This is a genomic window from Alkalilimnicola ehrlichii (assembly GCF_003399765.1).
Taxonomy (GTDB): Bacteria; Pseudomonadota; Gammaproteobacteria; order Nitrococcales; family AK92; genus AK92.
The window spans coordinates 1-57,671 of sequence record NZ_NFZV01000014.1 but is presented as its reverse complement, the minus strand read 5'-3'; the positions used below and the strand labels follow the sequence as shown (position 1 = coordinate 57,671).

General features: G+C 61.5%; 46 protein-coding genes, 1 tRNA gene and 5 pseudogenes (1 of these 52 running past the window's edge). 17 read left to right on the top strand and 35 right to left on the bottom strand.

Annotated elements, in window-relative coordinates:
• The 4 genes from CAI21_RS25670 to CAI21_RS13770 form a co-directional block, all read left to right on the top strand.
• On the top strand, window positions 1-1,948 hold the 3' portion of the coding sequence (locus tag CAI21_RS25670) for a TonB-dependent receptor domain-containing protein (RefSeq protein WP_116302814.1). 14 nt of this gene lie to the left of the window's left edge; the window shows 1,948 of its 1,962 coding nt (coding positions 15-1,962); its start codon lies off the left edge, out of view; the stop codon is at window positions 1,946-1,948.
• 76 nt (window positions 1,949-2,024) lie between these two features.
• The gene (gene cobN / locus CAI21_RS13780; RefSeq protein ID WP_258868119.1) at window positions 2,025-6,053 is read left to right on the top strand and encodes a cobaltochelatase subunit CobN; all 4,029 of its coding nucleotides are present in this window, start codon (window positions 2,025-2,027) and stop codon (window positions 6,051-6,053) included.
• 68 nt (window positions 6,054-6,121) lie between these two features.
• Window positions 6,122-6,652, top strand: coding sequence for a MotA/TolQ/ExbB proton channel family protein (locus tag CAI21_RS13775; protein WP_116302813.1), 531 nt, complete (start codon window positions 6,122-6,124; stop codon window positions 6,650-6,652).
• A gap of 9 nt (window positions 6,653-6,661) precedes the next feature.
• Window positions 6,662-6,970: a DUF2149 domain-containing protein gene (locus CAI21_RS13770; protein ID WP_116302812.1), complete on the top strand. Its 309-nt coding sequence runs from the start codon at window positions 6,662-6,664 to the stop codon at window positions 6,968-6,970.
• 80 nt (window positions 6,971-7,050) lie between these two features.
• On the opposite strand, the gene bfr is transcribed toward CAI21_RS13770, so the two are convergent.
• Window positions 7,051-7,518, bottom strand: a complete 468-nt coding sequence (bfr, locus tag CAI21_RS13765; protein WP_116302811.1) for a bacterioferritin — start codon at window positions 7,516-7,518, stop codon at window positions 7,051-7,053.
• A 202-nt stretch (window positions 7,519-7,720) separates the two neighbouring features.
• Window positions 7,721-8,074 (bottom strand): hypothetical protein, encoded by a 354-nt coding sequence (locus CAI21_RS13760; protein ID WP_116302810.1) that lies wholly within the window; start codon window positions 8,072-8,074, stop codon window positions 7,721-7,723.
• 161 nt (window positions 8,075-8,235) lie between these two features.
• Here CAI21_RS13760 and CAI21_RS13755 point away from each other — a divergent pair, with 161 nt between their 5' ends.
• The 6 genes and pseudogenes from CAI21_RS13755 (at window position 8,236) to CAI21_RS13730 (ending at window position 14,172) form a co-directional block, all read left to right on the top strand.
• Window positions 8,236-8,736 carry a TonB-dependent receptor gene (locus CAI21_RS13755; protein WP_116302809.1) on the top strand — a complete coding sequence of 167 codons (501 nt, stop codon included), beginning with the start codon at window positions 8,236-8,238 and terminating at the stop codon, window positions 8,734-8,736.
• A gap of 107 nt (window positions 8,737-8,843) precedes the next feature.
• Window positions 8,844-10,334, top strand: a complete 1,491-nt coding sequence (locus CAI21_RS13750) for a TonB-dependent receptor plug domain-containing protein (RefSeq protein WP_116302808.1) — start codon at window positions 8,844-8,846, stop codon at window positions 10,332-10,334.
• A 109-nt stretch (window positions 10,335-10,443) separates the two neighbouring features.
• Window positions 10,444-11,439, top strand: coding sequence for an ABC transporter substrate-binding protein (locus CAI21_RS13745; RefSeq protein ID WP_116302807.1), 996 nt, complete (start codon window positions 10,444-10,446; stop codon window positions 11,437-11,439).
• On the top strand, window positions 11,432-12,241 hold the full coding sequence (locus CAI21_RS13740; RefSeq protein WP_116302806.1) for an ABC transporter permease: 810 nt from the start codon (window positions 11,432-11,434) through the stop codon (window positions 12,239-12,241). Before CAI21_RS13745 ends, CAI21_RS13740 begins: the two co-directional genes overlap by 8 nt.
• The gene (locus tag CAI21_RS13735) at window positions 12,222-12,995 is read left to right on the top strand and encodes an ABC transporter ATP-binding protein (protein WP_220348287.1); all 774 of its coding nucleotides are present in this window, start codon (window positions 12,222-12,224) and stop codon (window positions 12,993-12,995) included. The genes CAI21_RS13740 and CAI21_RS13735 overlap by 20 nt, the downstream gene beginning before the upstream one ends.
• Window positions 12,992-14,172: pseudogene (locus tag CAI21_RS13730) on the top strand (NnrS family protein). The gene CAI21_RS13735 and the pseudogene CAI21_RS13730 overlap by 4 nt, the downstream one beginning before the upstream one ends.
• A gap of 158 nt (window positions 14,173-14,330) precedes the next feature.
• On the opposite strand, the gene CAI21_RS13725 reads toward CAI21_RS13730, so the two are convergent.
• The 5 genes from CAI21_RS13725 to CAI21_RS13705 all read right to left on the bottom strand — a co-directional run bounded on the left by CAI21_RS13725 (window position 14,331) and on the right by CAI21_RS13705 (window position 19,203).
• Entirely contained in the window at window positions 14,331-14,813 is a 483-nt protein-coding gene (locus CAI21_RS13725; RefSeq protein WP_181919431.1) for a 4'-phosphopantetheinyl transferase family protein, read from the bottom strand.
• Window positions 14,814-15,125: 312 nt separating this feature from the next.
• Window positions 15,126-15,800 (bottom strand): response regulator transcription factor, encoded by a 675-nt coding sequence (locus tag CAI21_RS13720; RefSeq protein ID WP_116302803.1) that lies wholly within the window; start codon window positions 15,798-15,800, stop codon window positions 15,126-15,128.
• A gap of 903 nt (window positions 15,801-16,703) precedes the next feature.
• Window positions 16,704-16,946 (bottom strand): 3-oxoacyl-[acyl-carrier-protein] synthase III C-terminal domain-containing protein, encoded by a 243-nt coding sequence (locus tag CAI21_RS13715; RefSeq protein ID WP_258868124.1) that lies wholly within the window; start codon window positions 16,944-16,946, stop codon window positions 16,704-16,706.
• Window positions 16,943-17,716, bottom strand: coding sequence for a beta-ketoacyl-[acyl-carrier-protein] synthase family protein (locus CAI21_RS13710; RefSeq protein WP_116302801.1), 774 nt, complete (start codon window positions 17,714-17,716; stop codon window positions 16,943-16,945). The genes CAI21_RS13715 and CAI21_RS13710 overlap by 4 nt, the downstream gene beginning before the upstream one ends.
• Window positions 17,717-17,727: 11 nt before the next feature.
• Entirely contained in the window at window positions 17,728-19,203 is a 1,476-nt protein-coding gene (locus tag CAI21_RS13705) for a hypothetical protein (protein ID WP_116302800.1), read from the bottom strand.
• A 296-nt stretch (window positions 19,204-19,499) separates the two neighbouring features.
• Between CAI21_RS13705 and CAI21_RS13700 the strand changes: the two genes are divergently transcribed.
• Both CAI21_RS13700 and CAI21_RS13695 read left to right on the top strand, forming a co-directional pair.
• Window positions 19,500-20,783 (top strand): nucleotide sugar dehydrogenase, encoded by a 1,284-nt coding sequence (locus CAI21_RS13700; RefSeq protein WP_116302799.1) that lies wholly within the window; start codon window positions 19,500-19,502, stop codon window positions 20,781-20,783.
• Between the two features lie 135 nt (window positions 20,784-20,918).
• Window positions 20,919-22,619 (top strand): proline--tRNA ligase, encoded by a 1,701-nt coding sequence (locus CAI21_RS13695; RefSeq protein WP_116302798.1) that lies wholly within the window; start codon window positions 20,919-20,921, stop codon window positions 22,617-22,619.
• 129 nt (window positions 22,620-22,748) lie between these two features.
• Here the strand turns inward: CAI21_RS13695 and CAI21_RS26280 are convergent, their stop codons facing one another.
• The 7 genes and pseudogenes from CAI21_RS26280 to CAI21_RS26020 form a co-directional block, all read right to left on the bottom strand.
• Window positions 22,749-25,196 (bottom strand): acyl-CoA dehydrogenase family protein, encoded by a 2,448-nt coding sequence (locus tag CAI21_RS26280; RefSeq protein ID WP_472974026.1) that lies wholly within the window; start codon window positions 25,194-25,196, stop codon window positions 22,749-22,751.
• A 14-nt stretch (window positions 25,197-25,210) separates the two neighbouring features.
• The gene (locus CAI21_RS24965) at window positions 25,211-26,347 is read right to left on the bottom strand and encodes an AMP-binding protein (RefSeq protein ID WP_404840874.1); all 1,137 of its coding nucleotides are present in this window, start codon (window positions 26,345-26,347) and stop codon (window positions 25,211-25,213) included.
• A complete protein-coding gene (locus CAI21_RS23980) occupies window positions 26,308-26,577 on the bottom strand; it encodes a hypothetical protein (RefSeq protein WP_220348273.1) in 270 nt (89 codons plus the stop codon). Before CAI21_RS23980 ends, CAI21_RS24965 begins: the two co-directional genes overlap by 40 nt.
• Before the next feature lie 206 nt (window positions 26,578-26,783).
• Window positions 26,784-27,503, bottom strand: a complete 720-nt coding sequence (locus CAI21_RS13680) for an SDR family oxidoreductase (RefSeq protein WP_116302797.1) — start codon at window positions 27,501-27,503, stop codon at window positions 26,784-26,786.
• Window positions 27,500-30,451, bottom strand: a complete 2,952-nt coding sequence (locus tag CAI21_RS13675) for an SDR family NAD(P)-dependent oxidoreductase (RefSeq protein WP_116302796.1) — start codon at window positions 30,449-30,451, stop codon at window positions 27,500-27,502. Before CAI21_RS13675 ends, CAI21_RS13680 begins: the two co-directional genes overlap by 4 nt.
• 5 nt (window positions 30,452-30,456) lie before the next feature.
• A complete protein-coding gene (locus CAI21_RS13670; protein WP_116302795.1) occupies window positions 30,457-33,267 on the bottom strand; it encodes a type I polyketide synthase in 2,811 nt (936 codons plus the stop codon).
• Window positions 33,255-33,479 (bottom strand): annotated as a pseudogene (locus CAI21_RS26020) (acyl carrier protein); the annotation flags it as partial. The gene CAI21_RS13670 and the pseudogene CAI21_RS26020, both read right to left, overlap by 13 nt.
• Here CAI21_RS26020 and CAI21_RS26015 point away from each other — a divergent pair.
• The gene (locus CAI21_RS26015; protein ID WP_404840876.1) at window positions 33,461-33,523 is read left to right on the top strand and encodes a hypothetical protein; all 63 of its coding nucleotides are present in this window, start codon (window positions 33,461-33,463) and stop codon (window positions 33,521-33,523) included. The pseudogene CAI21_RS26020 and the gene CAI21_RS26015 overlap by 19 nt on opposite strands.
• Window positions 33,524-33,647: 124 nt before the next feature.
• Here CAI21_RS26015 and CAI21_RS26010 read toward each other — a convergent pair.
• From CAI21_RS26010 to CAI21_RS13615, 10 genes and pseudogenes are all read right to left on the bottom strand, one after another.
• Window positions 33,648-34,364: pseudogene (locus tag CAI21_RS26010) on the bottom strand (AMP-binding protein); the annotation flags it as partial.
• 46 nt (window positions 34,365-34,410) lie between these two features.
• Window positions 34,411-35,094 carry an AMP-binding protein gene (locus CAI21_RS13660; protein WP_116302793.1) on the bottom strand — a complete coding sequence of 228 codons (684 nt, stop codon included), beginning with the start codon at window positions 35,092-35,094 and terminating at the stop codon, window positions 34,411-34,413.
• Window positions 35,095-35,146: 52 nt separating this feature from the next.
• The gene (locus CAI21_RS13655; protein WP_220348269.1) at window positions 35,147-36,232 is read right to left on the bottom strand and encodes an ornithine cyclodeaminase family protein; all 1,086 of its coding nucleotides are present in this window, start codon (window positions 36,230-36,232) and stop codon (window positions 35,147-35,149) included.
• Entirely contained in the window at window positions 36,229-37,314 is a 1,086-nt protein-coding gene (locus CAI21_RS13650; RefSeq protein WP_258868959.1) for a Gfo/Idh/MocA family oxidoreductase, read from the bottom strand. The genes CAI21_RS13655 and CAI21_RS13650 overlap by 4 nt, the downstream gene beginning before the upstream one ends.
• A 251-nt stretch (window positions 37,315-37,565) precedes the next feature.
• A complete protein-coding gene (locus CAI21_RS13640) occupies window positions 37,566-38,030 on the bottom strand; it encodes a hypothetical protein (protein WP_116302790.1) in 465 nt (154 codons plus the stop codon).
• Between the two features lie 38 nt (window positions 38,031-38,068).
• Window positions 38,069-39,025 (bottom strand): M20 family metallopeptidase, encoded by a 957-nt coding sequence (locus CAI21_RS13635; protein ID WP_181919429.1) that lies wholly within the window; start codon window positions 39,023-39,025, stop codon window positions 38,069-38,071.
• 815 nt (window positions 39,026-39,840) lie between these two features.
• A tRNA-Glu gene (locus tag CAI21_RS13630) sits at window positions 39,841-39,915 on the bottom strand.
• Window positions 39,916-40,000: 85 nt separating this feature from the next.
• Window positions 40,001-41,503, bottom strand: a complete 1,503-nt coding sequence (locus CAI21_RS13625; protein ID WP_116302788.1) for a TolC family outer membrane protein — start codon at window positions 41,501-41,503, stop codon at window positions 40,001-40,003.
• Window positions 41,500-44,642 (bottom strand): annotated as a pseudogene (locus CAI21_RS13620) (efflux RND transporter permease subunit). The gene CAI21_RS13625 and the pseudogene CAI21_RS13620 overlap by 4 nt, the downstream one beginning before the upstream one ends.
• Window positions 44,639-45,742 (bottom strand): efflux RND transporter periplasmic adaptor subunit, encoded by a 1,104-nt coding sequence (locus CAI21_RS13615; protein ID WP_116302787.1) that lies wholly within the window; start codon window positions 45,740-45,742, stop codon window positions 44,639-44,641. The pseudogene CAI21_RS13620 and the gene CAI21_RS13615 overlap by 4 nt, the downstream one beginning before the upstream one ends.
• Window positions 45,743-46,178: 436 nt before the next feature.
• Between CAI21_RS13615 and CAI21_RS13610 the strand changes: the two genes are divergently transcribed.
• From CAI21_RS13610 to CAI21_RS13595, 4 genes are all read left to right on the top strand, one after another.
• On the top strand, window positions 46,179-46,769 hold the full coding sequence (locus tag CAI21_RS13610) for a YhgN family NAAT transporter (RefSeq protein ID WP_116302786.1): 591 nt from the start codon (window positions 46,179-46,181) through the stop codon (window positions 46,767-46,769).
• Window positions 46,770-46,826: 57 nt separating this feature from the next.
• Complete coding sequence (locus tag CAI21_RS13605) at window positions 46,827-47,030, top strand: CBS domain-containing protein (protein ID WP_116302785.1); 204 nt, start codon at window positions 46,827-46,829, stop codon at window positions 47,028-47,030.
• Between the two features lie 8 nt (window positions 47,031-47,038).
• Window positions 47,039-47,272, top strand: coding sequence for a CBS domain-containing protein (locus CAI21_RS13600; RefSeq protein WP_116302784.1), 234 nt, complete (start codon window positions 47,039-47,041; stop codon window positions 47,270-47,272).
• Between the two features lie 132 nt (window positions 47,273-47,404).
• Window positions 47,405-47,734, top strand: a complete 330-nt coding sequence (locus CAI21_RS13595) for a four-helix bundle copper-binding protein (protein WP_116302783.1) — start codon at window positions 47,405-47,407, stop codon at window positions 47,732-47,734.
• A gap of 171 nt (window positions 47,735-47,905) precedes the next feature.
• Here CAI21_RS13595 and CAI21_RS26005 read toward each other — a convergent pair.
• The 11 genes and pseudogenes from CAI21_RS26005 to CAI21_RS13540 form a co-directional block, all read right to left on the bottom strand.
• Window positions 47,906-49,296 (bottom strand): annotated as a pseudogene (locus CAI21_RS26005) (multicopper oxidase family protein).
• 39 nt (window positions 49,297-49,335) lie between these two features.
• Window positions 49,336-50,691 carry a TolC family protein gene (locus CAI21_RS13585; protein WP_116302782.1) on the bottom strand — a complete coding sequence of 452 codons (1,356 nt, stop codon included), beginning with the start codon at window positions 50,689-50,691 and terminating at the stop codon, window positions 49,336-49,338.
• 2 nt (window positions 50,692-50,693) lie between these two features.
• Window positions 50,694-51,029: a hypothetical protein gene (locus CAI21_RS23220; RefSeq protein WP_181919428.1), complete on the bottom strand. Its 336-nt coding sequence runs from the start codon at window positions 51,027-51,029 to the stop codon at window positions 50,694-50,696.
• Between the two features lie 28 nt (window positions 51,030-51,057).
• Window positions 51,058-51,930: a CopD family protein gene (locus tag CAI21_RS13575; RefSeq protein WP_116302781.1), complete on the bottom strand. Its 873-nt coding sequence runs from the start codon at window positions 51,928-51,930 to the stop codon at window positions 51,058-51,060.
• Between the two features lie 9 nt (window positions 51,931-51,939).
• Window positions 51,940-52,302 (bottom strand): copper resistance CopC family protein, encoded by a 363-nt coding sequence (locus CAI21_RS13570; RefSeq protein WP_181919427.1) that lies wholly within the window; start codon window positions 52,300-52,302, stop codon window positions 51,940-51,942.
• Between the two features lie 70 nt (window positions 52,303-52,372).
• The gene (locus tag CAI21_RS13565) at window positions 52,373-52,894 is read right to left on the bottom strand and encodes a DUF2231 domain-containing protein (RefSeq protein ID WP_181919426.1); all 522 of its coding nucleotides are present in this window, start codon (window positions 52,892-52,894) and stop codon (window positions 52,373-52,375) included.
• 281 nt (window positions 52,895-53,175) lie between these two features.
• Window positions 53,176-53,529: a DUF2946 family protein gene (locus CAI21_RS13560; RefSeq protein ID WP_116302778.1), complete on the bottom strand. Its 354-nt coding sequence runs from the start codon at window positions 53,527-53,529 to the stop codon at window positions 53,176-53,178.
• A gap of 228 nt (window positions 53,530-53,757) precedes the next feature.
• The gene (locus tag CAI21_RS13555) at window positions 53,758-56,289 is read right to left on the bottom strand and encodes a heavy metal translocating P-type ATPase (RefSeq protein ID WP_116302777.1); all 2,532 of its coding nucleotides are present in this window, start codon (window positions 56,287-56,289) and stop codon (window positions 53,758-53,760) included.
• A 188-nt stretch (window positions 56,290-56,477) separates the two neighbouring features.
• The gene (locus tag CAI21_RS13550; RefSeq protein ID WP_116302776.1) at window positions 56,478-56,753 is read right to left on the bottom strand and encodes a hypothetical protein; all 276 of its coding nucleotides are present in this window, start codon (window positions 56,751-56,753) and stop codon (window positions 56,478-56,480) included.
• A 32-nt stretch (window positions 56,754-56,785) separates the two neighbouring features.
• Window positions 56,786-56,845, bottom strand: a complete 60-nt coding sequence (locus CAI21_RS26000; protein WP_404840875.1) for a DUF2933 domain-containing protein — start codon at window positions 56,843-56,845, stop codon at window positions 56,786-56,788.
• 132 nt (window positions 56,846-56,977) lie between these two features.
• Window positions 56,978-57,334: a hypothetical protein gene (locus CAI21_RS13540; RefSeq protein ID WP_147305113.1), complete on the bottom strand. Its 357-nt coding sequence runs from the start codon at window positions 57,332-57,334 to the stop codon at window positions 56,978-56,980.
• Between the last annotated feature and the right edge of the window lie 337 nt (window positions 57,335-57,671).

Sequence of the window (57,671 nt, the reverse complement as noted above, 5' to 3'; positions counted from 1 at the left end):
GCGCCCGGCCGGTACGGCAACTATCGCCGCGATCATCACAGGTTTCTTAAGCATCTCGGCGGCGGCGGCCGACGAAGTGGCACAACTGGATACCTTGGTGGTTACCGCCACCGGTGGCGAGCATCGCCTCTGGGGCGTGCCAGCCGCCGTCACGGTGATCGAGGGCGAACGGCTGCGCGAGCGGCCGGCGCAGGATGCGCTCGAACTGGTACGCGACGCACCGGGAGTAAGCCTCGGCGGCGTTGGCCTAAGCGGCCGCAAGACGATCCAGCTGCGCGGCATGGAGAGTCACCAGTCGCTTATCCTGATCGATGGCAAACGGCTCAACCCTTCCGACGCCGTAATCGGTCACTCCGACTATCAGCACGGCTGGGTGGCGCCGGAAGCCATCGAACGTATCGAGATCGTACGCGGCCCGATGTCCTCGCTGTACGGCTCCGAAGCCCTGGGCGGCGTGATCAACATCATTACCAAGCCCATTCCGGAGCGCTGGAGCGGCTCGGCACGGCTACTTGGCGGTGCCCGCGAAGACGGCCGTGACGGCGAACGCAGCCAGCTGGCCGTGAACCTCGGCGGACCGCTGATTGCCGACACGCTGGCGTTGGGCGTCAACGCCAGTCTACTGCGCCAGGAAGACACCCCGCAGCGCGACAACCCCGACCTCACCGAACTCGAAGGCCGCGAAATGCGCTCCGGCGGCATCAGCCTGGCCTTCACGCCCAACGCAGCGCATACCCTGCGCCTCGAATACCAGCTAGGCGACGAAGAACGCTGGCGCGATACCGTGCCCGGCCGCGGCGCACCGATCCTGCACGAGAGCAGCTATCAACTTGATCGCGAACACGCAGCGATCACCCACCAGGGCCGCTTCGGCACGGTAGCCACACAACTGCGAGCCTATCGTTCGGTACTGGAACAGACCAACAGCACCGACAACGCAGACATTGCCCCGACCGCGCCGCAGAAACTCACCGACGAGGTAGTCGACGGTCACATCCGCCTTGATCTAAACGATCACCAGCTTACCGTGGGGGGCGAGTACCGCATCGAGAGCCTGGAACACGAGATGATGCGTGGCGGCGAGGGCGACGTCACTCACCAAGCCGTGTTCGTGCAAGACGAATGGCACCTGACCGAGACGATCAATCTGACCTTGGGCCTGCGCGCCGACCGTCACGAACTGTTCGGTACCGAGTTCAGCCCGCGCGGCTACCTTGTCTACCACCCCACCGACTGGGTGACCGTCAAGGGCGGTTATGGCCACGGTTTCCGGGCACCGACGCTCAAGCAGATCTCGCCCGAGTACTTCTTCCAGGGCGCCCACAGTTTCTCCGGCAACCCCGATCTCAAACCCGAGTATAGCGACAGTTACGAGTTCGGTATCGAAGTCTGGCAGGGCCCTCTGCACGCTAGCGTCACGTTGTTCCAGAACGACGTCGAAGACCTGATCGTCAACCAGTGCGTACAAAACTGCGAGGCGCTCATAGGCAAAGTCTACGAACACGCCAACGTCGCCGCAGCGCGCATTCGCGGAGTGGAGACGGAGCTTGATACCGAACTCCCGGCCGGCTTCACACTCGCGGCGAACTACACCTACTTGAATGCCGAGGATCGCGACAGCGGCACAACCCTGGCCAACCGACCGCGCCATACAGCCGGCCTGCGACTGGGTTGGGCACACCGGCCGCTGGGGCTCAGGACCAACCTGCGCACCCAGTACACCGGTAAACAGGTGGTCTATGTCGGCGGCAACGATGTCGAACTGCCGGCCTACACCCTCTGGCACGCCGGCGTCGCCAAGGATCTTGGCAGCCAGTTGACGCTGCGCGTGGGGGTAGAAAACCTCACCGACGAGCGGCTTACCGACAAGTCGCCCCATTACAGCTTTCCGGAACAAGGACGGTTCTACTTCGCCGCGTCGACGCCCGCTTCTAAGCGCCCAGCGTAATCCCAAGCCACGGCCGGCATCGGCACCACCGATCCGGCCACGGCCGCAGCGACCTTCAAGAGGCACAGCAAACGCCATGAAACCGATCACCGCCCTCCTGCTCGCCCTTCGCCCGAGCGGCCTTGCTATCGGTGCTCGCCGCGCCCGACCCGCACGCGGTCGAGAGATGCCGGCCTTCGCTACGGCTGTAGCTGGGCGCCATCGATTCTTCTCCTTATTGCCGGCACTGCTGCTACTTGCCTGCGCGCTCCTCCCGCTCCGGGCCGCAGCACAGGCAGCGGAAGCACCTCGTATGCTGGTCCTCAGTACGGAGTTCGTACTCGACGGCAAATACCGATACCTGCGCAAATTCGCCGCCGAACACGGCGTCGCACTGCAACAGTCCTATATCGAGCGGCTGACGCCGGACGCCTTGCAAGCGCAGCTTGCCAATGCCGACTTATTACTGCTGGACGGTCCGCGAGCAAGCGACGGAAACCGTCTTGAGGAGGCGCTCGCCGACCTTCCGGCACTCCCCCCACGGCTGCTGGTATCCGCGGCGGGCCCGCACGCAGCCGGGCTTGCCGAAGCCGATGTCGAGCGCCTGTACGCTTACTTCCGCAACGGTGGCGAGACCAACTACCGTAACCTTATTCGTTATGTCGCGGCGATGCACGGCGGCGACCGCGCCACGGTGCCGGCCCCCATCGTTTTCCCCAGCGCCGGCTTCTACCACCCGCGCCTACCCGAGCGGGTGGTCACCGACCTTGAAGGCTATCTCGACGGGCTGGACCGAGAACACGGCAACCTCCCGCTCATCGGTATTGTTCTGCACCAGTCCAACATCGCCAACGGGCTCACCGAGCCGGTCGACGACTTGATCGCCCGCATCGAAGCGCTCGGCGCTCAACCGCTGGCGCTCTACGTCTCTATGGTGGAACACGGCGAACTGGAACGGCTGCTGATGGCGGACGGCGAGCCGCTGGCGGACGTACTGATTAGCTTCCAGCCCATGTACCAAGCCACCCGTTTGGAAGAATACCGCGCTTTGGGAGCGCCGGTGCTACAGGCAATTACCTGGCGCAGCGGCGACGCCGCGCACTGGGAGAACGATCCAGTCGGCATCCCCACCGGTAATATTCCCTTCTATCTCGCCATGCCGGAGAGCGCCGGCGTTAGCGACCCGCTCGTCGTCGCCGCAGTCAAAGACGGCAGCACCGTAGCTATTCCCGCCCAGATGCAGAGCATGGCGCAAAAAGCGATCAACCTCGCCCGCCTGCGCCGACTGGACAATGCCGACAAGCGAGTAGCGATTTTCTTCTACAACTACCCGCCGGGCGAACGTAATCTCTCGGCCTCCTTCCTCAACGTACCGCGTAGCCTGGCACGGGTGACGGCGGGCCTGGCGGCGGCCGGCTACGACGTGTCGCCGCTCGCCGAGGAGACCGTGATCGAGCAAGGTACCGCCCTGCTCCGGCCCTTCTACCGCGACGACGCCCTCGACGACTTGCTGGAACGCGACCTCGCCGTCTTACTTCCGCTCGCCGACTACCAGCGTTGGTTCGACAACCTGCCAGCCAAGCTCAGCACCGAGGTAACCGCGCGCTGGGGCGAGCCGGAGCAGGACCCCATGGTGATCCAGCGCGACGGCGAGGCTTACTTTGTGGTACCGCGCATCGAGACCGGCAAGCTGGTGCTGTTGCCGCAACCGCCGCGCGGCCAACGCGGCGAGGACGCCGAAACGGCGATCTACCACGATACCGCGGTGCCCCTGAATCACTTTTACATGGCCGCCTACCTATATGTGCGCGAACAGTTCGGCGCCGATGCACTAATCCACTTCGGCACCCACGGCAGCCAGGAGTGGACACCGGGCAAGGAACGAGGGCTCGGCATCGCCGAGTACCCCTACCTGGTACTGGGCGACACCCCGGTGATCTATCCCTACATCGTCGACAACCTCGGCGAGTCCACCCAGGCCAAGCGGCGCGGTCGCGCCACCATTATCAGCCACCAGACGCCACCGTTTCGTCCGGCCGGCCTGCACCGGGAGCTAATGCCGGTGCACGATCTCATCCACGAATACGAGCTGCTGGACGAGGGCGAAGTCAAGGCGCAGACCCGGCAGGCGATTCTGGAAGCGGTTGCGGAAGACACCTTGTACAAGGACTTAGGCTGGGATCTTGCTGCCGCCGCGACCGATTTCACCGCCTTTGAACGCGACCTCCACGACTACCTACACGAGCTGGCACAACTGGCTCAGCCGCTGGGCCTACACAGTTTCGCCACCACCGCCAAGCCCACGCATCGGCTAAGCACGGTCATGCAAATGCTGGGCGAGCCGTTCTACGCCCTCCTCGACCTGGAAGACCTAGACGAGCTTTTCGTCGACGACTATCAGAACTTTATCGCCAGCAAACCGTATGCCTTTCTACAACGCCATCTCATCGACCAAGCAGCGCTGCCGGCGGACACCGATCCGGCGCTGGCGAACCAGCTGGAGCTGGCTCGCCGCCATCACGCCGCCCTGGCTGCAGACGGCGAGCTTGCCGGTCTGCTGGCTGCGCTTGCCGGCGACTTCGTCGAGCCAAGCTACGGCGGCGACCCCATTCGCAATCCCGACAGCCTACCCACCGGGCGCAATCTCTATGGGTTCGATCCCTCCAAAGTGCCGACCCGCCAGGCCTATACTGCCGGCGCCGCCGCCATCGACGAGCTGATTGCCAACCACCATGCTGCCCACGGCCACTACCCGCAGAAGCTCGCCTTCTCCATGTGGTCGGTCGAGACCATGCGCCACCTCGGCGTGCTGGAAGCGCAGGTATTCCATGCCCTCGGCGTACGCCCGCAGTGGGACCGCGCCGGACGGATCAGCGGCATCGAAGTGATTCCGACCGCCGAGCTGGGCCGACCGCGGGTGGATGTGGTCGTCTCGGCCACCGGCCTGTACCGCGATCAATTCCCCAACGTCATGGGCCACATTGCCGCCGCGGTGGCTGCGGTGGCCGAGCTCGACGAGCCGGACAATCCATTGCGGACGAACGCTCAGCGGCTCGCGGCCGATCTCCAAGCGCGCGGATACGACGCCGAGAGCGCCTGGGAACTTGCCGTCACCCGTATTTTCTCCAGCCCCACCGGCAGCTACGGCACCGGCTTGGACGATGCCACGCTCGCCAGCGACAGCTGGGAGGACGAAAGCAAGCTCGCCGAGTTGTACCTGGCCCGTATGCAGTACGCCTTCGGCCCCAATCCGAACCACTGGGGCCGCAAGCTAGACGATCTGAACCTCTATGCCGAACAGCTCAAGGGCGTCGAGGCAGCCGTGCTGTCGCGCTCGTCCAACCTCTACGGCATGCTCACCACCGACGATCCGTTCCAATACCTGGGCGGGATCTCGTTGGCGGCAAGGCACGTCAACGGCACCAGCCCCGAGCTTTACATCTCCAACCTGCGCGACCCCAGCCGCAGCCGCTACGAGAGCGCCGCCCGTTTTCTCGCCGGCGAGCTGCGCAGCCGCCAATTCCATCCCGGCTGGATTCAGGCTCTGCACGCCGAAGGCTACGCCGGCACGCTGGAGATCCTCGGCAGCGTCAACAACTTCTGGGGCTGGCAGGTTACCGACCCGGCCGTGGTACGCGACGACCAGTGGCAGGCCTTTCACGACATTTACGTCGAAGACAAATACGAGCTAGGCATGCGCGAGTGGTTCGAGCAACACAACCCGCACGCCTTGGCGCAGGTGATCGAGCGCCTGCTGGAGGCGGCGCGCAAGGACTACTGGGATGCCGACGCCGCCACGCTAGCCAGCCTCAGTGCCACCTACCAGGAACTCCAGCAGGACCACGATGTGCTGCCCGCCAGCAGCCTGCTTGAGCCTTACCTGCAAACGCTCGCCAGCACCGGCTTCGGCCTCGGCCCGGGGGCAGCGGCCGTCGACGCCGGTGCTTCCGCGGACGCGGGGGCGGCGGCGGAACCGCTCGTCAGCGGTCAGCAGCTCACCCAGGTGACGCCGTCGAGCGGCGAACAGTCCCCGCTGCTGCTGGCACTGTTAATCGCCCTGCTCAGCGTATTCGCCGCCGGCGGCCTGCGCCAGGCACTCGCCCAACGACGGCTAAGGAAGGCCTGACCATTGCAAGGTGCGGTGCCAGGACCCCGTCGCACTGGCGATCTTGTCATTACTAATAGGAGAAACTCATGTTCCTGATCGAAAGCACCATGTACGAGCTCACCAAGGTGTTTCTAGCGCCCGTGCTACTCATCATCCTCGGCCTGTTCGGCTACGCCTTCTATGCCCTTGGCGGTTTCGCCCTGGAGGCGCTACAGCGCCGGCGCGGCCGCCATACGCCGGCCCTGATAAGCCACTGGCGCCGTCACCCGGACACCGAACTGGCCGACCTGGAGCTGCTTATCCTGCGCTGGCTGGAGCCGCTGCGCATTGGCTCCCGCACCGCGCCGATGCTGGGGCTTATCGCGACCATGATCCCCATGGGCCCGGCTCTGCTGGCGCTGGCCGACGGCAACAGTCGCGGCATTAGCGAAAATCTAGTGATTGCCTTCGCGGCGGTGATCATCGCCCTGATCGCCGCTTCGCTGTGCTTCTTCATTCTCACCGTGCGCCGGCGCTGGCTGCTTAACGAGTTGCGCACCATTGAGCACGAACTGGCGCGCGCGCCGACGGCCGCCGCCGAGCCGCTGCCGGCGGTACGCACTGTGGCCAATAACTAGGAGAACCTCATGCGCTATCTGGACGCGGACGATCAGGACGACCCCATGCTGTCGGTGGTCAACGTCATCGACGTTTTCCTGGTAATCATCGGCATATTGCTAATCGTGATGCTGGAGAATCCACTAAATCCTTTTGCCGCCGCCGAAGAGGTCATGGTGGTCACCAACCCCGGCCGCGAGGACATGGAAATCATCATCAAACAGGGCGAGACGCTGGAACACTATCAAGCCACCGGCGAAATCGGCGAAGGCCAGGGCGTCAAGGCGGGGGTGGCTTACCGCTTGCCGGACGGCAGCATGATCTACGTGCCGGAATAGCGCCCGCAGCGGTAGTAGCAGCAAGCGGCGTGCTGGCGATCATGCGCCCGCACGCCGCCAGCCATACGGGCGGCCGCGGATTAAAGCTGCGACTGCTGATAATTTTCCAAACCCAACCGTTTGATCAACGCCAGCTGCTGCTCCAACCAATGGGCGTGATCTTCTTCGGTATCGTCCAGAAGCTCGACCAGCATGTCTCGGGTGACGTAATCGCCGATCTGCTCGGCGTAAGCGATAACGTCCTTCAACGCTTTTACTACGGCGTACTCGAGTTCAAGATCGCTGCGCAGCATCTCCGGCACATCCTTACCGATGTTTAGCGGCTCGCGCTGCGAAAGGTCCGGCGTCCCGCCGAGGAAGAGGATGCGCTTAATCAAACGATCGGCATGGCCGACCTCGTCCTCGCGTTCGTGCTCGATACGCTCGTAGAGCTTCTGCAGGCCCCAGTCTTCGTACATGCGCGAGTGCACGAAATACTGGTCGATGGCGGCAAGCTCACCAGCAAGCAGCCGGTTAAGCATCTCGATAAGTTTAGGGTCGCCTTGCATCTGGATTCTCCTTGGCGGCGGACACAGCAGCAGCCAAGAATAACAGCATGCTAAAGCGATAGAAAATTGCCCCTGCGAGTTCGCCTCGGTCGCACTCGCCTGCCGGCACCCTCCGGTGCGGGAATGGCCTTATCGCAGGAGGGAAGGCCTTACTTACCCGCCGATAAGCCGCCTTCCGCTCCTTTCCGGCAGCGGCACGTATTCAGGCGAGTTCTATTCGCCCGTGGTCGTCGCAGTGATCACCGTGCGGATAGTGCAGATGGCCGTCGACGAGGTAACAGACGTGATCGCCGTGCGGCACGGCTTCATGGCCACAGCCCGGGCCATGCACATGCCCTGTCTCGTAGGCGCCGCAGCTATGTCCGGGCGTGCAGTCGACCGGGTTTGTCGTACTCACTGCGATGACGTGTTCGTCCACATGATCGCCATGCGGATAGTGCAAATGGCCATCGTGCAGATAGCAAATGTGCCCGTCGTGCCGGATCGCGACGTGCCCGCAGTCGGCGCCATGCCGATGGCTATGGTTAGCGTGATGCTCCGCCGTACAAGTCGCCATGCAACCTCCTTCCAATGGCTTGTATCTATAAGACCCGCTCAGCGAGGCCATGTTCCGATCGACAAGCCTTGATCTTACTCAATGAATGCGAATCATTATCATTCCATAATCGATGCACCGTTACCGCTGCTCGCTATAACGCTTTTATATGAAGGTGCACGATGCAAAACGACAAGGCCTCGCCCCTCCTGATCGCTGCCGGTTGTCTACTGGGAGGGCTACCTCTGCTGTCGCACGCGGAAACGCCGCCGCAGCTGCTCGATCCGGTCACGATCACCGCCTCCGGCCATGCCGCTAAATCCCTCCACACGCCGCAGGCGGTCACGGTCATCGAGCGCGACGAAATCGTTGCCAGCGGTGCAACCAACGTTGGCGAACTGCTGCGCGGCCGTCCGGGGCTAGCGACCGCCGGCGACGGCGCTTGGGGTATGAACCCCGTGCTGCGCGGCTTGAAGAAAGAACACATCGTCATCCTAGTGGACGGTGTGCGCCTGAATTCGGCCCAACCTGCCGGCGCCATCGCCTCCATGATAGCGCTGGAGCAAGTCGAGCGGATCGAAGTGGTGAAAGGGCCCAGCTCGGTGCTTTACGGCAGCGGCGCCATGGGGGGGTCGTCAACATCATCACTAACCGGGCGGAGTTCAGTGCAGAACCCCAAGTAGGCGGCGACATCACCGTCGGCGCCTCTAGCGTTGACGACGGCCGCAACATTGGCGCCACGCTGCGCATAAGCAACCCCGACCACGCACTGACCCTGAACGCCTCTGCGTTGGAAGTCGACGACTACCGAACACCGGACGGCACCGAACCGCACACCGGCTTCAACCGCCAAGCGCTGGGGCTGAACTATCGCCTGCGCACCGGCAACCAGGGCATGCTCGAATTCACCGCCCAGCAGCAGATCGACGAAGATGTCTGGTATCCGGGCTCGCGACAAGCCCACAACCACCCCGCGGTAGGACATACCGTACTACGCTCCCCCGAACAGGAACGCACCCTCTATGAAGCGGCCTACGAACACCGTTTCGGCGGCACCGCCGAGCCGGTGCTGCGTGCCAGCATCTATCAGCAGGAGGTACATCGGCTGATCCGCGGTTATAGCGAAGGCCACAATCGCGATATCGTCCGCACCGACGTTACCTTCTCGACGCTCGGCAGCCGTCTCAACCTGAACTTTGCCCCGGGAGAACGCCATGTCGTCAGCCTCGGCTTAGATGCCTGGGAGATGCAAGGCGACCCCAAGCGTTATCAGGATCGCCCCACGCTGCAACCGCCAAACCCAAACGACCCCTTTGCCGACGCCCAACGCAACGACCCGTTCAGCGACGGCCGCATCCAAGCCATCGGCGTCTATCTTCAGGACGAGATCCTGTTCGATAGCTGGACCTTCAAGGCTGGCGCCCGCTTCGATCGCATCGCCGGCGACGCCGCTGAATCCGGTAACCCAAACCCGGAGGATCTGGAGCATACCGCCACGACCCTGTCCTGGTCGCTGGGCGGCGTCTACCATCTGGCCCCAGCGCTCAACCCGTACGCCAACCTCGGCCGTGCCTACCGCGCCGCCGACATGCGAGAACGCTTCGAATGGGCCCCGCGCGGCGACGGCCACTTCCACCAGGGCAACCCGCAGCTCGACCCCGAGGTCAGCACCACCCTGGAGCTGGGCATAAAAGGCGCCACCCCGAATACCCGCTACGCCGTCGCGGCGTTTCATTCACGGATCGACGACTACATTACCGGCCGCGTCACCGACCAGACACATCCGCAACTGGGTCTGCCCATCAAGCGCACCGAAAACCTCGCCGAAGTCACCCTCACCGGCCTAGAAGCCGAGTTCGAGCGGCGCCTGGTCGGTCACTACCTAGCCTTTGGCTACTTCACTTACCTGCGCGGGGAGAACAAGCACGATAGCGAGCCGCTGGCCGAGGTTCCGCCGCGGGAGGCCACCATGGGCCTACGCTACGCTCCGCCGCGCGGCTTCAACTGGGATGCGGCCGTGCGCACGGTGGCACGCCAAGACCGCATCGGCAGCCAGCTGACCAATAACACTGAGGACGAGACCCGAGGTTTCACTACCGTCGATGTCGGCATGGGTTACCGCTTCGGCCCCCTGCTCGGCCTGAGCCAGGGCCAGTTACGCTTCGCGGTCGCCAATCTGCTCGACGAAAGCTACCACGAGCACCTAACCGCCGGTCGCAGCGGCGAGGAGCCAAACGCTCCGGGCCGCAACCTGCAACTGACTCTGAACGCAGCGTTCTGACGAACCGAACGCACGACGGCCCTGCCGGGGCCGCTGCAATAGACCGGAATCAAGAGCAGGCCCACCGCGTTCGGGCACTATGCTTACCACCTCAACACGGAGGAATGCCATGAAACAACGTATCCGCCAATGCGGCCTTCTGCTTCTCGGCATCGCCCTGCTGCTAACCGGCACGACGGCCGCCGCCGAGCGCCAGGAACGGCTGGTACTGGCCGGGCCTCCGGCGGCGGTCTCCTTTCCCCTCATCCGCATGGTCGAGTCCGGCGCCCTGGACGACATCGCCGAGCAGGTCGAATACGTAGAATGGCGCGACCCCGACCAGGTGCGGGCACTGCTACTAAGAGGTAACGTCGACTTCGTTGCCCTCCCAAGTAATGTCGCCGCCAACCTACACAACCGCGGCATAGACTTACAGCTGCTGAACATTTCCAGTTGGGGATTGCTCTGGGTCGTATCCCGCGACGCCGAGCTGGATAGCCTGGCCGACCTCGCCGGCAAAGAAATCGCCGTGCCGTTTCGCGGCGACATGCCAGACGTCGTACTCCGCGAACTGCTAAGGGCTAACGGCCTAGACGAGCGCCGGGATCTGCGGCTGCGCTATGTGGCAAGCCCTATGGATGCCATGCAGCTACTCATCGTGCGGCGGGTCGATCACGCTTTGCTGAGCGAGCCGGCCGCCTCCATGGCCCTCTACCAGACACAGGGTGCCGCACTGAGCCAGATCGTTCCGGAACTCCACCGGGCGATAGATCTCCAACAAGCCTGGGGCGAGACATTCGAACGGGAGTCGCGGATACCGCAGGCCGGCTTGAGCGCCGTCGGCGAACTATCGCCGGCACTGCGCTCCCGGGTGCAGCACGAATACGCAGCAGCCCTGGAGTGGGTACTGGCCAACCCCGAAGCCGCTGGCGAGATGGTCGCCCGCCACAGCGGGATGCTGAAACCGCCGGCCGTGGTCGATGCAATTGCCCATAGCCAGCTACGGGCGGTACCGGCCGCCGTCGCCCGCGCCGAACTAGAGCACTTCTACAGTGTGCTCGAACGCACGACTCCGGCGCTGATCGGCGGCCAACTGCCCCCGGAACGGTTCTATTTCGATGAGTAACCGGCTGGGCAGGCGGCTGCGTGGCGGGGCAACCGCGACGCTGAGCTACCTCTGGAGCGGCTGGGGCGCAATCGCCAGCCTGTTGATGTTTCTTGCTGTCTGGGACCTCGGCAACCGAATCTGGGGCGACCTAGCCCTACCCTCGCCGGGAGCCACTTTCCAAGCGCTATGGGCGCTGGGGCTGGATGGCAGTCTGGGCGAAGCGGTGGCGGTAACGGCTTACCGGGCAATAAGCGGCTTCGGCATTGCTCTGGCACTGGGCTCGACCTTGGGCATTCTGGCTGGGTTGTCCCTGACCGCTTCGGTGATCGCTCGCCCGTTGGTCACCGTACTCATGGGCATCCCGCCGATTTCCTGGGTCGTGTTAGCGATGATCTGGTTCGGCGCTACCGACGCCTCGCCGATTTTCACTGTGGTCATTGCCTCCCTGCCGTTGATCTTCGTCGGCGCGCTGCAAGGCAGCCGTACCCTAGACGGCCAACTTAAAGAGATGGCATTGGCCTTTCGGCTCTCGCCCTGGCAGCGCTTTCGCGTAGTCTACCTGCCACACATCCTCTCCTACCTCTTTCCGGCCTGGATCAGCGCCCTGGGCATGTCCTGGAAAGTCGTGGTAATGGCGGAACTGCTGGCCACCCCGGACGGCGTCGGCGCTGGGCTGGCGGTGGCGCGCTCGCATCTGGACACGGCAGCGGCCATGGCTTGGATCGTCAGTATCGTCGGCCTGCTGTTAGTCACCGAATACTTGTTGCTGGAGCCGCTCAAGCGGCGCTTGGAGATGTGGCGTGACAACGAAAGCAAGTGAGCGGAAGCTGCACCTGGGAGGCATATCGCACCGGTTCGGCCCGACACCGGTACTCCAAACGATCGAGCTGACCCTGCGCCCCGGTCAAGCTATGGCCCTGGTCGGTGCTTCCGGCTGCGGCAAAACCACGCTACTGCGGCTGGCTGGCGGTCTCGCCGAACCCGATACCGGCACGGTCAGCAACACCTTCGCGCGCACCGCTTTTATGTTTCAGGAACCGCGACTGCTGCCCTGGTACCGGGCCGGCGAAAACCTGACCCTGGGCCTGAAAGCCGCCGGCATACGGCGAGCCGAACGCCACCACGCCGCCCTGATACTGGCCAAACGGGTCGGCCTGGAAGCAGCTGCCCTGGCTAAGTATCCGCACGAACTCAGCGGCGGCATGCGGCAACGGGTGGCTCTGGCGCGCGCCCTTGCTATCGAGCCCGACCTGTTACTGCTGGACGAACCGTTCAGCGCCCTGGACATCGGGCTGCGACAAGAGCTACAGAACCAGCTGCTTGCCGAAATCCGCGACCGCGGGCTCGCAGTGCTATTCGTCACCCACGATTTGATGGAGGCCGTCCGCCTCAGCCACGAAGTGCTGGTACTCGCCCCCGAACCCGGCCGGATCGTTCATCGGCGGCGGCTGGAGGCTTCCTGGAGTAGCCGCGACAACACCTGGCTGTACCGGCACGTGCAAGCTCTCCTGGACGAACCGGCGGTGGCCGCCGCGTTCGCCCTGCCCGGCGCTGCGCAGGAGTCGGCATCATGAGTACACCGCCGCGATTACTTGCCTATGGTTTTCGCTCTTTCTTCCTGCTCGCCGCCGGCTACGGGGCGGTTGCCGGCCTGTACTGGGCCGGAGCCCTGTCCGGCATCATGCCGCTGCCGGACAGGGCCATCGATTGGCATGCATTCGAAATGGTGTTCGGCTTTGCCGGCGCCGGACTGGCGGGATTTCTACTCACGGCAGCGCCGGACTTTACCGGTACCCGCCCCGTTACCGGCAAGGCGCTGCTGATACTGATCGTGTTGTGGTTAGCCGGCCGACTGGCATTGTGGGCAAGCGGCTGGCTCGGCCTGCTAACGGCGGCCGTAACCAACCTCACCTTTCTCGGCCTTCTGATCGCGTACGTAGGCCCCCCTTCTGGCAGGATGCGCGCCGCCGCCACCGCGTATTCTTGTATCTGCTGCTGGCGCTGTGGGGGGCCCAGCTACTGGTATTCTTGTCCTGGGCCGGCTGGGTCGAATTGGCGCCGTTGCGCGCCCTGAACCTCGCGGCAGGAATATTCCTGTTACTGATCGTCGCCGCCGTCAGCCGGATTTCCATGCAGATCGTCAACGGCGCGCTGAACGAGCTGGGCGAACACGAGCAACGTTACCTGGCCCGGCCGCCGCGGCGCAACTTGGCCATGGCCGCCATCATCGCCTTTCTGGCCCTCGATCTATGGCTGCCACAGGAGGCGATTACCGGCTGGATCGCTCTCGCGGCTGCCGCGGCCGTACTCAATTTGCTCAACGATTGGCACTTAGGGAAGGTATTGCGCCATAGCTACGTCGCCGCCCTTTATACCACCTACTGGCTGCTGGCGCTGGGGTTTGGTTTGATCGGGCTAGACTACCTGCTCGGTGTTTTCCCCGCCAACCACGCTCGCCATCTTCTCACAAGCGGCGCTATCGGCATGGCAATGCTCGCAGTGCTGGCCATTGCCGGCCAACGCCACACCGGGCGCTATGCGCTCTCTCACGCGCCGGCGATCCGGCTGGCTTTTATCTGCGTACTCCTGGGCGCTTTAGTACGCAGCTTCGCCCCGGTGCTTACGCCACAATGGCACTTTTTCGCTGGCTACGGACTCTCGTCACTCGTCTGGAGCTTGGGCTTTGTGCTGTATCTGGCAATCTTTTGGCGTTATCTGACGCAACCGCGAGTGGACGGTAAGCCGGGCTAAGGCACGCGAGAGGCAACCCTTGTGGCCAAAAGCCAAGACAGAGGCCATCGACAGTTCTACACAAGAGTCTTACACGTTGCGTAGCTAGAGGATGTTAGCGATATTGTCCAGCCAGCGGACGGCGACCGGGGCCCGCCTGCTAAGCTCGGGCGCATACGCTACCGCAAGGATATGGCGCGGCGTAACCGTTGCCTGAAAAACCGCCACCGCTCCGCCTCCGCTTCGTCGTCAGATGCCGGCAATAGTTGCGGGTTAGCCCCTAACTGCCCGAAGCTAAATCGATCCAGCGCCATACTCAGTCCAGCGCCTCGCGCTTTTACGTAAGCCTCCTTTAGCGTCCACAAGCGGAAAAACAGCTCCTTAGCCGCCTTGCCGGACGCGGAATCGACCTTGGCCGCTTCAGCCGGCGAGAACAAGCCGCCTGCAAGGGCTCGCACATCTGCACCGCGCGTGAAGTCCTCGACATCCACGCCAACCTCGCCTTCATGGGTAATCGCGAGCGCGACCAACCCGCGCGTATGGGATAAATTGAACTGAGGAGTATCGCGATTTTTCAGATAGGGGCGCCCAAACCGGTTTGTACGGAATTGCAGGGCCGATCCGCGGATACCCGTATAGCGGTACAACGTTGCTCGCAGCACGCCCGCGCCACAAGAAACTGATCGCGTGCCTCTGCCTGGATGAATCGGCCATACCGCTCGGCCTCGGCCGGGGCAAGCCAAGCCGAACACGCACTCCGTACACTATCGGTGAGTCCATCGAGCGGCACCAGCCAAACCTGCACCTGAGCATGACCAACGCAAATGGAACCCTCCTTTCCAGGCGACATCACAGCTCCCGAGCCAGAAGAGCTAGGCTTCCAGCGGTTCGATCAAGGGCGATGGCATCCATGGCGCGCACATTACGACATCCCCCAAAATCCAGGCGATGTTGTAATAAGAAGGCCAAGGTCGTCATATATAAACATCGCGCACACCCGCTGCCATCACCTCATACACCGCCTCGCTCCGCGACCGCACTCCTAGCTTACGGTAGATGTTCTTTATATGGCTGCATACCGTGTTTATGGAAAGCCCAAGCGTATTTGCCACCTCCCCATACGCCAGCCCCTTCACCAGCAGACAGAGCACTTCGCGCTCACGCCTTGTCAGGGGCGCGTCGAGCCGCTCTTTGCTCTCGGCCTTTGAGCCTAGTCTCCGCAGCTCCGCCAGTACGTAGCCGGCCACCAATGGGTCTAGCGGCGAATATCCCTGCGCCACCTGCACCGCCGCTTCGGCGACATTCACAAGTTCGGAATCCCTTAGTACGTAGCCGCGAGCACCCGCCGCGAATGCTGCAAGGGCTTTCCTTGCATCAAACTGGCCTGCAACCGCAACCACCCGCATATCGCTCCGACGGCGCTCAACAACCCTGATGAGTTCAAGCGCGTCCCCGTCTGCGAGCGCCAAATCAATCACCATCACACATGACGAGTTTTCTTCCAGAAGCTGCAACGCTTCATCGTATGAGCCAGCAACCCATAGCAGGTTCAGACCTGGATGCGTCGATATCATGCACCGGTAGGTTCGTTGCCTCCGACAGTCGCCATCAACCACTACAACAGCATGTTCCTTCTGCTCTCCACCCATCCTCGGTAGTCTCCCACAAGTCCATTCCGCCTCAGCCCCGAAAAAGCAGGGTTGCGGCCTTCCAGTGGCGCAAAGGCACCTTATTCTGTGTCACACCCCTCTATCGGCATGCCCACACCGAAGCAGGCCGACTCATTCAGCCTGCTAGAACCCACGTTAGTTCGTTGCAAATAAAAGCGTTGAGGAGGCACACGACGGCGTTGCGTCGAATCCGACTGACCGTGAAGACAGTGCGCCCTTAGGTAGAAACTTGCGCAGCAGCTCGTCGGTGTTCTCGCTGCTGCCACGCCGCCATGGCAGGCGTTGTGGCTGGCGCGGATTGGCTCCGATAACCATCGCCAATACAGCAGGCAGTCGCCCACCTGGCGGTGAAGCGGCGTCTCCGGCAAGAGCTTGCGTAGCCGTGCACTTCCCCGCATACCCATGCCCCAGTGGCGCTCAAGCGTCGCCACTGCTAGCTCTTCAAATGAAAGGTGCCGATACTTCTTCTCGTCCATCGGGCCACATTCACCCCACAGAAAGTGCTCCACTTACAAATTGACTCTGAGAGGGCGTGCACCAAAAGCTTGCGTGTACACATGCCGCTGGTAACGACTCAAGCCACCGGAGCGGAAACACTGCAACGAGCATGACTTGGCTCACCCTACCTTCAGCGCGGTCAACCGCATGGGCCGTCGACCGGCATATCGCTAAGATCAACCATGATCGTACCTGTCGCCGTGGGCAAGATAATTATGAATTTTTATCATATTGAATTGCTTCTAATTATGTAAACAGATAATTATGTAAACAGAGACAGCGCAGCTGGACACTTCTGGAAGCGAAACGCGATGGAGCGATCGCGCTCAGGCCAAGCTCTATACTTCTTCCTATTCTTAGTAGTGAGCGGAGGGGCAGCAGCCGTCAACAAACCTCTAACACAGCTGCCGACCAGGTCTGCCCGACACCGACGCCAAGCAACCCGATGAGGTCGCCGCTGGATGCGAGATTTTTCGTCATCATCTCCCGCAGCCCGACCATTTGATCTCCAGCTCCTAGATGACCTAACGTGCAGCCAAACTCCAACAGACTGTTCTCCGGACGAAAACCAAGCGGCTCGGAAAACTCTTTCAAGAACATGGTTCTTCCTGTGAAAGGCGCAATCACCCAACGAAGATCGTCCACACTCGCCTCGGCCTCGGCCAACGCTTCGGAAAACACCTTTTTGCGTTATCGGACGAACGCTCCACCACCTTTGGAAGCACGACTTCGTCTTTGGCAAAATAGTCGTTGTAGCGCTTGCTCTGATCTACCGGCCAACGGGTTTCCCCCATACTACATAGAACATCTTCCCCCCGATGCATCTCCTCCAGCTCTGGATCCGTCCACGACACCACGCACTTCAGTCGCGCCCAACCTCCCGCGCGACTCAGTACCAGGGCACCGCCGCCGTCGCCGAAGACCAAGCCCCTGTCGTGCTTCCAACGATCTACATCGGGGAGATGGAATCGATCGCCTGTCGTGAGAAGCGCTGCCTGGATATCCGGCCTTCCACACATCATACTCGCCCCGATCTCGATCGCCGCCAGCGAGCTAGCCGAGAAAGCATTATTCCAAAAGGACAAACCAGAGAACGGCGGAATCAGCCGACGCGCAACGAAATGAGATACCGGCCACGCATAAAGCCCCGGAAACGACATGCTTGAAAACACGTGGAGCCCAATGGCGCCCGGATCGATACTGGAACTCTGCAGCGCCTCCCTTCCTGCTATAACGGCCAACTCACCGGGAAACAGTTCGGATACCGAAACCGATGACATCCCCGCCCACATCGCCCACCCGCGTGGGTAGCGACCGTCGGCAACTGCATCCGCCGCTGATACTAAATTCCCTAAGGCCGCACCGGCTCCGGCAATCCATACGTCATCGAACTTCATAACTGCTGCTCTCAGTAGTCAAAATCATGGACTGCCTTACTCGGCCTGGCGGAGGACTCCCGGACACCCTCCTGCCCATTAGCGGCGAATACATCTGGGTACGCCGTCAGGGCCGCATTCATGATCTTGTCGTTATCCCAGTTCACCATGTGACAGCCGTCGTCCACGCGTCGTTGCCGCACATTGATTCCGCCAGGCCGACCGCCGAGCTGATAAGGTCCGAACACGGACTGCACGTAACTCTCTTGCAGGTTACCGGAAGCGGGATCGCAGCTAAGCATGGGGAATAGATCGCTTTCGACGAACCACTGGACGACGTGCCTCCCCTCCGTTGCGGCGGCCTCCACCACACGACGCCATTGCTCCGCCGTCACGTCGCGCCCGACGACCACACCGCGGCCCATGTTGGCGTCGATCGGTTTGATCACCAAACCCTCGCGGTTAGCGAGCACGAACGGCAAGAGGTCTACGGCATCCCCCAGCTGATTCGCCCTTCCCTCCCGCAGCACAGCCGTCCAAGGCACATGTTCGTAAACAAGCTGTCGCTCGGCGGCGTCAAGGCCTGGCGCCCGCGCGTGCAGTTCCGCGAGGATATACTTGCTACTGTAAAGCTGGCAGTGCTGCGTTGTGAGGAAGATCGTATGCCGCGCCTCTTGTTCCAGCGACCTCAAGTGGGCGAAATCCAGCTCATCGCGCACGGCGTCACCGAGCTGATACTGCCTGATCGCGATGTCCAAACGGTGGCCGCCCGCAACCAACCAGCCGTCAACGACGGCAACCTTTTCCGGAGGCACCAGAATGGCCAGCACGCCGTGGCTTCTCAGGTAGTGCTGCTCTCGCTCGAAGAAACTACGATATGTCTCGATATCCGACGGCAGGCCGATAACCGCGACAACCGGGCGCCCCTTAAGAGGGTTGCGACGGAGTAGAGACCATAGATAATGAGTGCGCGCCGAGAAAAAGTTAGCGGCGGTAAAACCCATACCTTCGCCATGCTCGGCTCGCAAACACCAATCTAGATAGGCACCGGTCAGAACCGGCGTTTCGCTGCTCCCGCCAAGTAGGCTGTTGAAGTTAACTTCAATGATGTACGGCTTGCCGCAATTGAGAATGACGTCGGCACGCAAGATATCGGCAGCATGCCTATCGGAAGCGCATGGAGCCATAAAATTCTCGTGCTGCGCATCCCCTATCCCTAACAAGCTCAAGCCATCGGGGCAAGCCATTATATCTTTCGCCACCCGGCGAATCAGGGTGCACAATTCATCCACCAGCTGGTGAATAGCAAATTCCTGCTTGGCGGTAAGCATCACGGGCAGTACCGGAAGCAACCCGGAGGCGCTATCGATATCCAACCCATCCATTCGAAGCGCTAGGAGCCGCGCAAGCGCGGCCGCAGCCGAGTCGTCCTTCTCGCCTTTCGCCAAAAGCTGGCTCCACGCCTTACGGAGCACTTCCATGGACGTCAGCTCGGAATTCCAATTCACAACAACTCCGGATTAAAGCGCTAACGGGTAGAAACATTCTTAACGGCTGCCGGCAGCCGCTCGCTGCGTTTCGCCACCCACCGACAAGCTGCCCAAGCCGCGCAAGCTACAAGCTACGCTGCACCGCCGCAATCACATAGACATGTCATTGGCGCTGCTAACACGCACTGTTAAAAAGCTAGCCCGAAGCCCGCACCGCCGCTCGACCAGGCAGCTCCCGGCTGCAGTCGCCTTCTGTCGGGGCTCGCGGAGAGGTGAGCTTCCGACATTAGCATCGGTCAGACGGCAGGATTACTATGAACACGTATGGATTGACGGACACGCGCGTCGCCGTAATCGGGCTTGGCTACGTAGGACTGCCGCTCGCTGTGGAGTTCGGGAAGCAGTACGACACGGTCGGCTTCGACATATCGCCCTTGCGCATCGAAGAGCTGCGGAATGCGCTCGACTCCACTCGCGAGGTCGAAGCAAAGGAGCTACGGCGGGCGACTCGGCTTAGGCTGACCGACGACCCCGACGCACTCGCCACGGCAAACGTATACGTCGTGACGGTGCCCACGCCAGTTGACGCGGCCAGGAAGCCGGTCCTCACCCTCCTGCAGAACGCAAGCGCGACCGTCGGCCGTCATTTGAAGCGTGGCGATATCGTCATCTACGAATCTACGGTCTATCCCGGTGCCACGGAGGAAGTATGCGCCCCGGTACTGGAGCGGACGTCGGGACTCCGACTCAACGACGGGTTCTACCTCGGTTACAGCCCCGAGCGCATCAACCCCGGGGATAAAAAGCACCGCCTGACCACGATCTGCAAGATTACCTCGGGCTCGACGCCCGAGGTCGCCGACTTCGTCGACGCTTTATACCGCACCATTATCCCTGCCGGCACTCACAAGGTGAGTAGCATCAAAGTGGCAGAGGCCGCAAAGATAATAGAGAACACTCAGCGCGACCTAAACATCGCCCTCGTCAACGAGCTCGCTCTCATCTGTAACAAGCTCGCCATCGACACCAATGAAGTCTTGGATGCCGCCTCGACGAAGTGGAACTTTCTACCCTTTCGGCCTGGACTTGTCGGTGGCCACTGCATCGGGGTCGACCCTTACTACCTGACTCACAAGGCACAAGAAGTCGGCCTCCACCCCGCCGTGATTCTGGCAGGAAGACGTATTAACGACTCGATGGGCGCATACGTAGCGGGGCAAGTTGCAAAACTCATGGCGAGGAACAGGCTTCATCTAGCGGGTGGCCGCGTTCTTATCCTGGGCATGACGTTCAAGGAGAACTGCCCGGACGTTCGCAATAGCCGTGTCATCGATGTCGTTCGCGAGCTAGAGACATACGGTGCCGACGTTGACGTATACGACCCGCATGGCGACCCGGAGCAAACGCAACGGGAGCACGGCGTAAGTCTCTTGAACCAGCCTGCATCAGGTGCTTACGATGCCGCTATTGTTGCGGTCGCGCATGAGCACTTCAGGGAAATGAGCCCTGCATCCGTACGCAGCCTCCTCAAGGAAGGCGGCATACTGTACGACATCAAGGGCATCTACCCAGCCCACGCGGTCGACGGACGCTTGTAACACACACACCTTATGCCACCGGGCGCCGAGAGCACTCCGGCCAGCGTCAAGTCGAAGGGGAGCACGCAGCTAGCCTTGGCGGCGGCGCTGGGATAACCTATCCGCCCAGTTCAATTGACGAGCCAGCTTCTGAAGATGCGAACCACTAAGCACCCCCTTTTTACCAGCAAAGAAACACCCGCCGATGCCGAGCTTGCGAGCCATAAACTCATGCTGCAAGCGGGCCTGATCCGTAGATTGGCGTCGGGCCTCTACACTTGGCTTCCCCTCGGTCTTAGGGTGCTGCGAAAAGTGGAAGCCGTGGTGCGGGAGGAGATGGATAACGCCGGCGCCCAAGAGCTTTTGATGCCGGCCGTACAACCCGCGGAGCTATGGCAGGAGTCGGGCCGATGGGGCCAGTACGGCAAGTTGCTTCTAAAGATAAAAGACCGGCACGAGCGGGAATTCTGCTTTGGCCCTACGCACGAAGAAGTCATCACCGACCTTGCGAGACGGGAGCTAAAAAGCTACAAGCAGCTCCCCATTTGCTTTTATCAGATACAAACAAAGTTTCGCGACGAAACCCGGCCGCGATTTGGCGTAATGCGCGCGCGGGAGTTCGTTATGAAGGATGCGTACTCGTTCCATTCCGATCAGGAATCGCTGGCCGAAAGATACGCCGCCATGTACGACGCGTACACACGCATTTTCACGCGGCTTGGCCTGACGTTTCGTGCGGTGCAGGCCGATACCGGCGATATTGGCGGTAGCGCCTCGCATGAATTTCACGTGCTTGCCGACGCCGGCGAAGACGCGCTTGCGGTTTCCGATACCAGCGATTATGCCGCCAATGTGGAACTCGCCGAAGCGGTGCAACCGGCGGCGCCGAGGCCTGTGCCCAGCGCTTCGCTTACGGCGGTCGATGTCCCAACGCAAGAAGACCCCGCCAGCCTGAGCCAAGCTCTGGACATTCCTTTGCAACAATGCTTGAAGACCATCCTCATCGAAGCTGAGGACGGCGGCCTGATCGCCTTGGTTCTGCGCGCCGATCATGAGCTTAACGAGGTAAAGGCCGCAAAGCTCGCTGGAGCCGCCGCGCCCTTACGGTTCCCCTCCGCCGACCGTATCCGCGAAGCTTTCGGCTGCTCTCCGGCCTCGGTCGGGCCGATAGGGCTATCGATTCCCGTTATCGCCGACCGTGCTGCAGCAGCGGTTGCCGATTTTGCTTGCGGTGCCAATCGTCCGGGTCAGTACTGGACCGGCGCCAACTGGCAGCGCGACCTTCCGGAGCCGGAAGTGCATGACCTACGCAATGTGGTCGCCGGCGACGCTAGCCCCGACGGACATGGCCGGTTACAGATCACCCGCGGCATTGAGGTGGGCCACATATTCCAGTTGGGCCAGAAGTACACGGAAGCCTTGGGGGCGTCGGTGCTCGACGAGCAGGGCCGCAGCCAAATTCCGACGATGGGCTGCTATGGGATCGGCGTCTCGCGGCTGGTCGCGGCGGCGATCGAGCAACACCACGACGAGCGCGGGATTATCTGGCCGTCGGCGATCTCGCCCTTTCAGGTCGCGCTGGTTTCCCTCAATATGGCTAAATCGCCACAAGTCGCCGCTGCATCGGAGCAACTTTACCAACAGCTAACGGCAGCGGGCATTGAGGTGCTTTGGGACGACCGCGAAGCTCGTCCGGGCGTGAAGTTCGCGGATATGGAGCTAATCGGCATTCCTCATAGGGTGGTGGTATCCGATAGAAACCTTGAGAACAACTGCGTAGAGTACCGCCACCGACGCGACTCAAACAGCCAGAACGTGCCGTTCGACGCGATAGTGGAGTTTCTCCGCGAGTACTAAATGCTGGCACAGCCTAAACGGCAGCGTAGCTGTCAGGCTCGTGCATCCGGCATCCACATCCACAGGGGGCGGGACGGTGTGGCTTTCCCGCCAAACCGCCTTCCACCCCCTATCCCTGCATCACGACACTTAATAATCCGGTGATTCGAGTAGCGAATTCCGGCTGCCCGAACTTGGATCTAAATCAATCCGCCATTGCAACCTGCTGCTGAGAGACGCCGGTGGCATCGATCGCGCCGCTTGCTTCCTTGCTGGCGAGGGATTCGGCGAGGGCTTCGATTGTAGCGTGCTGCCAAACCGCAGCCGGATCGACTGCGAAGCCCAACCAGGTCTGCAAATCGAACGCCAGCTCGACCGCGGTGACCGAGTCGACCCCGAGGTCAGAAAATGCCGCCTGGGCTTCCATGATCTCGTCGAGACCGCGGCAACGCTTGACCAACCAGGCCATGATCCAGGCTTCCAACTCATGCTTGCGAGCGCCGGGAGAAGGCGCGCAGCCTCAGCTACTGCGGCGCTAACGCCGTCTCCGCGATTGGTGACGTGCTGTCGCCCAACTGCTCCGTCATCCCCCGCCGACGCCGCCGAACCCGCAGGATTCCGCGCTAGGATAGCGTCCAGCGCAAGCTCTACTCCTGGCGCTTGTTGAACCACGTCGCCGATGTCGTTGGCCAGCCCCTCGGCGAAGTCCGTCAGCTGGGTAGCCGTCGGCCACGCGTGCGAATGGCCAAGCATGGCGACTACTTCGGCATGCTTCAGCTTGATCCTACGTTCGAGCCAGTCCCTCGCATGCTCCAACGATGCAGCCTTATCCCTCGTTGTCTGCATATCTAGGAAGGCACGCGCCACGTAAAGCGCGGCCACCTCTCCGACTGCGGCCTGAGCCAACTGTCTGCGCTGTCCGGCGCTAAGGCTACCGACTCCATCCGACGCCAAGGCGAGCAGCTCGACCGCCATCTCCGTTATGTCCTGGGCAACGCCGGGGGCCTGAAGCCTGAACTCCAGAAAGGCATTGAAATCCGAAGAACTTCCAAGGACACGGCTGCCAAAAAAGGACGCCAACGACTCGGTTGGCCCTTCCATGATGCGGAACAAACGAATATCCCGCATCATTCTGCTAGCCGGGTTATTCTCTACGTAGCCGCGGCCTCCAAGCATTTGTACGAGCTGATCCACGCCGGTCCAAACCCATTCGGGAGCGACGATCTTACAGGCAGCGTATACCTCAGGCGGAATCGGCACCTGCCGATCGACGCAGTCCGCCATGCCATCCACCATCGCTTGCACCACTGTGACGGCGGCACGCAGATCGTCAAGGCGCTGAATGCTGACGGGATTCTCGAGCAGCCGTCCGGTCGAAACCTCACGCCGATCGGCATAGCGCACCATAAGTTGCACGCACCGCTTGAGGACCCCGAGACTCATGGCGGCGATGAATAAACGACCCTGCATCATGGCATCTTGTGCAACAGCCATGCCCTGCCCGACGCGACCCAACAAGTCGGACTCGGTAACATGGAGATCTTTGAAGTGTAACCGGGTCTGAACCATGCCCCGCATGCCCATAGTGGGAGCCTCCTCCCCGATCCTGATGCCTGCGCGCCCCTGCTCTACCACGAAGGCCGCAAGCCCCCGGCTCCTTCCCTCGTCATCCTGTACTTGGGCGAAGATGTTTATTACCCCCGCCCAGGAGCCGTTGCCGATCCAACATTTGTCCCCATCGATCAGCCAGCCTCCTTGCCCTGAGGGCCGTGCGGTTGCAGTGATGGCGCGAGGATTCGAGCCCGCACCGGGCTCGCTCAAGGCGAACGCACCAAGCGTCCGCCCCTTGGCCATATCGGTAAGAAACCGCCGCTGCTGCGCCTCGGACCCGTACGCCATGACCGGGCGCGACCCGAGAACATGATGAAGCGAAACTAACGTGGCGAGGTTTGCATCTATCGCAGCCAGCTGCTCAATCACCCGCAAAGCGTCCCGGAGGCTCAAACCGAGTCCGCCCTGGCTCTCGTCCACACACATGCCGAACAGGCCTTGATTGGCGAAGTCCATGACAATGTAGGGCGGTACACACCGGCGCTCGTCGATCAGCGCGGAGTTGATCCGGTGCTCCGCGTACCCGCGCAGCCACCTAATGAGTTCGTTCGCTTTCACCGTCGACTGAGTGTGTTTCGGGGCGGGCGTGGCTTCGAGCCCGCCCCTATTCGACTCGCGCTGCTCCGCCCGTGCGGAGGAAGCGGGCCAGGCAGCAACTTCCGCGAGCCTTCCCTTGAGGAACAAGTCCCGCGTCCGCCGGCGTTGTACCTTGCCGCTCGACGTAAGCGGCAGCGTCATCGGCTTGATAAGGACGATCGCCGAAACCGCGATCTGAAACTCTTCGGAAACCGCCTGTCTGATCCGCCTTGTCACTTCGTCCGGCTCAAAGCGCCTCAAGTGCGTTCGTTCGACCTCCTGGACGACAACGACTTCCTCCCGCCCGTCGCCCTCGACACTGAAAACGGCCCCGCCTCCCGATCGTAACGCCGGGTGGCTTCTTTGCACTGCCGCTTCGATATCTTGCGGATAGAAGTTCGCACCGTTAATAATCAGAACATCCTTTAACCGTCCTGTGATGAACAGCCACCCATCCGTAATGAAGCCAAGGTCTCCGGTTCGAAGGTATGCCCCATCTTCTTCGCCGCGAATGGATGCACCGAACGCGCTACGGGACTCCTCCTCCTTACCCCAGTAGCCAACCGCCACACTACCTCCCCGGATCCAGATCTCGCCGACCTCATGCGACGCGCAGCGACCCAAATTATCCGGGTTAACGATGGCCACTTCCTGATCGGTGTCGGGCGGCCGGAGCTTACGAGGCACTGGGTACCTTCGACCGCTTCGCTGACAACCACTCGATGATTCTGCAACGCGGCTTTATCCACCCTTACGATGTAGGGCTCTTCCTCACTTCCCGTGCCGGATACGAACAAAGTCCCTTCGGCAAGACCGTATGCGGGAAAATGGGAACGCCACTTAAACCCGCAGGGAGCAAAGTACTCGGCAAAGCGCTCCAGCGTTTCCGCCCGCACGGGTTCGGCGCCGTTGAGAGCGAGACGCCAGTGGCTCAAGTCCAGCCGGTCGCGCTGTTCTTCGGTGATTCGACGCAGGCACAGCTCGTAGGCGAAATTCGGCGCAAAGCTCGTTGTAGCCTTGAGTTCCGATATCGCCTGCAACCACCGAAGGGGTTGTTGCAAAAAGGCGACCGGCGTCATCAGGTGGCACTGCCCCCCAACGTACAGACTCTGGAGCACGCTGCCGATCAACCCCATATCGTGAAACAAGGGCAGCCACGATACATAGACCGTGCGTTCGTCATGCAGATACGCGCGCCGCATCATTTGCTGGTTGTGTATCAGGTTCCCGTGGGTCACCATCACGCCTTTCGGCATACCCGTGGACCCGGACGTATACTGTAAAAAGGCTAAAGCGTCCGCCCTCTGATCCGAGGGAACCCATAAATCGGCGAGCGCCTCGCGAACATCGTCCGTTGCCAGAATGGCTAGGCTTTTATCGCGAAGATGTTCGAATAATTTCGCGGAAACGACATCATGCTGTTCGGCGACGGTCAAGACCACCGCAACCCGTGCATCGTCGGCAATTGCCGCCGTTTTCTCCCAGTCTCGCGACTTTCGGCCTGGAAGCGCTGTCGGGACCGCTACCACGCCGGCGTACAAACAGCCCATGAAGGCAACCACGAATTCCAGGCCGGGCGGAAAACCAGTAGGGCCGTTCGGCCGACTAGCCCGGACTGTTGCAGCTTTCCCGCCAAAGCGCGGGCGCGCGCATCGAGCTGCCTGTAGGTCATCTGATCGTCTACGCTCACCCCATATTTGAGCATGGAGTACGCGAGTTTATCGCCGTGTCGCTCAGCCCTGTAACGGCTCACATCCACTAAGTTACGAAACTCCGGGAACGGTTGTGACATGTCGACTCCTTTGATCATGGATAGGCTCGGTACCTTGGCATCTCGATTTTCCAGCTTGCCGGCAACTCATCCGCCTCGAACCAAAACCGTAAAACCGCCACGGCAGCGGGCACCGCCAGGCGCCCTAAGCCTTTAACGCCAGCAGATTAGTCGGCGAGGAAGGGATGCCTCCGGGAGGCCTGGATGCATGCGACTGAAGCAATCTGCTAGTCCGGCTGTCGCGTTGGACGAACCACGATCTCGCTTAGCTCCACGTTTCCCGGCGCCGCTAACGCGTACCGTACAATCTCTGCAACCTGGTCAGGAATCAGGGGTTCGAAGCTGTCTAGCAGCGGCTGAGAGTATTCGGTCGCGTGATTGAAAAAGTTACGCACGAACTCCGTATCGCCAACGTAGCCCGGAGTAACGAGCGTAATTTTCGTGAAGTCCCCCGCTTCCCGCAGCCTTTCTCGCAGGCGCGCCAAGATGTTCGCGCCGGCGGCCTTCGCGGCACCATACACCTCGTTGCCGGGAGTGCGGGACGGCCGGCTGCCGGCCAGCGATCCGATGTGGACGTAGTGCCCCGTCTTGTTCGACGGCGACGTCAGTGCGGCGACTATATTCAATAGGCCTTGCACGTTAGTGTCGAGAATCGCCTGCCACTGTTGTTCGAAGCCATGCCTAAAGGGCGCGTAGAAACCGACACCTGCGGCATTCACCACCCAGTCCACGCAAGCTCGCTCCATAGATGCGGCTTCGAAAGCCGCTGCCACGTCGTCCGCGCACCTGACATCGCAACGGATCGGAGCGATCCCTCGCGGCGCCGCGCCGCGGCGGCTGGCAACCACCACGGCGAAGCCTTCGCTAGCCATGCGTTGGGCGATTGCGCGGCCAATTCCGGAGGAGCCTCCGAAGACTAAACCAACCTTTTTCGGGGAGTCACTCACTGGGCAAGCGCCTCCCTTGCCATCGACTCCGCCGCCGCGAAGCTTTCAAGATGCGCTATATACGCGGCCACCCATTGTTCCACTTGTTGCCGGCAGAATTTTCCCTGCCGGTAGGAGAACTCCAGCATTAACTTTCCGTCTTGTCGGTCGTTAATCACTAACTCGAAATCGCGCATGAGTTTCGTTTCGGAGGAGTGCAGCCCAGACACTTGGTCTTCTATAGCCGTAATACTTTCGCTTTCTTCAACGCGGTAGATACGGCTCCCCTCGGTCGCGACCTTCGGGAAGTTTTGGTACAAAATATACGCGTGAAACGCTTCGTTTATATCCAGCCCGACGAACGGCTCTACATTCTCAATCAGGTCCTGTAACAAGTAGTTCTGATTGTTGTGAAAGCCTAGCAAGCTGTCATTGACGCTCCGGAAGGAGGCATCGATATCGGACGGATCGTCAAGCGTCACGCGCAGTGGAAGCGGGTTCACGAAGACGCCCAACATGCTGTCAGTGCCAGGGAGGTGCCTGCCTGCCGCCGTGGTACCAAAGACCAGATCGGTCTCGCCGGTAGCGTCGCGCAGCATGAGCGCGAAAGCAGCCGCGAGGACCGGAAACAGCGTCGAACGGCGCTTATGCGCAAAGCCGGCCAAGCGCGCGAGCTGCTCGGACTCGACCGTGACGCTAATCGATCGGGCCGCTTCGGGGTCGCCGCTGGCACAGAGGTCTGGACGCTCAGCGACCGGCAGTTTAGTCGGGCCTCCGACGCCGGCAAAGTGACGCTGCCAGTACTGGCGGACCGGAATTATTTCCGGGCTGTCTAAATAGCGACGCTGTGCGTTGGCAAAATGAGCGTACTGCGGCGCTGGGGGAATAAGGCTTGGATCGCCACCTTGTTCGAGGACTGCATATATTCTCTCGAAATCTTCCAGCATCAGCGTAAACGACCAGCCATCGACGGCAATATGGTGCATGCGCCCGAACATTCTGTGACGCTCGGGCTCGATGCGCATGAGCTCCACCTGGAAGGGCACCTCTTCGGTCAGGCTAAAACGAGACGCCGTGCGTTCCAGAGCGTCGCGTACCGCCGCGGCGCGAACGCGAGAAGGCTCCGTCGAAACGTCGCTCGCCTTGACCACGGGCGAGGTTTCCTCCATCAGCTCTTGCATGAGGACGTCGCCGGGCCGGTAGCGCGTTCGCAGCACGGCGTGACGCCGGCTAAGCACGCCTAGCGCGGTGCGTGCAAGATGCAGATCGAGCGGGCCGCCGATCTCAACGGCGAAAGCAAGGTGGCCGTACCCGCGCCGGTCCATGGCAAACCAGCGTTCCTGCAACATCGAGGCTACGGACTGCGCCGGTTGGCTCGACGGCCAGCTCGGCACCACCGTGGCCGAGGCGGCACTTACGGCTTCCGTCAAAGCGAGGACAAAGTCCTTGAAGGTGGCGGCTTGCAACATGTCTCGCGGCGAGAGCGCGGTGCCGAGCCGGCGGTTGACCTCCAGAACGACCTTGATCGCGCTGAGGGAGTCCCCACCCAGCTCGACGAAGCTTGCTTCGTCGGTAACCTGGGTGCGCAGTGCGCGCTGCCAGGTCCTACGCGCGAGCTCTACCAGGCTTTCCCCCGTCGCTTGCCGATCCGGCTCCGGGCCGGCTTTCGCTCCGCCATCGGCCTCATCCTGGGCCGGCTTTTGGCTCAAAAGCATTCGGATGACCTCGCTGCGTTTAACGAGATCGGTAACCGATACGAGGGTGCGCACGTCACCCGCTTCGAGCAATCGGTCGAGGCACTCCAGGGCCTCCGCTGTAGGCATCGGTGCAGCGACGGACGCCGTGCCCAACTGAACGGCTCCGTGTGCCGATTTACGCGCGGTAACTTCCCAAACGTCCCACTCGATAACCTGCCATAGACCGCCTTCGCCGCGTCGACGGTTAAGCTCGTCGGCAACCGCCCCTACGAGCGCATTCGCGGTTGCGTAGGCGGCATAACCGAGGCCGCCTAGGAGAACCGAGTTCGACGAGAAGATACACCGGAAGGCGAGCCTCCGGTTGCCCAGGAGGCGATCCAAGTGAACCAGCCCCGCAACCTTGGGAGCAAGCTGCGTATTGAGTGCTGCCGGCGTGAGTTCGTGTAGAAAACCTAGAAAACGGTCGCCGTCGATGGCGGCGGCGGCGTGGACGACGGAGGTGATCTCGCCGAGCGCGGCCTCCCCAGCACGAACCGCCTTCTCCAGCTGCTCGCCGCAGGCAACGTCGGCTCTCTCGTAATGGGCTTCGATACCGGCAGCGTGCAATGCCTGCAGTCGCTCGCGGGCATGGCAGGCAGCGCTATCCGTGCCGCTGATATCGGTACGCCCCACGATCAAGATGCGCGCACCGGCGCGTCCCACATGTTGGGCAACGACATGCCCAACCGTTCCAAGGCCGCCGGTAATTAGGCACACACCCGTATAAGGTCGCCGGCCGGCAGAAATATTCGGGCGCGACGCCGGCGCCAAGCAATACTGCAACTCGTAACGCTCGCCGCCACGATAAACAATGGCGGCAGTCGAATCGCTCTGCGCCTCGCGCAGCAAGCAGTCGAGATCGATGTTGCCCTCAGCGAAGTCGATATGCTTCGCCCGTAACCCCGGTTGCTCCTGCGCGGCGATGGTAACCGCAGTCGTCAACGCCTCCACACCTTCCGCCGGGTCACGGTAGACGCCCTCGGTCAGGACGGCAAGCGAGATGCGCTCCGCCGCAACGGCGCGCGTCAACCACTGGTAGGTAGACGCGAACTGCGTCAAGGCCGAGCCGTACGCTGTCAGAGGGAGCATTAGCTCGGGCTGGGATCGCCAACTGTCTGCGCCGTGCGCGACATAGACGACGAACAACCTGCTGCCCGCTGGGGACGCTTGCAGAACTGACTCCGCCGGCGCGCGGTCAGCCTCCGAGCGCACGACCGTGACGCTGCGATTCATTGCTCTCAGCTGCGTGGCGATCTTTCCGCATACGGGGCTATCGCCCACCACGAGCCAATCGCCGTCAGCGTCCGTCGCTTCCTGCGGAAGCGTAATACGCCATACGGGCCGGTAGAACCACAACCGGCTGGGCTGCGTGGTAGTGCGGCCTGCGGCGCAACCCCAAGCCGCGGCACCTGGTCAGGCCCTGGTGTTGGCAACAGGAAATGCTTGCCCTTGAAGGGAAAGCTGGGCAGCAAGATCCGCTTCGGCGCATCGTCGACATGCATGCGCTCAAAGTCCACAGGGACGTGTCGCCGCACCAGCTCGCCAACCGTCAGCAATAGCCTCCGCTGCTCCTCTTGGCCGCTCCTTGGGAGCGTCGCCAGCGCAACGACAGCGTCGTCCTCCGCAAAATGATGCCCCGCCAGCCCCGCCAGCCCGGCAGGGGGACCCACCTCCAGGAATACCTGACACCCCGCATCGCACCTAGCCGCATCCAAGGCGTCTGCGAATCGCACCGGCAGGATAGAGTGCGACACCCAATAACCGGGCTCTGCTAAGCGGTCGCGACCGAGCCTTGCACCGCCGACGGTGCTGTAGACCGGTAACACCGGCTCGCTCCATTCAATCAGCCTCGCCAGCCTCGCCAGCGGCTGCGCCGCTGCCTCCATCATAGGCGTGTGATTCGCCTTACGGTTAGGAAGCCGCTGATAACGAACGCCATCTTTCGCCAGCCTCTGTTCGAGCTGTGCAACGGCGCCGCGGCCGCCCGAGAAGAGCACGTGCCGCCGACTGTTATTTCCTGCCCGACTCACCCAGGCATCCGCACCGTTGCGATCATCGACGCATTCGTAAGCCTGCGCCTCTTCCCAAGTAAGCTCCGCCACTAGCATCGCACCGATAGGTGCCTTGTCATCCTCAAGCCGTCCCCGCTCCTGTACCAGAAGCAGTGCCTCCCTCAGTCGCACCGCCCCCGCAACGCAGACAGCGACATACTCGCCCAGCGAGTGACCGATCAGAGCGCGGGGTTGAACGCCCCAGTCCATCAGCTGAAGAGCCGTGGCGCGGCTTAAGAGAAAGATAAGCGGCTGCAGCAGCTCCGCGCGCTCGCAGACGGCGCGCCGATGCTCCTCGGGGTCAGCTAGCCAGGCCCGCAGTAGCCGCTCGTTTTCCGGATCGAGTTCGCTCAGCCCTTCGTCTACGTGCCTGCGGTATACCGAATAGCGGCTGTATAGTCGTGCGCCGACCGCGAGCTCGCGCCGGCCATGGCCCGGAAACAGGAATGCGACGCCGCCTGCCTCGCCTCGCCCCTCATCGTGCAGCTCAAAGACGGAGTCCTGCTGCAATTGCTGCACCAGCTCCTCGCAATCCTTAGCGACAAAGGGCAGCACATGTTGCCTCCGCACACGCCATAGGTTGCGCGTATAAGCCACGTCTGCCAAATCCGTCTCCGGATGCTCGGCAAGGTATTCGGCCAACTGCTGGGCCATAGTGTCGATCTGATCCCTCCGGTCCGCTGACAGCGTAACCAGCTGCACCTGATCCATACGCGGCCGCCGAGGCGGCTTTGGAAATTGCTCGACGATCACATGCGCATTCGTGCCCCCGAACCCGAACGAGCTGACGCCGGCTCGATGCGTTCTGGCCGCAGCCGGCAGCGGCGTCGGCTCGGTAGGCACATAGAGGACGCCTTGCTCCAAACCTAACTGCGCCGAGGGGCGGTCATGGTTAGCGGTCGAGGGGAGTACCTCGTTATGCATCGCCAAGACGGCCTTGATCAGCCCGACCGCTCCGGCGGCCCTATTGCAATGCCCGACATTGCCCTTGATCGAGCCAAGCGCGATTCGCTTGCCTTCCACCTTGCCAAAAACCTGGCGCAATGCCGCCACTTCAACGGCATCGCCCAAAGGAGTGGCCGTGCCGTGAGCTTCGATGAAATCGATATCCTCGGGCCGCACACCCGCAGAATGGAGCGCCCTCCGAATAACAAGCTCCTGCCCGCCCGCACTCGGCGCGGTGAATCCAACCTTATCCGCGCCATCGTTGTTAACGGCGGAGCCGGCAAGAACCGCGAGTACCGAATCCCCGTCGGCGATTGCATCCTCAAGCCTCTTGAGAACCAGCAATCCTACGGCGCTGGTTATATTGGTTCCGGCGGCATCGGCGTCGAAAGGACGTGTAGTCCCGTCGCGCGAGTAAATGAGGCCTTCTTCGTAAACGTTTCCGAACTCCTGCGGAAACTGCAAGGAGACGCCGCCTGCGAGGGCGATATCGCACTCGTCGAGGAGCAAGGATTGCCGAGCTTGATGGACTGCGACAAGCGAGGTCGAGCACGCAGTTTGGACGGTTATGGCAGGGCCGGTCAGGTTCAGCCGGTGGGCGACGCGCGTGGCGAGAAAGTCTTTGTCGTTGCCAATGAGCGCTTGTAGGTAATCCCCCATGGATTCCACGTAAGGACGGACATTCGCTATATAAGCCGGAAACTCGCCCCCCACGAAAACCCCCGCAGGGGTAGGCTTGGTCGCTGACGCAACCACCCCAGCGGACTCGAGTGCGGCAAAGGCACATTGAAGCAGTAGCCGCTGTTGCGGGTCGGTCCACTCGGCCTCGCGGTCGGAGTAATTGAAGAAGTCAGCCTCAAAACGATACGCATCGGCGACGACTCCGGAGAAGAATTCGCGCTCCGAATCCTGGCGAGCGTTCGGAATCCACCAACAGCCTTCGGCCGATTCCCGGCCTCGGGCGAGCCCTTGGCGTTTGTTGACCAGCAGACGCCACAGCTCGCCAATATTTTGCGCTCCCGGAAAAGAACCCGCCATACCTACGATGGCCACGGCACCGCCCGTGGCGCGATCCCCACGCCTGGGTGGCTCGGCCCGATCGCTGCCCCCTCCTCCGGCGCTTGGCGCCGCGCCAACTCCGCCGTTAGTCGCGCCAACGTGGGGAAACGAAAAAGGTCCACCGCCAGAACCCCGACGCCCAACCTTCTGCCCAAGGCTTGCGCCGCCTCGGCGAGGGTGAACGAGGTTGCGCCGGCGTCGAAGAATGAAGCGTCTGCGGGCAAATCGCTCACTTCCAGCGCCTGGGTAAGCACTTCTCGTACGACCGCTAGCAGCGGACCTGGCTTCTGTGAGTCCGCGGCCGTTTTGCGCTCTTCCGCCTTTACCGCACGATCTTTTTGCTTGAGCGCCGCCCGATCGACCTTACCGGTTGGCCCGATAGGCAGGGTTTCGCAGGGGTACAGCTTCGACGGGAGCATAAAGCTGGGCAGTTGGGATGCTAGGTAGCGCCGCAGCTCCTGCGGTTCGCAGGAGGCGGAGGCCGTGTACCATGCCGCCAGCTGCTTCTCATCGCTCGCTGTCGAGACCACATCCACCGCGCATTCCTGCACCGCAGGATGCCCTCTTAAGGCAGTCTCGACGTCGCCGAGCTCGACCAGGTGCCCACGCACCTTAACACGATCGTCGACTCGCCCGACGAACTCGAGCAACCCGGAGGGCAAGTATCTTGCGAGGTCGCCGGTACGGTAGACGCGCTCGCCGTTTACTTGCGCAAAGCGCTTACCCTCCTCTTCCGGGCGATTAAGATAACCCAACGCGAGGCAGCTTCCGGCAATAACTACCTCCCCTACTTCGCCTACGCGAACAGGCTGCCCCGAGGCACCTTCCAACCAGACCTTGGCGCCGGCGACCGCACCGCCGATAGGGGCCTTCACCGGCACGACCGGATCGGCGCCGCTTACTGTCCAGGCGGTAACAACGTGAGATTCGGAAACGCCATAATGGTTATGCAGCCTGACGCTAGGGTTGCCTTTGAGATACGCACGCAGCGCCTCGCCGATATAGAGCTGTTCCCCTGCCGTAACGATGTCGGTCAGGTTAGAAGGCAGGCCGGCAAGCCTTTCTTCCGTCCCAAACAGGCGGGTTAACACGGAGACGGAGAAAAAACCACATTGACACGCTCCTTTCGGAGCAGCTTTAGCATGAGATCCGGGTCGACCTTCTCTTCGTCGCTACTGACGACGCGACCCCGCCCTGAGTTAGCGGAGCGAACACTTCTTGCAAGCAAACGTCGAAACACAACGAAGCATTCTGGAGTACGCGCCCGCCGGCCTCGATCTGCGAGTCTCGATTCTGCCAAGCGATTAAATGCTCCAGCATCCCGAAGGTTTGAACGATGCCCTTGGGTTTCCCTGTCGTCCCCGATGTGTAAATGATATACATCGGATCATGGGCGGCGACCGTTGCAACCCCCGCAGTCTGCTGCCTTGCCTCAAGCACCTCAGGTAAAGGCAGCACCGCTCCTCGGTATTCGCGGATCAGCTCCCTGTGCTCCTCCTGAATCAACACCAAGGCAGGATCGCTATCGGAGAGCATTGCATTAAGGCGGGCCGCTGGAAAACTGGGATCGAGCGGGACGAAACAGGCCCCGAGCCGGTAGAGCGCGAGCATCGCCGTGACGGCTCCCCGCCCCCTACTCAATAGCAGCCCAACCCGTCCACCTCGACCGATGCCATGCTCGGCGAGCAGTGTAGCCAATGAGGCCACTTCGGCATCGAGCTCGGCGTAGCTCCGCGTGCCATCGGGCGCAATGATTGCCGTGCGCTCCGGATGCATTCTGACGCGCTCTTGGAAGCAGGCGTATAAGCTCGTCGTCGTCATCTTTGCCAGTCATCTCCAGCCATGCAGTCGCACCAGGCGCAGCCAGTCAGCTTCAGCTCATTGCAACGTCGAAGCTCGTCGGCATGGACAGGCCTGCCGAGGCAGAAGGCGCATAAGGGTTCAACGGGTCCTTCGGAAAGTGCTCCAGCTGAATACTCGTGCCGATACCAAGGTCATTAGCAATCTCCAGCAAGACGTCCAGCGCGATGTGATCCTCGAGCGCAAACCCGGTCGAATCGAACACGGTCAACCGCCCCTGACTCTTCGCCCCGAGCTCCGGGCGCCGACACAAGCTGGCGAGGTCTGGCCCTAAGCTCGCCCGATCGAGCTGCTGGCATTCGCCTTCCCGAAGAGCCTGCTCCGGATGGTCGGGACACACTAAGGCGCTCATAAGCACCTCGCGCGGTAGCTCGGTTTTCCCCGGCAAATCCGACCCAACTGCGTTGATGTGCGCGTGGCCCTGCAACTCCTCGCCTGCGAGGACCGGACCCTCGCCAACGCCGACGGAGGTTGCCGTGCATATGATGTCGGCATTCCGCTCGAGTTCGGGCAAGGCCGCAGCCTCTACGCTCAAGCCTAGGAACTCCACCCGCGACCGAAAGCTTTCTTGATGCGCACGACAGATATCGAAAACCAGCACACGCTCTATGGGAAAAACTCGGGTAAGAGCGTGCAGCTGCGTCACGGCCTGCGCCCCGGTGCCGATCAGTCCCACTACGCGGCTATCGGGTCGCGCAAGAAGACGGCTGGCAACTGCCGATGCCGCCCCCGTGCGCAGGGCGGTCAGAAAAATACCGTCGGTAAGAGCCTCCAACCGGCCGCTGATAACGTCGAACCGCCCCACCACTCCGGTGATCGTCGGCGCGCCCCGCACGCTTGGATTTGATGGCGTGTAGGCCACCGTCTTGATCGTAATGCCCTGCCCGACCTGATGGTGCGGCATCCACTCAAGCACCCCTGCTGCGTCCTCGCCCCGCACGAAGCCAGAGCGCGCGGGGGTTTCGCTCGTGGCATCGTCCGCCCGGCTTAAGCCCTCCGATAGACGAGCTATGATCAGATCCATTAGCCGATCACGACCGACAGCGGCAATGATTCGCGCAATGTCGTCCTGCGAAAGAAGAAGCGTCTTTGTCATCATGCCTCGGCCTCAATCTTTCTTTCAGTCAGAGATACTTCCGGACCAAACAGCGCTGCATACCTGCCGCGCGTATTTTCGTCGCCGGCTAGAGATGCCACCTCATCGAGAGCCACCTGCGCCCAGCGCGCATCGGCGGCATCCGCGAAGCGGGGGCTTCGTCCGCGCTCGGCAAGGGTATCCGCAACCTCCAACAGATACCGGTAGAGCTTGTTTATATGTCGAACCTGCGGATCCAGATCAGAACTGCGGTAACGTTTTTCGGCGACTTTTTGCCGCTCTCCGCCACACGGATTTATCTCGTAAACAACCATGCTGTCATCGTCCCAGCGCGGCGCGTCGAAATTCAGAACCACCTGCCAAGTGTTCCCCGACTCTTTCTGGCACGCATAAACAACAATGCGACGTTTTCTTTCATCCCATAAAAATGAGCTCTTGCCGGAAACCAAAACGCCGTCGATGGACCCGGTCACGGAAACATCGTCTGCGGCCGGCAAGCCCGTCACCGAGAAATCGCTGAAGGTTGAACTTGCAGCACTAAGCTCCAACAGCTCCGATGCCGGGGATGCCAAAAGTACTCGCGCCAGGTCTAGAGGGTGGCTCAACTCACTCAGCACGCCCATTGTTGGCCGCGGATCCCGAACGCGATACTTGCCCCAGAAAAACTCGATTCGGGAAACCTCCGCATCGTGCTCGCGCAGCCAATCTCTGTAGTCGTCCATTATGTAGCTGTAGCGCTCGCAGAAATTAACCGAAACTGGTTTTTCCCAGACAGCGGGGCCAAGAGCCTGGAGTTCGGCCATGTCTTTGGTCAATGGCTTCTCGCAAACGACGTGCCGAATGGAACGACAAGCCAAAACCTTGCGCAAAGCCTCCCAATGAAACTCCTCATTCACGCACACCACAGCCACGTCCGGGCGTTCAGCCTCCAGCGCCGTCGCCAAATCCGTGTATGCGTTGGCCTCGCCTTTCACCGACTCAAGGCGATCGACCATCGGATCCACGAGGCCCGTGACAAGGTAGCGCTCCGCACACGCTCCGTAACGAAGAGCGCGTAAAACCGCTGCCCGCCTTCCCGCAGCCAACCAGAACAACTCGAAAAGGAACCGCAGCGTCCTTCATAGCGCTCCCTCGCAATCATTTAGAACAAGGCTTAAGTCGCCATCGGAGGCCGCTCCAACCCAAAGCTCGTCGCCGACGAACTGGGAGCTTTCGTAGGTGCTCATGGCGCAGTGATAGTATTCTCTGAATGCATCGTGAAGTATCACAACCGCTCCTGGATTGATGAGGCTACGCGCTGCCAACAAGCATCTGCGCCTTTTCCGACCATCAACAATCACGACGTCGAACGACCGCGACAGCGTTCCTGGATAATCGACATAGTCATCGAGATCTGCGCTGCGATCAGCCACATGCGCGGCACCCAGAAATGGCCTGAGCGGCCCGTGGTCCCAGCACACCGCTTCGATCGCGGACGTCCCCGCCCCTTTTTCCCTTCGATAGTTTCTCCGGAAGCCGGGAACCGCATAATCGAATTCTCGCGCTCTCTCAGCTTGGCAATAAGCTCCCCTTCGAAATACCCCCGATCGTACTCCAACGACAACCAGCGATAGGCCGCCCCAACGTCATCAAGAATACGGGTATAGGACAGAGTGCTAAGGCCAGACCCCCATTCCAATATGCTCAATTGACGCCCTGCGCGCCGCGCATATCCACAGAGTATGTCCTTGATTATTTCCCCATCGCGCACGCTCATCCAGGCAAAGGGACTAAGCTCATCCGACAAAGTTTCGACCGACACCAACCCTCCTATCCATCCAACGAATGCCCAAAGGCACTCTAGATGGAGCGCATATCAGACAAGTAATACACAAGAACAGCAGCACCAAGAACGACCTGATCCACCTCGACAGATTCGCTATCGGTATGCGCCTGCTCAAGATCTCCACTTCCAAACACTACGGTTTCCGCTCCCGCCAGCCGCGCGTAATGCCTTGCATCGCAACTGACGCACCACGCTTGAGGCTGGGATTCGATGCCGCCAACCTCATAGGCTGCCCGCCGAAGTCTTGTCGCGGCACCGGCGTTCGCGTCGCCGATAAACGCTTCGTTGCGGATCCCAACCCAGCGCAGGTCTAGCCGATCCGCGTCCGACGCCCCCAGAACGGCAGCGGCAATCTCCGCTTGCGCTTCCTCGCGGGATTTGCTCGGCAGAAATCCCAAGCTCGCCCGCAGCTTGCATTCCGTGGGCGTGGAACCGTGCCAAGCATCGGCGTGTATACCGCTAAGATTCAGTTGTAACGGCCGCTCGAGGTCGGAGAAGCCGGGGACATCCCGAGCCTCGACAAGCCACCTGGCCTCAAGCTCCCGCAGACGTTGAACCACGCCTAAGCAATCGTCGATGGGCGAGGTTCCCTGCGCCGTTCCCATGTGACCCGCAGAACTTGTGGCCACCACCTCGAAACCCACGCAGCCACGGTGTCCGTGATAAACCCGCAGGCTCGTAGGCTCCAGCACCACGGCTTCCTGTGCTTCGACCCCGTGCAAGAGAGCCGATAGCGCACCGTTGCCGCCTGCTTCCTCATCGGTGACAAGATCGAGGAGAACGTTCGCGCGTGGCGTAATCCCCAGCTCCTGCATGGCGTGCATCGCCTCGAGAAGCATCACTATGTTGCATTTCGTGTCCGCACTGCCTCGCCCGTGAACCCTTGTTCCGTCGAAGCGCCCGGACCAGGGCTCCGGATGATTCGCAGGCGGGACGACATCGACATGGACGGAGAAAATGACGGCTGGCAACCCTGCCGCGTAGACAGCCTCAGCCCGAATATTGGGACGGGGCGCGGGCGCGCCCGGCAAAAAGGAGGGGTGTAGTCAGGATGAGAAGAAAGCCTCCCATGAGGCGGCTCGATCCTCGCCTGAAATCCGGCCTCTTGCAGATATTGCATGAGCAGAGGATATGCATCCTGCTCCCGAGGGGCTTGTGTATTAATGCTTACCAGCTGCGAAATACGTTCTGCAACAACAGCCCTTCGAGCCTTCAGCAGGCTAAGAACCTCTTCATTTAGCGCGGTTAAATCCGCTTCGCAAGGTTTCAAAGCACCCCTCCTCACATGGCAACGTCGGCAGCACTCCGCGCATTGGAAGGCTGGTCAGGACACACCACATCCTTTCGCGTCACACGTGTAGTGCGCCGCCGCGTTCTGTACCGGCCCAGACCTGATTGGTAAAAAATCCCTTTCCGTACAAGCGATAAGGTATCACCCTGTTTATTCTCGGAAGTTCTTAATAAACCCTATCAGGAGCCGCTAACCGGCGCCTATCACATGAACTGGTGGCACAAGGTGGTGGGCGTCGATGCAACCGGCCAAGTTAACGATCGGCTTCGGGCGCAACCAAGTGACGCCGCAAAGGACGCAGCGATCAAGGAACGAGGTGAACGCGAGCAAACAGCTGACGCGATACATCGAGGAAGGAAACTAGAGAGTCGACTTGGGAGGTAACGACGGGGCTCTTCGCTCTTGCTGCGGAGACGAAAATGCGCCGCCTGAAAGGTCATCAAGTGATATACGAAAAAGGCCGCAACCCTAAGGGTTGCGGCCTTTTCCTGAGTATGGCGTCCCCAAGGGGATTCGAACCCCTGTTACCGCCGTGAAAGGGCGGTGTCCTAACCACTAGACGATGGGGACGTACGCTCATCGACGTGAGGCGAAGCATAATACCTGGATCAGGGGCTGCTGTCACGTCTTTTGGTAAGAAATTGTCTTTTTAGGGCTACAACCATTGCCAAACCACGCGCCTGACCAGAGAAAGCAGGGCACTCTGCATCCCCGCAAAAGGATAAGGGGACCGATCATTATTCACGCGCCAACAAGGCATTAACCTGCGCCAGCGTCTCCTCGACGGGCCGGCGACCGCAGTGTACAACTCAATATAAGCCAATAAATACTCGTAGCGGGCCGCCGCTAAATCGCGCTCGACCTGAAACCTTTCCCGTTGCACGTTCAGTAGATCAAGCGTTGTCCGCTGACCTAGTTCCAACCCTCGCTCGGTAGAGTCTTCCGACAGGCGGGCGGCTTGCAGCGCTTCCACCAACGCGCCGATTTGCTCCAGACTCGACTCTAAGGCGATAAACGCCGATTCCGCCTGCAACGCAGCGTTGCGGCGAGCATCAAGCAGTTGATGGAAAGCCGTTTCTCGCTCGGCAAGCGCTTGCCGCGCACCCGCGCTAATACCGCCGCCGGTGTAAAGCGGCACCGATAATTGAATGCCGATACTGGCTCGGTCCGTCTCCATACTGCCACCGCCCGCCATAGGGTTCTCGCCCTGGTAATCGCGTTGTAGGTTTGCCACCAGATCAAGCCGGGGATAACGCTCTGACCGCGCGACGTCCACGCCGGCTTGCGCCACATCCAACGACAGCTCAGATAACCTCACCTCGACGCTCTGCCGCTCCGCAAGCTCCGCCCAGGCGCTCGGAGCATCGGGCTGCGGCCGCTCAGGCTCGAAGCCCTCGGGGAGGCGAAACACGGCGCTGACCGGGGCGTTAACCGTGCGCCTTAAGGTTTCGCCTGCTAAACGCACTTGACTGCGTGCCTGTAACAAACTTGCTCGGGTGGCCGCGTAACGCGCTCGGGCGTCGTTGACTTCAGTAATAGCGCCGACGCCCAGTTCGTAGCGGCGCTCGGCGCGCTGAAGCTCGTGCTCGACCGTCTCAAGCTCGGCCTCAAAGCTGCGCACGGCGTCCTCCGCTTCTAGCACGGCAAAATAGGCATCCGCCACTCGTAAGGCCAACTGCTGATTGACCGATAGAAATTCCGCATCGGCTAGATCATCCACAATCCGCGCCTGCCGTAACGCAATGAACGCCTCTTGCCGGAAAAGCACCTGATTGACGCTTATCCCGATATTGGCCGTGTTGTAGCTAGCATCGCCTTCCCCCATCATCGGCGCTGCTCCAGGCTCTTGCGGAGGCGGCGAATCGCCAAACTGGGTATCCTCCCAAACACGGTTGGCATTGGCGGAGGCGCTGATCTGCGGCAACAGGTTGGAACGCGCCAACGGAACCTGCTCCTGTTGCGCGCGGCGCTGTTCGCGGGCCGCAGCCAGTTGCGGATCACGCTCTTCTGCAAGCCGATACAGCGTCAACAGATCCGCGCGTTGCGCCTGCGCCGGCGAACCTACCAATAGCGCCAACGCCACGGCTAAACTGAAGCAGCATTTAATCGTTACGCCTATGATTGTCCCGCGCTTACTCACACCAGCATCTGCATTCATACCGGAGTCCCTTTCGGCTCTTGATCCTGCCCGTCCGGCATACCGCGGTCCAACCAGACCAGCATAGCCGGGGTAAATAAAAGCGTTAGCGGTGTCGTGACGACTAGCCCGCCGACGATGGCCGTGGCAAGCGAAACCCACCACTGGGTGGCGGGAGCACCGAAGTAGATGTCCCGCTCGACAAAGTCGATCGTTAAACCCAACACCATCGGCGACAAGCCAAGAATAGTGGTAATAGCCGTCAATAAAACGGGGCGCAGACGTTGGGCGCCCGCCCTCAAAGCCGCTTCGACCTTCTCAACGCCTTGTCTGCGAATCACATTGTAGGTATCGATCAGAACGATGTTGTTGTTAACCACGATGCCGGCAAGCGCCAAAATCCCGATACCGCTCATGACGACGTTAAACGGCTGACCACGCACCAAAAGCCCCAACAAAACCCCAGCCGTCGAGAACACGATTGCCGACATCACCAACGCAGCTTGCGAGAGGCTGTTGAACTGCGTCACCATGATCATGTACATCAGGAAAATCGAGACCAGAAATGCCGTCAGCAGAAATTGCCCCGCCTCTTCTTGATCCTCCGCTTGGCCTCGAAAAACAAACTCAACGCCCTCCGGCAGCTCGGCCGTCGCTAGCGCTTCTCGCAAGCGGTTGATTTGTTCGTTCGGCAGTCGCCCCTCCGCCGCATCCGCTTCAACCCGGTAAGCAGGTCGACCATCGACCCGATTAATAAGCCCTGTCGCCGGTGCGGCCTCCATCGTTACAAAGTTGGTAATCGGTACCATGCCACTCGGGGTCGGCACCCGAAGCCGGGCCAGATCCTCGACATTCCGACGCTCCAAAGGAAAACGCATACGAATATCGACTTCTTCGTCGCTGTACTCCGGCCGGTACACGCCTAAAACCGCACCGGCGGTCAGCATCTGCACCGCCTGACCGAGCATAGATACGTCGGCGCCGTAACGCGCGGCCTCCTCACGATCGACGGCCATCCGCAACTCCACCCCAGGCGTAGGCCGATCATCTTGGATATCGACAAAACCGCCTAGATCAGCCATCAAATCACGCACCTGCCGCACCGCCTCCAGCAGCAGCGGCCGCTGTTCGCCACTCAGCTCGACGACGATCGGACGCCCGGCATCCGGCCCCTGCTCTTCCTCGCGTACCTGAATTTGTAAACCGGCCATGCCTGCCGTGCGCTCTCGTGCCACGGCGGAGATCTCGGCCGCTGGTGGCCGCACCCGCCAATGCTCCAATTCAAGACGGATGACACCGATGGCATCGGCGGGCAGATCCTGTTCCAGGCGTATTTGCTGATCGGCGATTGTCTGTGTGTTAACAGCTTTAACGCCCTCTACCCCCATAAGGCGTTGCTCAACCTGCTGAACCAGTTCGTCGGCCTCCCATACGGAAAGATCGCCCCGCGCTTGAACCTGCACTTGCAACGCTTCCGGCTCGATGTTGGGAAAAAACTCAACGCCTCGCCCCAGCGCGGCATACATCAGATAAAGCCCCACCGCTAATGCGACCGTTCCCGCCAACGTCAGGGCTGGCCGCCGACAAAGGCGACGCAATAGGCCGACATACTTAACGACGACCTTACCCGCATCGTCAAAATTACCCGCCTCCGCCGCTTGCAACCGCCGCATCTTGGCATCTTCGACGACGTGCCGCGGGCCGAAGGTTTGCCCCAAAGCCGGCACAAACACCAACGCCATCAGCAACGAGGCAAGCAGCGTAACGATAACGGTCGCCGGCAGGTAAACAATGAATTCGCCGATCATTCCCGGCCAAAACAGCATGGGCACAAAAACGGCAATGGTCGTCGCCACCGAGCCGGTAATCGGCCACGCCATACGCTGCGCGGCGTGCAGAAAAGCCTCGCGCCGATCTTCCCCCTCGGTGATGTAGCGATCGGCTAGCTCGACGACCACAATAGCGCCGTCCACCAACATGCCGACGACCAAAATCAGGCCGAACAACACCACCATATTCAGCGTAAACCCCATGCTGTAGAGCGCGAGAACGCCCGTTAGAAAGGCGCCGGGAACGGCGATCGCAACCAGTAACGCGGCACGCAGGCCTAAAGCGGCGATGATGGTCAGCGCCACCAACAGCACCGCCACGATTACCGTGTTTTCAAGGTCGCCGAGCATGTCGTCGATCTGATCGGCCTGGTCTTGTAATAACGTGACCTGCAAGCTCTCGGGCCAATCGGCCCGCGCCTGATCGATCTCTTCCAGAACCTCTGCAACGGTAGCCAGCACGTTGGCGCCCGTGCGCGGTCTAACATCGAGCGTCATCGCCAACTGCCCGTTAATACGAGAAAAGCTCTCCGGGTCCGTGAACCCTTCCCGCACCTCGGCAACGTCGGCGACCGTAATCACCGTGCCATCCTCGACCCGAACCGCAACGTTGAGGACATCGCTCATATCTTCGATGGTGCCCGGCACGATGACGCCGATACGGCCGACACCGGCATGCACCGAACCGGCGGGCACGAGCTGATTGTTCTGCTCGATGGCGTTAGCGACTTCCTGAAAGGAGATCTCATAGGTTTCCATGACGGTCGGGTCGACCAAAACCTCCATGACCTCCTCGCGCTCCCCATGAATATCAATCTCCAAAACGCCCTCGATACCTTCCAATCGATCCCGTAAATTACGGGCGACCTGCTGCAAGCTTCGCTCCTCCAAGGGGCCGGATAAGACAATGCTGAGAATGGGGAACAAATCCATATTGACTTCATTGACGACCGGCGCATCCGCCCCCGCCGGTAGTTCCGGCTCGGCGACATCGACCGCCTGCTGCACATCGAGCATCGCGGTACGGCTATCGAAGCCTGGGATAAAATCCAAACGAACGACGCCGAACCCCTCCCCCGCGTTAGAAATCATCTCGTCCAAGCCTTCGAGCTGTTGTAGCTCCCGCTCCAAAGGCTCTAGCAAAAGGCGTTCGGCATCTTCGGCCGACACGCCCGGATAAGTCACAGTGACAAAGAAATAGGGATATCGATATCGGGCGCAGCCTCCTTCGGCGCCGCTAGATAGGCGCCGCCACCCGCGGTTACCAGCAGTAGAAGCAACAGCAACAGGGTTCGCCCGCGGCTGAGCAAGCCGGCAAGGATGGCCTTCATTCCTCACCCTCCTCGGCTTGTCCGACCTCCAGAACCTCCTCCGCGCGGGCAATAACGTCTTCTCCCGCCCGGACAAAACCTTGCCCTACAGTAATGATGCGGGCTTCTTCGGGAAGCCCTGCGACCCATAAACCTTGGCGCTCGGCGCGCACGACCTCGATGGGGTGGAAGACAACGCGGCCGCGGTCGTCAACCGTTTTCACCCCGACGCGGCCTTCGTCATCGAGACCGATGATGGCTGGCGAGACGAGGTGCGCCGGTACCGCTTGGGTGGGAATCTCTACTTCCGCGCTGGTACCCGCCGGCAAGATTTGGTCTTGGTTTGGGATTTCGACTTCGACAACGAAGGTGCGGGTCGCCGGATCGGCAAAGGTACTAACGAAGGTGACTTCTCCCTCTACCACGCCAAAGCGAAGAATATTGACCCGAGCGCTTTGCCCTACCTCAACCTGATCGATGCTGTGCTGAGGCACCTGCACAGTCGCCCGCAGGGGGTCGTTGTTAACGATTTGTGCGACTTCGCCGCCCGCAGCAACGAAATCGCCCCGTTCCGCGATCCGCTCGTTAACCCGCCCTGGGATCGGCGCTCGAATCCGCGTACGATCGATGTCCTCTTCGATAGCAGCCAGTTGGGCTTGGGCGGCCTCCAGCTCGGCAAGAGCGCTGTCTAACTGAATCTCCGGCTCGTAGCCATCCTCGACCAGCTGCCTCGTCGCTCGTAGCTGATGTTCCGCTACATTAACTTGCGCCTGTGCTTGTCGCAGCTGCGACTCTCGCTCGCCCAACTCAAGTTCTGCTAACAGATCGCCGCTGCTGACCGCGGCGCCTCGAGGCACCTGCCAAGCCAACACTTGGCCACCGGTTTCGGCTCGCACCAGAACGACTTGTTCCGGCCGCAGGTCGCCTTGCAAGACGAGTAGCCGTTCAACAGGCTCCGCCTGCGATACGCGAACGGCCACCGCAGTCCGCTGATCCTCGGGAGGGCCTGCCGCCGCCTCCGGCTCGCCGTCCCGCAACAACACTCCGCTTGCAATCCAGATAACCACAAGGGCAAGCACGCCGACAATAAGCCAAATTCTTGTACCGCCCGGCACGCGCATCACTGTACCTCTTACTTACTTCGCCTACGCCCGCTGTTAGCTCTGCCGATACGTCCTACCATCAAAAATGTCTGACCAAGCGGGCATACTCGCCGGTTTATTCGCTAACATCGCGCTTTTGCTTAGGTAGCCGTTCAAGAAGAAACTGGGGATTGCGCGCCAGAACTCACGCCCGGCTCGGTTATAAGCGGAAACCTTATTGGCGTTACCAGCCAGACAAGCGCAACAGTGCCAACAGCATCCGCTTCGCTTTACGCTCGCTTCGAGCGTCGTTATTTGATGCTCAATAGGAAGAAATAATTCGAAGGAGATCGATAACCTCAACCAAGAAAGGCGGGAGGCGCTATTAGGCAGGTGTTCTCTGGCCGGCTGGACTCAATCGCTAAAGTAATACCAATGCAATCGTAGCGACACGACAGGCAGAAGGATCTTGGCCATGGATATTGTCGGCACCGCCCTACTGCTATTCCTGATCATCGACCCCATCGGTAATATTCCGGTATTTCTGGCTGTGCTACGCGGTATGACACCATCCCGTCGTCGCTACGTCATCATCCGCGAACTGCTGTTCGCTCTGGCTGTGATGCTGCTGTTCCTCTTCGCCGGCAACGCTCTGCTTGGCGTACTGGAGCTGCGCCAGGAGGCGTTAAGCATCGCCGGCGGTATTATCCTCTTTCTCATCGCGCTACGTATGATTTTCCCTGCCCAGTACGGCGTAGTGGCGCAAGACGAAGACCCGTTTTTCGTACCGCTGGCGGTGCCGCTGGTGGCAGGCCCGTCGGTTATTGCGGTCTTGCTTCTGCTCGTTAGCCGTGAGCCGGGCCGAGTGTTGGAGTGGTTGGCGGCGCTGATTCTCGCCTGGGCGGCCAGCGCCGTCATTCTCCTAGCCTCCGGCAGCTTCTACCGTATCTTCTCCGAGCGCGGCCTACGCGCCATGGAACGCTTAATGGGTATGCTGCTGATCCTGCTCAGCGTGCAGATGCTATTAGACGGCATCAGCGAATTTGTCTACAGGCTTTTGGAATAAGTCCGCCAGACCCACTAAGTGCAGTGCGAGACAAAGCGATACGACAAGGAGAGCGCTATGGTTGTAGTTGAGGCCATGACGCGTGGCTATCAGCAGGTAAAGACCACGGACAGTATCCGGACTGCGGCACAGCTAATGCGGGAGCAAGACATCGGCATGCTGCCGGTGGTAGACGAACACGACGAAATAATCGGCACAGTCACCGACCGTGACATTACCACCCGCGCGTCGCCGCGGGCCGCTCCGCCAGCACCAGCATAGACTGCTGCATGACATCCAAGCCGGTCTTTTGCTATGCCGACGACGACATTTACACAGCGGCGGAGATAATGAAGCGGGAGAAAGTGCGCCGGTTGCTAGTACGCAATCATGACCAACAACCCATAGGCGTTCTGGCTCAGGCGGATCTGGTTGCCGCCATCGCTCCCTATGGGCTGGCAGCGGAGACGGTAGCAGAAATCTCGCAGCCGGGTGGCGCGCACTCTCAGCAGCGCAAGCAATAGCGAGAAGCCTGGTTTCGACAGGCGCTTGCGCTGCTCGTAATCGACGAGGACGCGCTGACACCGTTAACCGGCCCTAACATCCCATGTCGCTAGAGATTTGGCACCCGCAACCGCCAGTGGAAGGAGACCACGATGGCACACGACAAATACCGATCTTGTATTGATGCCTGCTACGCTTGCGCAGCCGCCTGCGACCATTGCGCCGCCGCCTGTCTGCAGGAGCAGGATGTCAACATGTTGGCCGAATGTATCAAGCTCGACATCGACTGTGCCGAAATATGCCGGCTTGCTGCGGGCTACATGGCGCGCGACAGCGCGAAAGTTAGTGCCATTTGCAAGCTGTGCGCAGAACTCTGCGATACTTGTGCAGCAGAGTGCGAGCAACACGAGCACGGGCACTGTAAGGAATGTGCGCAGGCCTGTCGGCGCTGTGCCGAGGAATGCCGCAAAATGGCCGCCTGAGCGAATAAAAGCGACGACTCCGCCCTTCGGTCTCGTGGTTACCTTCCGTCCGCGTGAACTCCACCCTCCGTAGGTTGTGGACCACGTTGCCGCTGGCTACAAATCAGCACGCCCCGGTACTCAATGTAGACACCGAGGTAGCCACGGACGCTAGGTGCCCAAACGGTCAGTTCAATGATGTCCCTCGTGAACAGGGCGCCGCTCGTCGGGCACCTCCTCGCGCGGCGAAACATCGATACCGTCGCGCCGCAGCTCTTCCTCGCGGGCGAGCCGCGCCTCGGTACCCTCCGGGTTCTCGTACCAGCCCGGATCTTCATCGTAGTTCTCCAGCTCGTCGCGGACCTTGAGGACGGTGACCATGCCGCCCATGGTGATATAACCGCGCGGCCCGGGCATGCCGACCATGGGGATGCTATTCTCCGGTACTCGCATGTGCCCCGCCTCGACGTGCTCGCCGTGATCGCCCATCCCCGTCTCGCCCATGGTCATGTAACCAGGCAGCATACTCTGCATCCGCTCGTCGAAATCGCCCGGATCGACCCCGATCATGTTCGGGATGCCGTGCCCCATCTGGTTCATTATGTGATGGGTCATATGGCAATGCAGCGCCCAGTCGCCAGGGTTGTCGGCGACGAACTCGATGGTGCGGGTAGAACCTACGGGCACGATCACGGTGGTCTCCGGCCAGCGACCTGCTTCGGGAATCACCCCCCGTCGGTTTCTACGACGGTGAACTTGTGACCGTGGATATGTATCGGGTGGTGGTTTTCTGCGCTGGGGTTGGCAATGCGAATACGTACCCGATCCCCTGTGCGCACCACCAGCGGCGCGGTGCCGGGGAAGGCCTTGGCATTGATGGTAAAGAGATTTAGTGCCTCCATCTCGTTCGGGTCCGGCCGCTCGGTACCGGCATGGATCGCCCACTCACTCAGCACCAGCGCGAAGTCTCGGTCGACAGGTCGGCGATCCTGCGCCCGGCGCGGATGCACGACCAGCGCCCCCATCATCCCCATAGCCATCTGCGTCATCTCATTGTGATGCGAGTGGTACATCAGCATCCCGTGCTGATGGAAGGTCCACTCGTACTTGAAAGTCTCGCCCGGACGAATCGGCGCCTGACTGAGGCCCGCCACGCCGTCCATACCGCTGGGCAGTAGGACGCCATGCCAGTGGATCGAAGTCTCGGCAGGAAGCCGGTTGGTTACGTAGATCCTGACTCGATCGCCTTCTACCGCCTCTATCGTGGGCCCATGAACCCGACCGTTGAACCCCCAGAGATTGGCCCGCAGGCCCGGCGCGAATTCATGGCGAACGGGCTCGACAATAAGGTGATAAACTTTAACCCCGTCAACCACCCGATATTCGAGGCTCGCCCCGTTAGGCGTCACCACCGGCTGGTAGTCCGCTCCGCGCCGCCCCGGCTCAAGCGGCGGTCGGGTCCAGACCGGCGTGCGCTCCACTGCCGCAGCCTCCTGGGCGCCGACCTTGCCGGCATAATGCAGCACACCGGTGCCGGCCACGAGCGCCGCCCCAGCCCCTTTCAACATGTTTCTACGCGTCACATCCATCGCCTTATCCTCTACAAGAGCTGAGGGAGCCCCTCAGTCGCGGCTGCCGGCGGGCAGCTGGCCGGAAAGAATTAGTTCGAGTTCGGCATCCGCCCGCCAGTAGCGGTAGAGCTCGTTGACGTATCGCTCGCCAAGCTCGATCAAGAGCTGAGGAACGCCGATCTGCATAGCGTTGTAATGAAGCTGGGATTCCCGGGTAATGCGCTCCCGAAGCGGCAACAGCAGCTCACGGATAAACGCCACCCGCTGCGCCGCGAGCTGCCGACGCAGATAGGCCTCGCGCGCTACCGCTCGAACCTCGACCGCGCGGGCAACGTACAAGTGCTGCTGGCGGCCGATCTCCTCGCGCGCCGCTGCGCGCCTGGCTTGCCCACGGTCGAACAACGGAAGGCCGATCGAGAGTTCCGGACCGGCGGACCACTCACCGTCGGCGCGCTCGGCCTCGACGCCGACCTCGAGTGCCGGAACCAACGTCGTCGCGTTGACGATCCCGAACTGCTGGCCCAGGGCTTCCAGCTGTCGGCGTGCGATCCGCAGATCCAGGCTTGCCTCGATCGCCCGAGCTTCGACCGCCTCAATGGGCGCGGGTTCTGCCGGCACCTCGGGCAGGCGGTCGGCAATCGTCCAAGTCGTCTGCGGACCCCACACGCCCATCAAGACATTCAGCCGCTCGCGGGCAGCGATCAGCTCCACCTCGGCCTCGGCTTGCGCCAGGCGCGCCTCTTCGTGCAGCACCCGTTCCTGTGCAAGCGCCAGCGCGGTGATGTTGCCCGCATCGCGCAGCCGCTCGGAAAACTCCAGCGCAAGCCCGGTGGCCAATACGACCTGCTCGCGCATCTCGAGCCGCTGCTGTGCAGCCTGCACGGCATAGAAGGCCACGCGCGTGCGATGGGCATGATCCAGCACGGCCCCCGTCACCCGTTTTTTGGCCGCATCGAACTGCGCCTCGGCCACCCGAATCCGTAGCGGGATGTAAAACACATCGAGAAAACCCTGACTGACGCCGAGCGTAAGTTCAGAAGAGCCGCCGTTGAGCGGGAAAAGCACGCCAGCGCTGAAGACCGGATTTTGCAGGAGGCCAGCCCCGACGAGCTCGGCCTGCGCGACCCCCAGATCGGCATAAACGGCTTGGAGGTTGCGGTTGTTGAGCAGTGCGATCTGCACCGCCTCGTCGACCTTGAGCGAGTCGCGCTCGAGGATCTCCCGAATGGCTTCGGTCACCGCTTGATCCTCTTCCGTGCCGCGGATCCATTGAACCTCAGGCAGGCCACGCTCCGACGCTTCGGTGCGGACTTCCGCAAAGCCCGCACGCGGCTCGATCGTGGCGCAACCAGCCAGCAGCGCCAGGGCGCCTGTGACGGAGGCTATCCAAACGACAGGGCGTACCATACTTAATGCCCTCCGTGGTCGCCGTGGTCGCCGTGGTCGCCGTGGTCGTGATGGTCGTGATGGTCGTGATCCATGTGCCTATGGTCGTCATGGTTCATATGATCGCGTTCCTGCATAACGCCGGGCTCGCCGGTATCCGCCGCCGGCTCGATCGGCGGGCGGCCGGTGAGCACGTTAGAGGGTTGGGGCATCGGTGCCTGGACAGCCTCCGCGCTCGCCGGATGGGCGGCGCTGAGCGGCTGCGGTTCGTACGCGGTCGCACAACCGGCGAGAGTCAGCGGCAAGGCGATCAAAAGCCCTTTGGAGCTGAGGTGTCGGTATTTCTTTATGCGCAGCATCGGAAAATCCTTGTAGCAAGTTCGGCCGCTAGCCGAACGGCGAGAAGTATGTGGTTAGGATCGCGGTGGTCAGCAGGATCAGCAGCGCGAGAACGATCTCGAGGGCGATCGCTCCCCTGAGCGCGCCGGCCGCCTGCCCGTCGCCCGCTATCAGCCCAGGCACCAGACGGAAACGGTTGAGCGCCGCCAGCAAAAGCAGCACAGCGACCAGGGCGAGCTTGATCATCAGCGTAATCCCGTACGCGGTCTGCCAAAGCGCCGCGAGGCTGCCCAGCAGCAGGACGGAGAGCACCACCCCGGCCAGCACCAGGGCGCCGACCAGGAACATCGCAATCACTCCGAAGCGTTCGAGAATCGCCCCGGCCCGCGCATGCTCCCCTGCCCGGACGATAAGCAGCAGCGGCCAAAGGGCCCCTAGCCAATACGCGGCGCCCACCAGATGTATCGCGATCAGACTCCGACCGATCAGTGCGTCGTATACCCCTGCATGTCCGGTCACGGTAAGCGAGGCAATTACGAGCAGCGCGCCGGTTCCGCTAACCCAGGCGCCCAGCGGGTGACGCCAGATCACCAGCACGATCAACGCAAAACCGAGCACCCGTAGCAGCACGCCCACCCCCACCGGAGAGAAGGCGAGCATCTCGAGTAGAAACGGATCGAACATGCCGTCGATACCGCCGGCATTGAGGTAGCCCACCCGCACGGGGATGACGAGCGCTGCCACCGCAAGCCCGATCACTGCGAGCACGAGCACTGCCCACGCGATGCGGGCGCGCTCGGCCGCTGTCACGCGAGAGAAGAGCAGTAGAAACAACACGCCACCGGAGGCGAACAGCCCGGTCGCGTAGGTCAGCAGCTGGAGCGCGAAGTTTGTCAGCTGCCATACGATGTCGGCGCCCATCACGTGGCCTTATCGCGCCGCGACGGTGAACTCGACACTACCCGACATCACGTGCCCATCGGCCGCTATGCCGCGCCACTGAACGACATAGTGGCCGGGCGCGAGTTCCGGTAGCGCGAGGCTGTGTTCGGAGGCGGGCCGGTTCGGGGTTTCGAGGCTCACCGCCTCGCCCTCGTGGCGACGCAGCACCGCAGAGGTCAGTCGGAGGGTATGCCCGAACTTAAGCTCGAACTGCTCGGGCACCTCCTCGGCGCTGAGGGTTGCACCGTCCTTCGGTACCGACCCTTCGAAAGGGGCGTGAGCCTGTACGGTGGAAACCGCAAGCAGCCAAACGGCCAGGGCGAGTGCGCCGAAGAGCTTCGTGTATTGCATGATCCTTACTCCTTGTCGATTCGGTAAGGCGCGGCAACGCCGCGCGGTTGGCGTAGTTGATCGGTTCTGCTCAATGTGGATGGTCGTCCTCCTCCTCTGGGGAATCGGCCTGCACCGGTGCACCGTGCTGGTGGTCGTCGACATCAGGCAGCCGCTCTACCCCGACACCGTGGCGAAAAACCACTTCCGCGCCCCGCTGGCCGGCCACCGTGAGCAGTACCGCACCGATTACTAGCGCCGCCGCGAACACCCCAGACTCGCGCCGGTTACGCAGCAAGCGCGTATACACTACCCACACGGACAGGATCACGAACCCAACGAAGGTGGTCAGCGCCCAGTTGCGGTGGGTCGCCATCGCCGCATGCGCCGGCCCGTCATGTGGCACTGTGTTGTAGGCCTGCAGGCCGGTGACCACGGTCAGCACCGTGAACGCGGTTCCCAGCCACAGGTTCCAACGCGCCACCAGCCGCGTACGCTCGGCCCACCGCTCGGGCAGCACGAGCGCAACGAGGTAGAGCATGACCGCCGTGGCCAGAAGTCCGACAGTGAAGTTGACGAAAATCGGATGCCAGTTCGGGATGATCTCCGGCATCGTGCGCCTCCCTGTTTGCACGTCGATGGACCGCATCGCTCGGGGCATTCAACCAACGCTGCGAGACTGCTGATAAAGACCCCAACGTCCGGCGCATACTGCTCTGATCGGCCGACAGCGCATAGACGACACGCAGCAGGACTACAGCATGCATGTAAAGAGCGAACATCTCGGCAGCAGGACACTACGAAAAGACATCGCCCAAATCATGGACAGTAAGGGATGATCTTTATGTAAACGCCCAGGAAAGCCAGCGTACGGGTGCAGCCGGCCTGCGGGCCTTAGGCAAGCGCCCGTGGAGGGCGTAGAAAACGTTCGCTACGCAGGGGGAGCACACTGAAGCCGGCGGTATCAATGACGTCGGAGAAGAGTTCGGGGGATACGAACACGCCCAGCGCCGCTACACTGGCGTGACACTGGATGCAGAACTCACAGTCCGCCGCCCCATGAGCGCCGGCCGAATGCGGGCTGTGCTCGAGCTCGGCATGATGAGCACCCTGCGCGTCGCATCCGGCGACGACATTCCCTGCGGAGTGATCAACTGAGTAGGCGGCGAGATAGCCGTGCGTTATCGTCACGGCAATAAGCGCCATGAGTACCGCCAAGCATATTGACCGTCGCAACGTCTTTGACATGCATCAAGCCTAGCAAGGGCAGGCACACCGAGCAAGCGACACTGTGCGATTCTCGGTGCCCTTAGCAGAAGCCAAGATCGACCATGCGGGCACGCGCTGCGGCAGCGGTCGATCGAGAAAGACGTACGAAGGCGGCGCCCGTATACTTTTTCTACGAGAAGACCGGCAGGCTATAGCCTGCCGGAGTATTATCTTTAGGCGCTGACCGAAGCGCACATGAGAATATCCTTAGCTATCACTATGCTCATCCACGCCCAGGCGGGTGCGCTTTAGCAGCAGCGAATTGCCGATAACGGACAGAGAGCTCGCCGTCATAGCGACCACGCCGATCATCGGATGCAGCAAACCTATCGCGGCAATGGGGATGGCCGCTGCGTTGTAGCCCCAGGCCCAGAACATGTTCTGGACAATCTTGCCGAAGGTCGCTCTGGACAAGCGGATCGCCTCCACCACCTTGGTCAGCTCACCGCTGACCAGCGTGATATCTGCCGCCTCGATGGCGACATCGGCGCCAGCGCCGATGGCGATGCCGACGTTGGCCTGCTTGAGCGCCGGGGCATCGTTGATACCGTCGCCCACCATAGCCACCGCGGCACCCTGCTCTTCCTGCAGATGCCGCACCGCATCCACCTTGCCCTCGGGCAGCACACCGGCGAACACCTCTTCGATACCGACCTGCTCGGCGACGTGGCGGGCGGTACGCTCGTTGTCGCCGGTGATCATCACCGGGCGGATGCCCATCTCGCGGAAAGCAGCGATGGCGGCTCGGGACTCATCCTTAACCGTGTCGGCGACGGCCACAATACCGGCAGCCCGCTCGCCGATGGCAACGAGCATGGCTGTCTTGCCCTCGTTCTCGAGCCGGGTCAAACCCTCGTCTAACTGTCCAAGGCCAATATCGGACTCGGCTAGCAAGCGGCGGCTGCCGACCCGTATCCGCACACCGGCCACCTTGCCCTCGACGCCGCGGGCGGTCAGAGAACGGAACTGCTCCACCTTGGGCAAGTCGATCCCACGGCCGCGGGCGCCGTCTACAATTGCTCGCGCCAGCGGGTGCTCGGAGCCCGCCTCGATGGTCGCGGCGGCGGCCAACACCTGCTGCTCATCGAAGCCAGGCTCGGCCAGCACGTCCACCAGCACCGGCTGCCCCTTGGTGATGGTGCCGGTCTTATCGAGCACCACGATGCGGATGTCCTTCATAGACTGGATGGCCTCGCCAGAGCGGATCAGCACCCCGCGCTCGGCGCCCAAACCCGAGCCGACCATAATAGCAGTTGGCGTTGCCAGCCCAAGCGCACAGGGGCAGGCGATCACCAGCACGGCAATACCGGCCAACAGGGCAAGCGGCAGCGCCCCCAGCTCAGGGTTGACCCAGGGCAGGAAGGTGGCCCCCCATTCGAGGATCGGTCGCAGAGCATCGGCGAACAGCAGCCATGCCAGGAAGCTTGCGAGCGAGATCAGCAACACCGCCGGCACAAATCTTGCCGTCAGCCGGTCGGCAAACTCCTGAATCGGCACTTTTGAACCTTGCGCCTCCTCGACCAGGCGAATCACCTGTGAGAGGAAGGTGTCGGCACCGACGCGGGTGACCCGCACCGTGAGCAACCCCTCCTTGTTGATGGTGGCACCGATCACCTCGGCGCCCGGCCCCTTCTCGACCGGCACCGACTCGCCGGTGGCGATGGACTCGTCGACATGGCTGACGCCCTCGACGATCTCCCCGTCGGTAGGAATCTTGCCACCCGGGCGGACAAGCATCAGGTCCCCGCGCATGAGCTGCGCCACCGGCACTTCCACCTCCTGGCCGTCACGCAGCACGCTGGCGGTCTTCGCACCCATCATCACCAGTTTGCGGATAGCCTGTGAGGCCCGGCCCTTGGCGCGAGCCTCCAGGTATCGACCGAGCAGGTGAAACGTCATGATGGTGGCCGCCATCTCGATAAACGAGGTCATCGGATAGATGAAACCGGCCAGGCCGATCAGGTACGGCGGCAGACTACCCATGCTGATCAGCACGTCCATGTTGGCGGTGCGATTGGTGAGCGCGCGCCAGGAAGAGCGGTGTGTCGCCCAGCCACCGGCCAGGAACACCACCGGGAAGGCCAGGATGGCGACGATAGCAAGATAGCCAGGGATCGGCGCGACGAACATGTGCACCATCATGATGACCATGATCAGCGTCGCCGGCACGGCGGCGATCCACAGCCGCCGCCAAGCGGTGCTCAGATACGCCTCCTCGATCGCCGCCTCGGCTTCCGGCGTCGCGGATGCACCCTCGTCGACCGCCGCAACGTCATAGCCCGCGCGCTCCACCGCGAGCCGGATGGTGGCCGGCTCGGTCTGCCGGGGGTCGAAGCGCACGATCACCCGATGCTCGGCGATGTTGGTGCGGACGGCCGCGATCCCGGGGAGCCGCTTGATCGAGCCGGCCACCAGGCCCGCGCAATGATCGCTCCCCATACCCGGCACCGTCAGCCGCACCTCGCCGGCCGTTTCGATGCCGTGCTCCTGCACACGGACCACATCGTAGCCGCCCCGCTCGACAGCTGTCTTGAGCTGCTCGGGTGTGAGTCGCTCGGGGTCGAAGCTAACCGTCACGCGGTGATTGGCAACGTTGGTGCGGATCTCGCCGACTCCGTCGAGACGGTTCAGCGACGCCTTTACCAGCCCGGCACAATGGTCACTGCCCATTCCCGGCACCGTCAGGACGGCTCGCCCTCGACCAGCTTCGGAGTTTGTCACGGGTTCAACGGTACTCATAGGCAACCCTTCATATTATGTGTCCCGCGGAGGTGGCAGCAGCCACCTCCGACAACTCAGCACCTAGTTCAAGCCGCCGACCTAACGGTCGCTGTGGCTGTGCCCCATACCACTGCCGTGCATGCCTCCTTCGCTGTCCATGTGCTGCATCATCTTTTGGCACATCTGCATGTGATTCTCCATCTCGCTCATGGCCTGCTGCATCGTCTGCTGATGCTGGCGCAGCAGCGTTCGCGCTCAGCCGGGTCGTCCGTCTCCCGAATCGCTTGCATCTGGTTCTGCATGGTCTGCATGTGCTGATGCATCTCTTGCATCCGCCCCTGCATATCCATCGTGCTCATCTCGCTAGGCACCTGCTGCGTCTGCGCGTTCGACTGCCCGGCATGATGCGCTTCGTCGGCATTGGCCAGCGGTATACTCAGCATCAGCGCCAACGCGCTCACAGTGATAATCTTGCGGGACATAAGTAAAACTCCTTGCCCAATCGGACAGCTGTTCAGTGGTACTTGCGACCTTCGTGCCTGCGGCGCATGAAAAGATGCAGCAGCGGGCACACAGGCCGCCAACCACAAGGCCGTGGACCGGCTATCGGGGGGATGACGCTCGGTCATGCTGCGCCTCGGCAAATGATCCATATCGACTCCCCAGAGGAGAGCGGCGGAATACCAATAGGCGTACAGCAGGTAGATCAGATACGCAGACGAGCGGTGACGAGATAAACCGGAGGTCCCGCCTCCGACACTAACTCATCGGGGCAAACCTCTAAACCTGCCAGGGTGGCGGTGGCGAGAAGCGGCGGCTCCGGCAAACCGGCCAGCGCCGCCAGCTTGAACTGGCGGTTGTCGTCGGCGGCCTTGCTGGCGCCGACCTTGTAGTCGCGCCCATGCTGATCGCAGGCATCGGTGGGTATGTTCTGGTCGAGCTGAGCGCTCTCCGAGGCGGCGGCGAACGTCTCCGGCAGGCAAGGCGTAGCGAACGCCACCGACCATACAGCCAGCAGCAGCACCGCCAGCGCGGCACGAGAGCGCAATAACTTTCGGCCCACCCCGTACATCGTTCGGTCCCTTAGGCATCCCAGAAGACGTCACGTCGATCCATACAAAATAAGGTAAGCGCCCGGCTATCTCCAGGGCTTGATATAGATCAATGCCCGTCGCGGATGACGCCTTTAGACCGGATTATTACCGCAGATCAATGGCACCGCTTCCACCGGGCCGAAGGCCATACAGCGGCACGTCCCGACCAGCACCGAGCGCCGTAGCGCGCCTCGTCGAACCCTACTTGTCTCTCACGAACGTCCACTTCGCCTATACCCAAGAATCGCTATGGGATCTCAGCGAGGACTCCTACCCGTTCCGCGACACCGTTCACCGACCCAGCAT

Coding starts and splice junctions, on each gene's coding strand:
- cobN (WP_258868119.1), top strand. CDS start 2,025: ATGAAACCGATCACCGCCCTCCTGCTCGCCCTTCGCCCGAGCGGCCTT.
- CAI21_RS13775 (WP_116302813.1), top strand. CDS start 6,122: ATGTTCCTGATCGAAAGCACCATGTACGAGCTCACCAAGGTGTTTCTA.
- CAI21_RS13770 (WP_116302812.1), top strand. CDS start 6,662: ATGCGCTATCTGGACGCGGACGATCAGGACGACCCCATGCTGTCGGTG.
- bfr (WP_116302811.1), bottom strand. CDS start 7,518: ATGCAAGGCGACCCTAAACTTATCGAGATGCTTAACCGGCTGCTTGCT.
- CAI21_RS13760 (WP_116302810.1), bottom strand. CDS start 8,074: ATGGCGACTTGTACGGCGGAGCATCACGCTAACCATAGCCATCGGCAT.
- CAI21_RS13755 (WP_116302809.1), top strand. CDS start 8,236: ATGCAAAACGACAAGGCCTCGCCCCTCCTGATCGCTGCCGGTTGTCTA.
- CAI21_RS13745 (WP_116302807.1), top strand. CDS start 10,444: ATGAAACAACGTATCCGCCAATGCGGCCTTCTGCTTCTCGGCATCGCC.
- CAI21_RS13740 (WP_116302806.1), top strand. CDS start 11,432: ATGAGTAACCGGCTGGGCAGGCGGCTGCGTGGCGGGGCAACCGCGACG.
- CAI21_RS13720 (WP_116302803.1), bottom strand. CDS start 15,800: ATGGGTGGAGAGCAGAAGGAACATGCTGTTGTAGTGGTTGATGGCGAC.
- CAI21_RS13710 (WP_116302801.1), bottom strand. CDS start 17,716: ATGAAGTTCGATGACGTATGGATTGCCGGAGCCGGTGCGGCCTTAGGG.
- CAI21_RS13700 (WP_116302799.1), top strand. CDS start 19,500: ATGAACACGTATGGATTGACGGACACGCGCGTCGCCGTAATCGGGCTT.
- CAI21_RS13695 (WP_116302798.1), top strand. CDS start 20,919: ATGCGAACCACTAAGCACCCCCTTTTTACCAGCAAAGAAACACCCGCC.
- CAI21_RS23980 (WP_220348273.1), bottom strand. CDS start 26,577: ATGTCACAACCGTTCCCGGAGTTTCGTAACTTAGTGGATGTGAGCCGT.
- CAI21_RS13675 (WP_116302796.1), bottom strand. CDS start 30,451: ATGAATCGCAGCGTCACGGTCGTGCGCTCGGAGGCTGACCGCGCGCCG.
- CAI21_RS13660 (WP_116302793.1), bottom strand. CDS start 35,094: ATGACGACGACGAGCTTATACGCCTGCTTCCAAGAGCGCGTCAGAATG.
- CAI21_RS13655 (WP_220348269.1), bottom strand. CDS start 36,232: ATGATGACAAAGACGCTTCTTCTTTCGCAGGACGACATTGCGCGAATC.
- CAI21_RS13625 (WP_116302788.1), bottom strand. CDS start 41,503: ATGAATGCAGATGCTGGTGTGAGTAAGCGCGGGACAATCATAGGCGTA.
- CAI21_RS13615 (WP_116302787.1), bottom strand. CDS start 45,742: ATGCGCGTGCCGGGCGGTACAAGAATTTGGCTTATTGTCGGCGTGCTT.
- CAI21_RS13610 (WP_116302786.1), top strand. CDS start 46,179: ATGGATATTGTCGGCACCGCCCTACTGCTATTCCTGATCATCGACCCC.
- CAI21_RS13605 (WP_116302785.1), top strand. CDS start 46,827: ATGGTTGTAGTTGAGGCCATGACGCGTGGCTATCAGCAGGTAAAGACC.
- CAI21_RS13600 (WP_116302784.1), top strand. CDS start 47,039: ATGACATCCAAGCCGGTCTTTTGCTATGCCGACGACGACATTTACACA.
- CAI21_RS13595 (WP_116302783.1), top strand. CDS start 47,405: ATGGCACACGACAAATACCGATCTTGTATTGATGCCTGCTACGCTTGC.
- CAI21_RS13585 (WP_116302782.1), bottom strand. CDS start 50,691: ATGGTACGCCCTGTCGTTTGGATAGCCTCCGTCACAGGCGCCCTGGCG.
- CAI21_RS23220 (WP_181919428.1), bottom strand. CDS start 51,029: ATGCTGCGCATAAAGAAATACCGACACCTCAGCTCCAAAGGGCTTTTG.
- CAI21_RS13575 (WP_116302781.1), bottom strand. CDS start 51,930: ATGGGCGCCGACATCGTATGGCAGCTGACAAACTTCGCGCTCCAGCTG.
- CAI21_RS13570 (WP_181919427.1), bottom strand. CDS start 52,302: ATGCAATACACGAAGCTCTTCGGCGCACTCGCCCTGGCCGTTTGGCTG.
- CAI21_RS13565 (WP_181919426.1), bottom strand. CDS start 52,894: ATGCCGGAGATCATCCCGAACTGGCATCCGATTTTCGTCAACTTCACT.
- CAI21_RS13560 (WP_116302778.1), bottom strand. CDS start 53,529: ATGTCAAAGACGTTGCGACGGTCAATATGCTTGGCGGTACTCATGGCG.
- CAI21_RS13555 (WP_116302777.1), bottom strand. CDS start 56,289: ATGAGTACCGTTGAACCCGTGACAAACTCCGAAGCTGGTCGAGGGCGA.
- CAI21_RS13550 (WP_116302776.1), bottom strand. CDS start 56,753: ATGTCCCGCAAGATTATCACTGTGAGCGCGTTGGCGCTGATGCTGAGT.